45 protein-coding genes (1 of these 45 cut by a window edge) are annotated in these 50,606 nt (G+C 32.3%); 29 read left to right on the top strand and 16 right to left on the bottom strand.

Going from position 1 to position 50,606, the window contains the following annotated elements:
* The coding region (locus tag WA327_RS04660; RefSeq protein ID WP_336066963.1) for an OmpA family protein at positions 1–343 on the top strand (343 nt) is incomplete at its 5' end.
* Positions 344–390: 47 nt separating this feature from the next.
* Here the strand turns inward: WA327_RS04660 and WA327_RS04655 are convergent.
* Positions 391–861 carry a CYTH domain-containing protein gene (locus tag WA327_RS04655; protein ID WP_336066962.1) on the bottom strand — a complete coding sequence of 157 codons (471 nt, stop codon included), beginning with the start codon at positions 859–861 and terminating at the stop codon, positions 391–393.
* Positions 862–914: 53 nt separating this feature from the next.
* On the opposite strand from WA327_RS04655, the gene dinB reads away from it, so the two are divergent.
* Complete coding sequence (dinB, locus tag WA327_RS04650) at positions 915–2,018, top strand: DNA polymerase IV (RefSeq protein ID WP_336066961.1); 1,104 nt, start codon at positions 915–917, stop codon at positions 2,016–2,018.
* Between the two features lie 87 nt (positions 2,019–2,105).
* Here dinB and pyk read toward each other — a convergent pair whose 3' ends face one another.
* The 5 genes from pyk to WA327_RS04625 all read right to left on the bottom strand — a co-directional run bounded on the left by pyk (position 2,106) and on the right by WA327_RS04625 (position 6,413).
* On the bottom strand, positions 2,106–3,548 hold the full coding sequence (gene pyk / locus WA327_RS04645; protein ID WP_336066960.1) for a pyruvate kinase: 1,443 nt from the start codon (positions 3,546–3,548) through the stop codon (positions 2,106–2,108).
* On the bottom strand, positions 3,548–4,033 hold the full coding sequence (locus tag WA327_RS04640) for an IPExxxVDY family protein (protein ID WP_336066959.1): 486 nt from the start codon (positions 4,031–4,033) through the stop codon (positions 3,548–3,550). Before WA327_RS04640 ends, pyk begins: the two co-directional genes overlap by 1 nt.
* A 124-nt stretch (positions 4,034–4,157) precedes the next feature.
* Positions 4,158–4,904 carry a ribonuclease III gene (rnc, locus tag WA327_RS04635; RefSeq protein WP_336066958.1) on the bottom strand — a complete coding sequence of 249 codons (747 nt, stop codon included), beginning with the start codon at positions 4,902–4,904 and terminating at the stop codon, positions 4,158–4,160.
* Positions 4,905–4,917: 13 nt separating this feature from the next.
* Positions 4,918–6,168, bottom strand: coding sequence for a beta-ketoacyl-ACP synthase II (gene fabF, locus WA327_RS04630; RefSeq protein WP_336066957.1), 1,251 nt, complete (start codon positions 6,166–6,168; stop codon positions 4,918–4,920).
* Between the two features lie 11 nt (positions 6,169–6,179).
* Positions 6,180–6,413: an acyl carrier protein gene (locus WA327_RS04625; RefSeq protein ID WP_027879414.1), complete on the bottom strand. Its 234-nt coding sequence runs from the start codon at positions 6,411–6,413 to the stop codon at positions 6,180–6,182.
* Between the two features lie 171 nt (positions 6,414–6,584).
* Here WA327_RS04625 and WA327_RS04620 point away from each other — a divergent pair, with 171 nt between their 5' ends.
* The 5 genes from WA327_RS04620 to WA327_RS04600 all read left to right on the top strand — a co-directional run bounded on the left by WA327_RS04620 (position 6,585) and on the right by WA327_RS04600 (position 11,642).
* On the top strand, positions 6,585–7,148 hold the full coding sequence (locus tag WA327_RS04620; protein ID WP_336066956.1) for a phosphoribosylglycinamide formyltransferase: 564 nt from the start codon (positions 6,585–6,587) through the stop codon (positions 7,146–7,148).
* 5 nt (positions 7,149–7,153) lie between these two features.
* On the top strand, positions 7,154–7,930 hold the full coding sequence (locus WA327_RS04615) for a hypothetical protein (RefSeq protein ID WP_336066955.1): 777 nt from the start codon (positions 7,154–7,156) through the stop codon (positions 7,928–7,930).
* 32 nt (positions 7,931–7,962) lie between these two features.
* Positions 7,963–8,604, top strand: coding sequence for a ribonuclease H family protein (locus tag WA327_RS04610; RefSeq protein WP_336066954.1), 642 nt, complete (start codon positions 7,963–7,965; stop codon positions 8,602–8,604).
* Positions 8,605–8,716: 112 nt separating this feature from the next.
* Positions 8,717–9,643, top strand: a complete 927-nt coding sequence (locus tag WA327_RS04605; protein WP_336066953.1) for a PfkB family carbohydrate kinase — start codon at positions 8,717–8,719, stop codon at positions 9,641–9,643.
* 100 nt (positions 9,644–9,743) lie between these two features.
* A complete protein-coding gene (locus WA327_RS04600; protein WP_336066951.1) occupies positions 9,744–11,642 on the top strand; it encodes an amidophosphoribosyltransferase in 1,899 nt (632 codons plus the stop codon).
* A 266-nt stretch (positions 11,643–11,908) separates the two neighbouring features.
* Here the strand turns inward: WA327_RS04600 and WA327_RS04595 are convergent, their stop codons facing one another.
* Entirely contained in the window at positions 11,909–12,517 is a 609-nt protein-coding gene (locus WA327_RS04595; protein ID WP_336066950.1) for a superoxide dismutase, read from the bottom strand.
* Between the two features lie 136 nt (positions 12,518–12,653).
* Between WA327_RS04595 and WA327_RS04590 the strand changes: the two genes are divergently transcribed.
* The 5 genes from WA327_RS04590 (at position 12,654) to WA327_RS04570 (ending at position 22,287) form a co-directional block, all read left to right on the top strand.
* Positions 12,654–15,797, top strand: coding sequence for a UvrD-helicase domain-containing protein (locus WA327_RS04590; protein WP_336066949.1), 3,144 nt, complete (start codon positions 12,654–12,656; stop codon positions 15,795–15,797).
* Positions 15,798–15,876: 79 nt separating this feature from the next.
* The gene (gene kbl, locus WA327_RS04585) at positions 15,877–17,070 is read left to right on the top strand and encodes a glycine C-acetyltransferase (protein WP_336066948.1); all 1,194 of its coding nucleotides are present in this window, start codon (positions 15,877–15,879) and stop codon (positions 17,068–17,070) included.
* Positions 17,071–17,195: 125 nt separating this feature from the next.
* Positions 17,196–18,629, top strand: a complete 1,434-nt coding sequence (locus tag WA327_RS04580; RefSeq protein WP_336066947.1) for an OmpA family protein — start codon at positions 17,196–17,198, stop codon at positions 18,627–18,629.
* A 70-nt stretch (positions 18,630–18,699) separates the two neighbouring features.
* The gene (locus WA327_RS04575) at positions 18,700–21,441 is read left to right on the top strand and encodes a PD-(D/E)XK nuclease family protein (protein WP_336066946.1); all 2,742 of its coding nucleotides are present in this window, start codon (positions 18,700–18,702) and stop codon (positions 21,439–21,441) included.
* A gap of 3 nt (positions 21,442–21,444) precedes the next feature.
* A complete protein-coding gene (locus WA327_RS04570; RefSeq protein WP_336066945.1) occupies positions 21,445–22,287 on the top strand; it encodes an alpha/beta hydrolase in 843 nt (280 codons plus the stop codon).
* On the opposite strand, the gene WA327_RS04565 is transcribed toward WA327_RS04570, so the two are convergent.
* Together WA327_RS04565 and WA327_RS04560 are read right to left on the bottom strand one after the other, a co-directional pair.
* Positions 22,284–24,644, bottom strand: a complete 2,361-nt coding sequence (locus WA327_RS04565) for a 7TM diverse intracellular signaling domain-containing protein (protein ID WP_336066944.1) — start codon at positions 24,642–24,644, stop codon at positions 22,284–22,286. The two genes, WA327_RS04570 and WA327_RS04565, sit on opposite strands and share 4 nt — an antisense overlap.
* A gap of 174 nt (positions 24,645–24,818) precedes the next feature.
* Positions 24,819–25,616, bottom strand: coding sequence for a universal stress protein (locus WA327_RS04560; protein WP_336066943.1), 798 nt, complete (start codon positions 25,614–25,616; stop codon positions 24,819–24,821).
* Between the two features lie 93 nt (positions 25,617–25,709).
* On the opposite strand from WA327_RS04560, the gene WA327_RS04555 reads away from it, so the two are divergent.
* Both WA327_RS04555 and WA327_RS04550 read left to right on the top strand, forming a co-directional pair.
* The gene (locus WA327_RS04555) at positions 25,710–27,044 is read left to right on the top strand and encodes an MATE family efflux transporter (protein WP_336066942.1); all 1,335 of its coding nucleotides are present in this window, start codon (positions 25,710–25,712) and stop codon (positions 27,042–27,044) included.
* A gap of 26 nt (positions 27,045–27,070) precedes the next feature.
* Entirely contained in the window at positions 27,071–27,238 is a 168-nt protein-coding gene (locus WA327_RS04550; RefSeq protein ID WP_336066941.1) for a hypothetical protein, read from the top strand.
* 73 nt (positions 27,239–27,311) lie between these two features.
* Here the strand turns inward: WA327_RS04550 and WA327_RS04545 are convergent, their stop codons facing one another.
* Positions 27,312–27,953, bottom strand: coding sequence for a 2OG-Fe(II) oxygenase (locus WA327_RS04545; RefSeq protein WP_336066940.1), 642 nt, complete (start codon positions 27,951–27,953; stop codon positions 27,312–27,314).
* A gap of 90 nt (positions 27,954–28,043) precedes the next feature.
* On the opposite strand from WA327_RS04545, the gene WA327_RS04540 reads away from it, so the two are divergent.
* Complete coding sequence (locus tag WA327_RS04540; RefSeq protein WP_336066938.1) at positions 28,044–28,496, top strand: 6-carboxytetrahydropterin synthase; 453 nt, start codon at positions 28,044–28,046, stop codon at positions 28,494–28,496.
* A 10-nt stretch (positions 28,497–28,506) separates the two neighbouring features.
* Positions 28,507–29,268 (top strand): UDP-2,3-diacylglucosamine diphosphatase, encoded by a 762-nt coding sequence (locus tag WA327_RS04535; RefSeq protein ID WP_336066973.1) that lies wholly within the window; start codon positions 28,507–28,509, stop codon positions 29,266–29,268.
* Here the strand turns inward: WA327_RS04535 and WA327_RS04530 are convergent.
* From WA327_RS04530 to WA327_RS04515, 4 genes are read right to left on the bottom strand one after another with little or no spacing between them, the layout of a single operon-like run.
* Positions 29,265–29,915 (bottom strand): peptidoglycan-binding domain-containing protein, encoded by a 651-nt coding sequence (locus WA327_RS04530; RefSeq protein WP_336066936.1) that lies wholly within the window; start codon positions 29,913–29,915, stop codon positions 29,265–29,267. The genes WA327_RS04535 and WA327_RS04530 overlap by 4 nt on opposite strands.
* 40 nt (positions 29,916–29,955) lie before the next feature.
* Positions 29,956–31,227 (bottom strand): MFS transporter, encoded by a 1,272-nt coding sequence (locus WA327_RS04525; RefSeq protein ID WP_336066934.1) that lies wholly within the window; start codon positions 31,225–31,227, stop codon positions 29,956–29,958.
* Position 31,228: 1 nt separating this feature from the next.
* Positions 31,229–32,917, bottom strand: coding sequence for a single-stranded-DNA-specific exonuclease RecJ (recJ, locus tag WA327_RS04520; protein WP_336066932.1), 1,689 nt, complete (start codon positions 32,915–32,917; stop codon positions 31,229–31,231).
* 38 nt (positions 32,918–32,955) lie between these two features.
* Complete coding sequence (locus WA327_RS04515) at positions 32,956–33,375, bottom strand: OsmC family protein (RefSeq protein ID WP_336066930.1); 420 nt, start codon at positions 33,373–33,375, stop codon at positions 32,956–32,958.
* Between the two features lie 61 nt (positions 33,376–33,436).
* Between WA327_RS04515 and WA327_RS04510 the strand changes: the two genes are divergently transcribed.
* Both WA327_RS04510 and WA327_RS04505 read left to right on the top strand, forming a co-directional pair.
* Entirely contained in the window at positions 33,437–34,027 is a 591-nt protein-coding gene (locus tag WA327_RS04510) for a carboxymuconolactone decarboxylase family protein (protein WP_336066929.1), read from the top strand.
* 22 nt (positions 34,028–34,049) lie between these two features.
* Positions 34,050–34,556, top strand: a complete 507-nt coding sequence (locus WA327_RS04505; protein ID WP_336066927.1) for a hypothetical protein — start codon at positions 34,050–34,052, stop codon at positions 34,554–34,556.
* 3 nt (positions 34,557–34,559) lie between these two features.
* Here WA327_RS04505 and rsmI read toward each other — a convergent pair whose 3' ends face one another.
* On the bottom strand, positions 34,560–35,231 hold the full coding sequence (gene rsmI, locus WA327_RS04500; RefSeq protein ID WP_336066925.1) for a 16S rRNA (cytidine(1402)-2'-O)-methyltransferase: 672 nt from the start codon (positions 35,229–35,231) through the stop codon (positions 34,560–34,562).
* Positions 35,232–35,963 (bottom strand): hypothetical protein, encoded by a 732-nt coding sequence (locus WA327_RS04495; RefSeq protein WP_336066924.1) that lies wholly within the window; start codon positions 35,961–35,963, stop codon positions 35,232–35,234. It abuts the gene before it with no gap.
* A 120-nt stretch (positions 35,964–36,083) separates the two neighbouring features.
* On the opposite strand from WA327_RS04495, the gene WA327_RS04490 reads away from it, so the two are divergent.
* From WA327_RS04490 to WA327_RS04440, 11 genes are all read left to right on the top strand, one after another.
* Positions 36,084–36,731, top strand: a complete 648-nt coding sequence (locus WA327_RS04490; protein WP_336066922.1) for a thymidine kinase — start codon at positions 36,084–36,086, stop codon at positions 36,729–36,731.
* Positions 36,724–37,830: an alanine racemase gene (alr, locus tag WA327_RS04485; protein WP_336066921.1), complete on the top strand. Its 1,107-nt coding sequence runs from the start codon at positions 36,724–36,726 to the stop codon at positions 37,828–37,830. The genes WA327_RS04490 and alr overlap by 8 nt, the downstream gene beginning before the upstream one ends.
* A gap of 97 nt (positions 37,831–37,927) precedes the next feature.
* Positions 37,928–38,335, top strand: coding sequence for a large conductance mechanosensitive channel protein MscL (mscL, locus tag WA327_RS04480; protein ID WP_336066919.1), 408 nt, complete (start codon positions 37,928–37,930; stop codon positions 38,333–38,335).
* Positions 38,336–38,474: 139 nt separating this feature from the next.
* Complete coding sequence (locus WA327_RS04475) at positions 38,475–39,464, top strand: aspartate-semialdehyde dehydrogenase (RefSeq protein ID WP_336066917.1); 990 nt, start codon at positions 38,475–38,477, stop codon at positions 39,462–39,464.
* 96 nt (positions 39,465–39,560) lie between these two features.
* Entirely contained in the window at positions 39,561–40,649 is a 1,089-nt protein-coding gene (locus WA327_RS04470) for a hypothetical protein (RefSeq protein ID WP_336066915.1), read from the top strand.
* Between the two features lie 15 nt (positions 40,650–40,664).
* A complete protein-coding gene (locus tag WA327_RS04465; protein ID WP_336066912.1) occupies positions 40,665–42,758 on the top strand; it encodes an FG-GAP-like repeat-containing protein in 2,094 nt (697 codons plus the stop codon).
* A gap of 98 nt (positions 42,759–42,856) precedes the next feature.
* Positions 42,857–45,019 (top strand): prolyl oligopeptidase family serine peptidase, encoded by a 2,163-nt coding sequence (locus tag WA327_RS04460; protein WP_336066910.1) that lies wholly within the window; start codon positions 42,857–42,859, stop codon positions 45,017–45,019.
* 142 nt (positions 45,020–45,161) lie between these two features.
* Positions 45,162–45,554, top strand: a complete 393-nt coding sequence (locus WA327_RS04455) for a hypothetical protein (RefSeq protein ID WP_336066908.1) — start codon at positions 45,162–45,164, stop codon at positions 45,552–45,554.
* Between the two features lie 130 nt (positions 45,555–45,684).
* Positions 45,685–46,767: an efflux RND transporter periplasmic adaptor subunit gene (locus tag WA327_RS04450; RefSeq protein ID WP_336066906.1), complete on the top strand. Its 1,083-nt coding sequence runs from the start codon at positions 45,685–45,687 to the stop codon at positions 46,765–46,767.
* Positions 46,768–46,789: 22 nt separating this feature from the next.
* Positions 46,790–50,038 carry an efflux RND transporter permease subunit gene (locus WA327_RS04445; protein WP_336066904.1) on the top strand — a complete coding sequence of 1,083 codons (3,249 nt, stop codon included), beginning with the start codon at positions 46,790–46,792 and terminating at the stop codon, positions 50,036–50,038.
* Positions 50,031–50,606: the start of a TolC family protein gene (locus WA327_RS04440; RefSeq protein ID WP_336066902.1), read on the top strand. 873 nt of this gene lie beyond the right edge of the window; the window shows 576 of its 1,449 coding nt (coding positions 1–576); the start codon lies at positions 50,031–50,033; its stop codon lies beyond the right edge, outside the window. Before WA327_RS04445 ends, WA327_RS04440 begins: the two co-directional genes overlap by 8 nt.

Raw genomic sequence — 50,606 nt, 5'->3', positions numbered from 1 at the left:
AGTGGTATTAAACCCAATTTACTTTGAGTTTGATAAATCAAACATCACAGCAAAAGCAGCGTTTGAATTAGATAACTTAGTACAAGTAATGAACAAATACCCAGACATGGTTATAGAAGCAACGTCTCACACAGACTTTAGAGGTTCTGATAGCTACAACCAAGGTTTATCAGAAAGACGTGCGCAAACTACAAGACAGTACATTATCTCTAAAGGTATTGATGCTAGCAGAATATCTGCAACTGGTAAAGGTGAAACTGAGCCTGCTGTAGACTGTAACCCTTGTAGCAAAGAACAACACCAACTTAACAGAAGAAGCCAATTCTTGATTGTGAAAAAGTAAGGTTGAAAAATATAAAAAAAAGCCTAACTAAATTAGTTAGGCTTTTTTTATTTCCATGTTTTAAAAGGTTGATTACTTAATTGCGAATTATAATACCTAATATCTCCTGTTACTTCGTTTCCTAACCAATTAGGTTTTTCAAATGCTTCATCTTCGGTGTTAAGTTCTATTTCTGCTATAACTAAACCTTCATTATCACCAAAAAACTCATCAATTTCAAAGATGTGATTACCTGACTTAACCTCATATCTTATCTTATCAATAATTCCTTGTTTACACAATTTAAAAAGCTGTTCTGCATCTTCTTTACTAATCTCTTTTTCCCATTCAAACCTTGATAATCCATCGTTAGAAGAAGATCCTTTTATTGTCAAAAAGCCTTTTTCTCCTTTAAGCCTAACTCTAACCGTTCTTTCTTTATCTGTACTTAAAAAACCTTGTTTTATATGTGTTTTATTAAAAGCTTCATCTTTAAAAGCTTGAGATTTTACTAAAAACTTTCTTTCTATTTCAATCATAAAATTTGAAAATGCTATCTAATAACGTTAGTAATATTGTCTAAATTTACACTATGCAAAACGATTTACCAATAAGAAAAATTATTCATGTAGATATGGATGCTTTTTACGCATCTGTAGCGCAAATGGATAATCCCGATCTTAAAGGTAAACCAATTGCTGTTGGTGGCGGTAGTGCACGTGGTGTTATTAGTGCTGCAAGTTATGAGGCTAGAAAATTTGGAGTTAAAAGTGCTATGTCTGGTCAATTAGCAAAAAAACTGTGTCCTGATTTAATTTTTGTTAGAACAGATTTTGAACGTTATAAAGAAATTTCTAATAAAATTAGAGCCATATTTTTTGATTATACTGACTTAGTTGAACCTTTATCTTTAGATGAAGCTTACTTAGATGTGACTCAAAATAAAAAAGGAAACCCAAGTGCTTCTTTAATTGCTGAAGAAATTAGAAATCGAATTTATAATGAAGTTGGTTTAACAGCTTCTGCTGGAGTAAGTATTAATAAATTTGTTGCAAAAGTTGCTAGCGATTACAACAAACCTAACGGACAAAAAACGGTTAATCCTGAAGAAGTTTTAGATTTTTTAGAAGATTTAGATATTAGAAAGTTTTACGGAATAGGTAAAGTAACTGCCGAAAAAATGTATCAAAAAGGCATCTTTACTGGTAAAGATTTAAAATCAAAAACTCTAGAATATTTAGAGCAACATTTTGGCAAATCTGGTTCTTATTATTACTACATAGTTAGAGGAATACATAACAGCCAAGTAAAACCAAATAGAATAAGGAAAAGCCTTGCTGCAGAGCGTACATTTAGTAAAAACTTATCTTCAGAAATATTTATGCTTGAAAAATTAGAGCATATTGCTGAAGAAGTTTCTAAACGATTAAGTAAAAGTAAAGTTGCTGGTAAAACAGTAACTTTAAAGATTAAATACAGCGATTTTACACTGCAAACACGAAGTAAAACATTGCCCTATTTTTTTGCTGACAAGTCTGTAATTTTAGAAACCGCTAAAGATTTATTATATCAAGAAAAACTGAGCAATTCTGTACGTTTATTAGGTATTTCTTTATCTAATCTAAACACCGAACAAAACACTAAAAAAACAGAAGAAAAGAAGAGCGTTAGCGTACAATTAAAATTTGAATTTTAATAAAAAAACCAGCTTCTTAGTAAGAAACTGGTCTTTTAATATTTGTACTGTTATTGACTGCTCTTCGACTGCGCTCAGTACAGGCTTTTAGAAACTACAACTTTCTATTTCTGTTACTCTTAATGTATTTACCATTCCTTTCTCTTGAATTGGCATAGCTGCAAGACTAATTAGCATGTCTCCTACTTCTAAGAATCCCTTTTTACAAGCAATAGCGTTAACGTCTTCAATAGTTTCGTCTGTACTAACATATTTATCGTAATAAAATGCTGTAACACCCCAAAGTAAACTTAATTGAGTTAAAATACGACGGTTAGATGTAAATACTAAAATATGTGCTTTTGGTCGCCAAGCTGAAATTTGAAACGCTGTATAACCACTATTTGTTAATGTTGAAATGGCTTTTGCATCAATCTCATTAGCCATATTTGCTGCGTGATAACATATAGATTTAGTTATGTAACGCTTAGTGCGAATATGCGGTGGTGATTGTGGCACTTTAATTAAATCTGAGTCTTCAACACTTTTAATAATGTTAGACATTTGACGAATTACCTGAATAGGATATTGTCCTACACTAGTCTCACCAGATAACATTACCGCATCTGCTCCATCCATTACCGAGTTACCTACGTCATTTACTTCAGCACGTGTTGGTGTTAAACTATTAATCATAGTTTCCATCATTTGTGTAGCAATAATTACAGGTATTCTTGCTCTTTTTGCGCGTAATACTAATTGTTTTTGTACTAAAGGCACTTCTTCTGCAGGAATTTCTACACCCAAATCACCACGTGCTACCATTATACCATCACAGTAAGCAACAATTTTGTCAATGTTGGCTACACCTTCTGGCTTTTCAATTTTAGCAATGATAGGGATTTTATGTTCGCTATTTTTCTTTATTAACTCTTCAAGCTCCATTAAATCTTCTGCGTGTCTTACAAAAGAAAGCGCGATCCAATCTACACCTAGCTTACATGCAAAAATTGCATCTTCTACATCTTTTTCTGTTAACGCAGGTTGAGATATATTAGTATTAGGTAGGTTAACTCCTTTTTTAGATTTTAATGGTCCACCTTGTATTACTTTAGCTACAACTTCTTTTTTCTTATCTGTAGAAACAACTTCGAAGATAAGTTTACCATCATCTAAAAGAATTCTTTCTCCTGGTTTTGCATCTTGCGGAAAGTTGTTGTAAGTCATGTAAACACGTTCTTTTGTGCCTTCAAATCTTTCGCCTGTTGCAAAAATAATTTCGTCACCAGGATTTACAATTACCTCTTCTTTCATTACACCAACGCGTAATTTTGGACCTTGTAAATCTGCTAAAATAGAAGCATTGTAACCAAATTCTTCATTAAGTTCTCTTATCATTTTAACTCGCTCTTCTACGTCTTTATAATCTGCGTGAGAGAAGTTAATTCTAAATACGTTAGCACCTTCGTCTAACATTCCTTTTAATACCTCTTTACTACTTGTTGCTGGTCCTAAGGTTGCAACTATTTTGGTCTTTTTTCTTTTTGGCATTAGTTGAATATTAAGTTGTTTTTAGTTTTTAAAGTATTTACATCTATACTGTAAGCTGTAACTACTTGTGGTATTTTTAATAGTTTGTTTAGTATCAATTTTTCTTTGTTAAAAGTAAGATCTGTTTCTATCTTAAGCAGATAATTTACTTTTTTGTATTCCGGAAGCAAAAAATGTGTGGTTGAGCCAAAATTTTCGTCTCCAAAAAGTGAGTTAAGTTGCTGGTTTTGATCATGTTTTACTTTACAAATATTTGCTACAAGATGATAAGATATATGTTGTTGTTTTTCATCAAAATCGAATAACGCAAAAACAGAATTGTCTTTAGAAAAATGAACATCATCCTTATTTCGTTTAAGACGTATATCTAAAACTTGATTGATTAAAAAGGCTAATCTAAAATCTTCAATTGTACAATGAATTCCTATTAGACTAAACTGTTCTTCTTCAAAAAAATCGTCTAACAATAATTTTTTTACAGCCATCTTATTACTTAACTAACCGTAAATATAGTGTTTACACGCTTATTTTAAGCATGTTTTACGTATTCTTAACATGAAAAAATACGAAAACGTTGTAGTGTTTTGCCTATTTTTAAAGGTAAATTTTTTATAAAATAGCAGCTTTTGTTATCTGCTTTTGAAAAGCAAAAAAGGCTCTTTTAGATGCTTTTTCTTCTGCTTTTTTCTTTGAAGTTGCTCTTGCTTTTGAAACTACTTTATGATCTATAGATAATTTTACAGCAAAGTGTTTAACATCACTATTACCCGTGTCTTCATAGACATTGTAGTCAAAATGCTTTTTCTCTTTTTGGCACCATTCTATCAATAAACTCTTATAGCTAATCACCTTACCTTCAAGCGTTTCAATATCTACATAAGGTTCAATAATTCTGTCTTCAATAAATTTTTCGCAAGCTTTATAACCCTTATCTAAATAAATGGCTCCTACTAAAGCTTCAAAAAGATTACCATGAATATTATCTCCAAATTGTCCTTTAGGTATTTTACTTTCAACTAATTTAATTAAGCCTAAATCTTTACCCAATTCATTTAAATGCTCTCTACTTACAACTTTAGAACGCATTTTTGTTAAATAGCCTTCGTCACCACTTGGTACTTCGGTATATAGATAATGAGCTATAACAGCGCTAAGCATTGCGTCTCCTAAAAATTCTAAACGTTCATAATTTACAATATGCCCTTTACTATCTTTTATGTTCATAGAACGATGCGTAAAGGCAGTTTTGTAATGGTTTATGTTTTTAGGCTTAAAGTTTACAATTTTAGAAATAGACATAAAAAATTCCCCTTTGTCCTTAGACTGGGAATTAAATATGTTTTTAATGCGTTTCATGTAAATTTATGAACTAATCTATTTTCTTAAACAGCACGCAAGCGTTATGACCTCCAAATCCAAAAGTATTGCTCATCGCTACTTTGATGTCTCTTTTTTGAGGTTGGTTTAATGTTAAGTTTAGTTCTGGATCGATATTTTCATCGACAGTAGTATGATTAATTGTCGGAGGAACCGTACCATTTTCCATAGCCAAAATAGATGCAATAGCTTCTATAGCTCCTGCTGCACCTAATAAGTGACCTGTCATGGATTTTGTCGAATTAATATTAATGTTTTTAGCATGATCTCCAAAAACAGCTTTAATTGCTTTTAATTCGGCAACATCACCTAATGGTGTTGATGTTCCGTGAGTATTAATATGATCTACCTCTTCTGGTTTTATTCCAGCGTTTTCAAGGCAATTTTTCATAACAGCAATAACACCTATTCCATCAGGATGTGGAGCTGTCATGTGATATGCATCTGAAGATAATCCACCGCCAACAACTTCGGCATAAATTTTTGCGCCTCTAGCTTTTGCGTGCTCATATTCTTCTAATATTAATGCGCCTGCTCCTTCACCTAAAACAAATCCATCTCTAGTTGCATCAAAAGGTCTTGATGCTGTTTCTGGACTTTCGTTTCTAGTTGATAAAGCGTGCATAGAATTAAATCCACCCATTCCTGCAATAGTAACTGCTGCTTCGCTACCTCCGGTAACGATAACATCACAATGTCCTAAACGTATGTAGTTTAAGGCATCTATCATTGCATTGGCTGAAGATGCACATGCAGATACTGTAGTATAGTTAGGTCCCATAAATCCATTTTTAATAGAAATGTTACCTGGTGCTATATCTGCAATCATTTTTGGGATAAAGAAAGGATTAAATCTTGGTGTACCGTCTCCTGCTGCGTAGTTTAAAACTTCGTTTTGAAACGTTTCTAATCCACCAATTCCTGCTCCCCAAACAACGCCAACTCTAAGTTTGTTGACTTTGTCTAAATCAAGGTTTGAGTCCGCAATAGCCTCGTCTGACGCGACCATTGCGTACTGTGTAAACCTATCCATTTTTCGGGCTTCTTTTCTATCAAGAAAATCTGTTGCCACGAAGTTTTTTAACTCGCAAGCAAAGTTAGTTTTGAATTTTTCGGTATCAAAATACGTTATAGGCGCTGCACCACTTTTTCCATTAACAAGACCATTCCAGTACTCGTCTTTAGTGTTTCCTATTGGTGTTAGCGCACCTAAACCTGTAACTACTACTCGCTTAAGTTCCATAAATATTGTGCTTATTTTGCAGCTTCAATATAAGATACAGCTTGACCTACTGTTGCAATGTTTTCTGCTTGGTCATCTGGAATTTGAATATCAAATTCTTTTTCGAATTCCATAATTAATTCTACAGTGTCTAAAGAATCTGCTCCTAAATCGTTAGTGAAGCTAGCTTCGTTTACTACTTCGTTCTCATCAACACCTAATTTGTCTACGATAATCGCTTTTACTCTTGATGCAATGTCTGACATAATTTTAATTTTTTAGTTTTAATTAAGTGGCAAAAATAAAAAACTTTAATTTAAAACACACTTTTAGTTGAAAAATGTGCTACTAATTTAAATAATAAAATCGGTTTTGCCCGTAATTGTTAATAATTATTGCTTTTTTTGTTTGAAGAATTTAACACTGAAACTATAAAAATGAAACGTGTAGTAATTTTTGCGTCCGGTAGCGGAAGTAATGCTGAAAATTTGATAAAGTTTTTTCACAATAGTGACAATGCGTCTGTTGTTCAAGTATTGACTAACAATCCTCATGCCAAAGTTTTAGATAGATGTAAAAAACTAAAAGTCAGTGCTTTATCTTTTAACAGAATTGCTTTTTTACAAACAGAAGATGTGCTTAATATCTTAAAAGTCAGCCAACCAGATTTAATTATACTTGCGGGATTTTTATGGAAGTTTCCTGAAAATATCTTAAAAGCATTCCCAAATAAAGTCATAAATATTCATCCTGCATTATTACCAAAATATGGAGGAAAAGGAATGTACGGTATGCATGTACACGAAGCTGTTGTAAATAATAAAGAAACAGAAACCGGTATTACAATACACTATGTAAACGAAAACTATGATGAAGGCGCTATCATTTTTCAAGCAAAATGCGATGTTTTAACAACTGATACCGCAGAAGATGTAGCTTCAAAAATCCATGAGTTAGAAATGGAACATTTCCCTAAAGTGGTTGATGATCTTTTGAGATAAATTATATGCTAGAGATAATAATTATTGTTTTATGTTTATTTCTTTTTTTTATCGGATTTTACACCATTATCACAAAAAGAGATTTATTTGAAGGTGAAAATGAAAAAAAACTAAGAGAAAGTTTAAAAGATGAATTCATTATTGATCCTGAAACAGGAGCTAAATTAACCTTAGAAGAAGCTCAAAGTGGTAATTGGCTAGTACACGATAATGAGTTTAGAGCAACACCTCAACACGAACTTGATAAAATACCTTACGAAAAAGAAAAACAAATTGAAATTGCACTTAACCATTTAAAAGAAAGTAGATATTTTACAAAATATAGATTTAACGATTTTGAAGTTAAAACCATAGAAGAAACCAAAATCTTAAGTGGTTATGATGATTGGTCTTATTCTAATTGTTTTAAATTTGAAAGAGGTTTTATCTTTATGCCTTATGTAAATTACGGAAGAGGTAATAACTATTTTGAAAACCATCTGATGCTATGGTTAAAAATTGAATCTATCGATGGGCATTACACATTTAGAGAAAAAACTGGAACTGAAAAGTTTTTTGATTCAATAAGAAATGACGATGAAATAAAACTTAAAGACTATGAGTGTTTTACAGTGTCAAAAACTTTAAATCCTATTAGAACTATAAACCTTGTCAATAAAATTGTAAAATTAAAAGGTCTAGAAATAGAAATTCATAACGAAAACCTCTTTATTAAAACACTAAATTTAGCCTCTCTTGAAGATGTTAAAACCTTAGAAGTATTAATTAGCAAACTACTATAATCCGCAAGCTTTAATTTTGCTAGAAATATATAATGAGTAAAAAAAAGAAAAAATATTATACGGTTTGGAAAGGCCATAACACTGGTGTTTTTGAAACTTGGGACGACTGTAAAGCCCAAATCAAGGATTACAAAAGTGCTCAGTATAAATCATTTGCCTCTTTTGATGCTGCAAAAAAAGCTTACAAAGAAGGTCCAACGGGTTATATAGGAAAATCTAAAACGTTTAAAAGTGAACTTTCTGAAGTACAACTTAAAAAAATAGGTCAGCCTAATTACAACTCAATTTCGGTTGATGCCGCATCTTCTGGTAATCCAGGAATAATGGAATATCGTGGTGTAGATACCAAAACCAAAAAACAACTATTTATACAAGGTCCTTTTGAAGAAGGCACCAATAATATAGGTGAATTTTTAGCTATTGTTCACGGATTAGCATTTTTAAAACAACACAATAGTGACCGTATTATTTACACCGACTCAAAAACCGCCATAAGTTGGGTTAAAAAGAAAAACTGCAACAGCAAATTAGAACGAAACGCTAAAAACAAACCTGTTTTTGATTTGGTGGATCGCGCTGTAAAATGGCTAAAAGAAAATACTTATAGTACTACAATCGTTAAATGGGAAACCAAAGCTTGGGGTGAAATTCCTGCAGATTTTGGCAGAAAATAAAACTCAAAAACAGAACTAATATTTCAATTAACACTACTAAAAAAGGCTAAAATTTATAACCTTTATTATCCATTTAAAATCGTATATTTGCCGCTTAATTTAAATCGCCCTTATGAGCAAATTAGTAATAGTAGGTACCGTAGCTTTTGATGCTATTGAAACACCTTTTGGAAAAACAGACAAAATACTTGGCGGAGCAGCAACTTATATAGGTTTATCTGCTTCAAATTTTGATGTAGATGCTGCTGCAGTTTCTGTAGTTGGTGGAGATTTTCCTCAAGAATATTTAGATCTTTTAAAAGACAGAAATATCAATATTGAAGGTGTAGAAATAGTAAAAGACGGTAAAACTTTTTTCTGGAGTGGTAAATATCATAACGATATGAATTCTCGTGACACCTTAGCAACAGAGCTAAACGTATTAGCAGACTTTAACCCAATCGTTCCAGATAATTACAAAGACTCAGATGTAGTAATGTTAGGTAACTTACATCCTATCGTACAAACAGGTGTTTTAGATCAAATGACTAAAAAACCAAAATTAGTAGTTTTAGATACTATGAATTTTTGGATGGATTCTGCTTTAGACCAATTACATGAAGTTATAAAACGTGTAGACGTCATTACAATTAACGATGAAGAAGCAAGACAACTAACAGGAGAATACAGTTTAGTTGTTGCTGCAAGAAAAATTCATGAAATGGGTCCAAAATATGTAGTTATTAAAAAAGGAGAACATGGCGCATTATTATTTCATGATGAAAACGTATTTTATGCACCTGCATTACCTTTAGAAGAGGTTTTTGATCCAACAGGAGCAGGAGATACTTTTGCTGGTGGATTTGCAGGTTACTTAGCAAGCACAGGCGACGTGTCTTTTGAAAACATGAAAAACGCTGTCATTTACGGCTCTACTTTAGCTTCATTTTGTGTAGAAAAATTTGGAACCGAGCGCATGCTTAACCTAACACAAGACGAAGTAAATAAAAGGCTTCAGCAGTTTAAAAACTTAACACAATTTGAAATAGAATTACAATAAAACAACGCGCTCTTTAATATTGAGCGCGTTTTTTATTAACTTGTTTAAAATTAAACAGATAACAAATTATCATTCTTAAAACACACACAACACAACTAAAATGAGTGATGCTTTAAAACACGAATGCGGAATAGCGCATATTAGACTATTAAAACCATTAGAATACTACAAAGAAAAATATGGTAGTGCTTTTTATGGTGTCAATAAAATGTATTTAATGATGGAAAAACAGCACAATCGTGGTCAAGATGGTGCTGGATTTGCAAGTATAAAATTAGATACTAACCCTGGTGAACGTTACATAAGTAGAGTTAGATCTATTGCACAGCAGCCTATTCAAGATATATTTGGTCAAATTAATAGTCGAATTAATCAAGTATTGACAGAACATCCAGAATACCAAGATGATGTTGCTCTACAAAAAAAGCATGTGCCTTATATTGGCGAAGTACTTTTAGGACACGTACGTTATGGTACTTTTGGTAAAAATAGTGTTGAAAGTGTACACCCGTTTTTAAGACAAAACAATTGGATGCATCGTAATCTAATTTTGGCAGGAAACTTTAATATGACCAATGTTAAAGAATTATTCCAAAACCTAGTAGATTTAGGTCAGCATCCTAAAGAATACACAGATACCATTACTATAATGGAAAAAATAGGTCATTTTTTAGATGATGCCGTTAGTAAAATCTATAAAGACCTAAAAAAAGAAGGATACAGCAAACATGAGTGCTCACCATTAATTGCAGAGCGTTTAAAAGTTCATAAAATATTAAAACGCGCTGCAAAAAATTGGGATGGTGGTTATGCTATGGCTGGACTGTTAGGACACGGAGACTCCTTTGTATTACGTGATCCCGCTGGAATCAGACCTGCTTTTTATTACAAAGATGATGAAGTTGTAGTTGTAGCATCAGAGCGTCCTGTAATACAAACCGTTTTTAATGTAGAATTTGATGATGTAAAAGAATTAGAGCCAGGTCACGCTATAATTACCAAAACTTCCGGAGATGTATCTATCAAACAGATTTTACAACCTTTAGAGCGTAAATCATGTAGTTTTGAACGTATCTATTTTTCTAGAGGAAGTGATGCCGAAATCTATCAAGAACGTAAAACTTTAGGTAAACTATTAATGCCTCAGGTACTAAAGGCGATAGATAACGACACAAAAAATACTGTTTTCTCATATATACCAAATACAGCAGAAACATCTTTCTACGGAATGATTGACACTGTTGAAGAGCATCTAAATGAAAGAAAAACACAAGATATTTTAAACGGAAACGGAAACCTATCTAAAGAGCAAGTTATTTCAATATTAGAAGAAACACCTCGTATTGAAAAAATAGCTATAAAAGACGTAAAACTAAGGACCTTTATTACAGAAGACAGTAGTCGTGATGATTTAGTAGCGCACGTTTACGATGTAACTTATGGCGTAATCAAACCTACCGATAACTTAGTAATTATAGACGATAGTATTGTACGTGGTACAACATTAAAGAAAAGTATTATTAAGATGATGGATAGACTTCATCCTAAAAAAATAATAGTTGTCTCATCTGCACCACAAATACGTTATCCAGATTGCTATGGTATTGACATGGCAAACTTAGAGTCTTTAGTTGCTTTTAATGCAGCTTTAGAGTTGTTAAAAGAAAACAACAAATACAATTTAGTTGAAGAGGTTTACAATAAGTGTAAAGCACAAGTAAATCTTGCAGATAAAGACGTACAAAACTTTGTGAAAGAAATTTATGATCAATTTACTACAGAGCAAATTTCTTCTAAAATATCAGAGTTATTAACAGACGCTTCTGTTAATGCTGAGGTAGAAATTATTTTCCAATCTGTAGAGAATTTACATAAGGCTTGTCCAGAACATTTAGGCGACTGGTACTTTACTGGTAATTACCCAACTGTAGGTGGTAATCGAGTGGTTAACAGAGCCTTTATTAACTTTTATGAAGGTAACAAAGAAAGAGCTTACTAACTGTTTTTGAGGTATTTTCCTATGAAAAAGTCCGTTAAGCGATTTTTTTTACGTTTTGACTATTAATTGCAATTTTTGAAATTAATCTTCGTTATATTTGAACTTACCATAACATAAGTAGGTTAAGTTCATGGTAGATTTGGGGCAAAAAAGCTGGACTCTCGTCCGGCTTTTTTATTTAATAAACATTTTGATTTTCAGAATATTACAAAATAAAAAAGGCAGACTTTAAAGTCTGCCTTTTCATTTATTGTTTGCGTTACTAATTACTTAGCTTCAGCATATCTTCTTTCTACTTCGTTCCAATTAATTACATTGAAAAATGCTTCAATATAATCTGGTCGTCTATTTTGATAGTTTAAGTAATAAGCATGCTCCCAAACATCTAATCCTAAGATTGGTGTACCTTCACAAGACACACCTGGCATTAAAGGATTATCTTGGTTTGGTGTAGAACAAACTTCTACTTTTCCTCCTTTGTGTACGCAAAGCCAAGCCCAACCAGATCCAAACTGTGTTGCAGCTGCTTTACTAAACGCATCTTTAAAATCTTCAAAAGAACCAAATTCTGCTTCAATAGCATCTTTTAATTCTCCAGATAAACGTCCTTTTCCTTCAGGATTCATTACTGTCCAAAATAAAGAATGGTTATAAAATCCACCACCATTATTTCTAACTGCGCTATTAGACATATCTAAATTAGTTAAAATGTCTTCAATAGACTTTCCTTCTAAATCAGTCCCTTCAACAGCACCGTTTAATTTTGTTGTATATCCGTTATGATGTTTGCTATGGTGTATTTCCATAGTTCTTGCATCTATATGTGGTTCTAATGCATCGTATGCATAACCTAATTCTGGTAATTCAAAAGCCATAATATATATTTTTTGTGGTTATTAATTTTATTCACATCAAACTTACTAAGAATTTAGCTTGTTTCTTCAATAATGCTTATAATTTATAACTATTTTAAGATTGATTGTTCTTATCTTGTAACAAATTAATTTTTTAATGAATACCATTGCGCCTTTTAAAGTTTTTAACGCTTCAGCTGGAAGCGGAAAAACTTTTAACCTTGTAAAATCTTACTTAAAACTGTTATTTAAAACTGAAAATATTTTTGGTTTTAGAAACATTTTAGCGATGACATTTACCAATAAAGCTGTTGGCGAAATGAAAGAACGTATTCTTAAAAAATTAAAAGATTTTTCTGATGAAACTGTTTTAAACGGTAACGACGCTATGTTTAACGCTATTTGTTTAGAGCTAAATTTAGAACCAAGTTACGTTAATAAAAGAGCCAAAACATTATTAAGCACGATAATGCACAATTATGCTGCTTTTGATATTAGTACGATAGATGGTTTTAACCATAGATTAATCAGAACGTTTGCTTACGACTTAAAATTACCCATTAATTTTGAAGTCGAGCTAGATACCGAAGCCTTATTAAATGAAGCTGTAGATAGTCTTATAGCAAAAGCAGGAACCGACAAAAAACTAACTAAAATTTTAATAGATTTTGCTATTGAAAAAGCTGATGACGATAAAAGTTGGGACATCTCAAATGACTTAAATAAAATTGCAAAAAAACTTACCAACGAAAACGACATACCGCATTTAAAAGAAGCTTTAAAGGACAAAACTTTAGACGATTTTGAAACCTTAAAAACCAGCTTAATCAAACAAATTAAATATACAGAAAACCAAATTATAGATAATGCTAAAAGCATTTTATCAACATTTAAAAATAACGGATTAACTAAAGCAGATTTTTCAAGAGGTACGCTTTTTAATCATTTTGAAAAAGCTTCATTTTTACAAACTAACGGATTATATAACAATCAATTAGAAAGTAATATAGAAGAAAACAAAGTTTACACTACAAAGCTAGATGCTAACAAAAAAGATATTATAGATAGCCTACTTTCAGAAATTGCTTTAACCTATAAAACCATAAAAGCATCTGTCAATAACCTAACTTTTCTAAAAGCCATATATAAAAACGTTACACCTCTTTCGGTATTAAACGCAATTAATACCGAGCTTCAACTTATAAAAGACAACGAGAACAAATTATTAATTTCAGAATTTAACACACTAATTTCCAATCAATTAAAAGACCAACCAACACCTTTTATTTACGAGCGTATTGGCGAAAAATTTAGACATTATTTTATTGATGAATTTCAGGATACTTCCGAAATGCAATGGAATAATTTAATCCCATTAATAGAAAACTCGCTTACCTCCCAAAATTTAAAAGGCGAAAAAGGAAGTACCATGATTGTTGGTGATGCTAAACAAGCTATTTACCGTTGGCGTGGCGGAAAAGCAGAACAATTTATTGACTTAACCGAAGATAAAAATCCTTTTCCTGTAGACAAAAAAGTAATTGAACTTGAAGAAAATTACCGTAGCCACAAAAATATTGTCACCTTTAATAATTCGTTTTTTAAATACATTTCAAACACAAGTTTTAGAAATGAGCATTATGCAAATTTGTATAAAAAGGCTAATCAAAATCCTACGATAAAAGAAGACGGTTATGTAAGCCTTCAGTTTTTAGATTTAAAAGAAGGCGAAGATGATAAAGACACTATTTACGCTAATGAGACATACAATACCATAAAAAAGTGCTTAGATAACGGTTATGATTTAAAAGATATTTGTGTATTAGTACGCAAGAAAAAAGAAGGTATTGCTGTAGCCAATTATTTAAGTGAAAACGATATAAAAATAATGTCTTCTGAAACTATGTTGATTGACAATTCAGAGTCTGTTAAGTTAATCAATAACATCTTAAGGTTATTAGTAAATCCAAATCATTTAGAAGTTAGGATTAATGTGCTTCATTATTTAGCAAACACTTTCAACGTTGAAGATAAACACACCTTTTTTAAACAAAATTTAAAGCTAAATATTGATGCTTTTTTTGAAGATTTTAAACCATTTGGTATTCATTTTAATACTACTGAAATTGCTCAACTTTCACTTTACGATAGTGTAGAAAGTATTGCAAGACAGTTTAATTTGCTTCAAACTTCAGATGCATTTGTACAGTTTTATCTAGACTTGGTATTAGAGTTTTCTCAAAAAAACATCACAGGTATTTCTGGGTTTTTAGACTATTACGAAAATAAAAAAGACAGTTTAAGCATAGTGTCGCCTAACAATCAAAATGCGGTACAAATAATGACCATACATAAATCAAAAGGATTAGAGTTTCCTGTGGTAATTTTTCCTTTTGCAGATTTAGAAATTTATCGCGAAAAAGAGCCTCAAGAATGGTTTCCACTAGACAAAAACCTTTTTAATGGTTTTTCAAAAACCCTTATAAAGTTTAACAGTGATGTTGAAAATTTTGGAGAAATAGGTCAAGAGATTTACACCAAACACAAAGCAGAACAAGAGTTAGACAACATAAATTTACTGTATGTTACCCTAACAAGACCTGTAGAACAACTACATATTATTAGTAAAATAGATAATAATTTAAATGAATTAAATAGTTACTCTAAACTGTTTCAGTCTTATTTACAAACAGAACAACTATGGAGTGACTCGCAAACCTTTTACGAATTTGGAAATTCAAAAAGAGAAATTATTCCTATTGAAAAAGCTTTAGAATCTTCATCTAACAAAAACATTATAAGTGTAAACAAAAAAGAACACAATATTAAAATAATCACTAAGTCTGGCTATTTATGGGATACTAATCAGCAACATGCTATAGAAAAAGGAAACATTATTCATGATATAATGGCAGAGATCTACATTAAAGAAGATGTAGATTTTGCGGTATCACAAGCTATAGATGATGGTTTTATAAACAAAAATCAAGTAGAAAACATTTTAAAAACCATAAACGAAATTATTAATCACCAAGATTTAAAACCGTTTTATACCCAAGACTACACAATATATAATGAGCGTGATATTTTAACAAGTTCTGGTCAAATCATTAGACCAGACCGTTTAGCCATTAAAGATAATCATGTTACAATTATTGACTATAAAACAGGATTACCAAACCCAAAATATGAAGAACAATTAGACATGTATGCTAATTATTTAAAAGAAATGGGTTATGTTATTTCAAATAAAATGTTAGTTTATGTAAACGAAACTATCAAAGTTTCAACATTTAACTAATTAATTTTAAAAATAAATTTAACATTAGAAAGCTAACCTAAAAACATTGCTAAATTTGCAAAAAAACACCCCTTAAATTATGTACAATAAAATAAAAGATCATTTAAATAAAGAATTACAAGACATAAAATACAGCGGACTTTTTAAAGAAGAACGTATAATAACGTCTGCTCAAGGAGCTGAGATTACATTAAATACAGGAGAAAAAGTATTAAATTTTTGTGCGAATAACTACTTAGGTTTATCCTCTCATCCAGAAGTAATCCAAGCCGCAAAAGACACAATGGATACACATGGGTTTGGGATGTCTTCAGTAAGATTTATTTGCGGTACACAAGACATACACAAAACCTTAGAACAAAAAATAGCAGATTTTTATGGTACAGAAGACACCATTCTTTATGCAGCAGCTTTTGATGCCAATGGTGGTGTTTTTGAACCGCTTTTAGGACCAGAAGACGCAATTATATCTGACTCTCTAAATCATGCTTCCATCATAGATGGCGTTAGACTATGTAAAGCAGCTAGGTATAGATACCAAAACAACAACATGGAAGATTTAGAAAAACAACTTATTGCTGCAAACGAAGCTGGAAGTCGTTTTAAAATTATCGTTACAGACGGTGTGTTTTCTATGGATGGTCTTGTTGCGCCTTTAGATAAAATTTGTGATTTAGCAGATAAATATGATGCTTTAGTAATGATTGACGAATGTCATGCTGCTGGTTTTATAGGTGAAACTGGAAGAGGTACTTTAGAAGAAAAAGGAGTAATGGGAAGAATTGACATTATTACCGGTACATTAGGAAAAGCATTAGGCGGAGCAATGGGTGGATACACCACAGGAAAGAAAGAAATTATAGAAATGCTACGTCAAAGATCAAGACCTTATCTGTTCTCTAATTCATTAGCCCCAGCAATAGTTGGTGCTTCAATAAAAGTTTTTGATATGTTAGCTAATGATAACTCTTTAAGAGATCAATTAGAAGAAAACACAAAGTACTTTAAAAAAGAAATGAAAGCAGCTGGGTTTGATATAGTAGATGGTGATTCTGCAATAGTACCTGTGATGCTTTATGATGCAAAGTTATCTCAAACTATGGCAAATAGGCTTCTAGAAGAAGGTATTTACGTTATTGGTTTCTTTTATCCTGTAGTTCCAAAAGAAAAGGCAAGAATTAGAGTTCAGCTTTCAGCAGCGCATACCAAAGAGCATTTAGACAAAGCAATTAATGCCTTTAAAAAAGTTGGTAAAACTTTAGAAATCATTTAAAAACAACCCTTTAAACCATTAGAAAATCTTATAATAATCAATATTTTTATATATTTGTCTTTGTTAATAATATTTAACAGCTTATTTTTGCTTCTAATTAACACTTAAAAATTAAATTTTTGAATATGAAAAATCTTAGCAGATTATTGTTCACAATGTTACTTGTAACTACTATGGGTAATGTTATGGCACAAGACCAAAACAATCCTTGGGCTATCAACTTCGGTGTTAACGCAGTTGATGTGTTTCCTGTAGGTGAAGACGCTCCTCAAGGAGATTATTTTAGCGAATATTTCAATGTTGATGATCACTGGAGTATTTTACCATCATTATCTACAATCTCTGTTTCTAAATATGTAGGGGATAATTTCTCTGTACAAGTTGGTGGTTCTGTAAATAAAATAACAAAATGGGGAGAAAATTCATCTAACCCTAGTTTGCCAGTTAACGATTTAGCTTACTATGCTTTAGATGGTAACGTGAGATACCATTTCGCAAACCTAATTAATTCGAAAACTTTAGATCCAGCGATTGGTATTGGTGGAGGTTATACTTGGATTGAAGAAGGTACATACAATACATTTTCTACTAAAGCAGGAACCAACAACTATGTAGGAGCTGGTACGGTTAATGCATCTTTAGGTTTAACATACTGGTTTTCTGAAAATATTGGTTTATTCGTTGAGTCTAAATACAAGCACTCTTTCGAAGATTATCTAACAAAGCACTTCCAACATTCAGCTGGTTTAGCTGTTAAATTTGGTGGTACAGATACAGACGGTGATGGTGTTTACGATAAAGACGATGCTTGTCCAGAAGTTTTTGGATTAGAAGCTTTCAACGGTTGTCCTGATACAGATGGTGATGGAATCGAAGATTCTAAAGATACTTGTCCTAATGAAGCTGGTCTAGCTGAATTTAACGGATGTCCTGATACTGATGGTGACGGTGTACCAGATAACAAAGACAACTGTCCTCAAGTAGCTGGTTTAAAATCATTAGCTGGTTGTCCTGATGCTGATGGTGACGGTGTAACTGATGCTGATGATAAATGTCCTAACGAAGCAGGTCCTGCAGCTAACAATGGTTGTCCTTGGCCTGATACTGATGGTGACGGTGTAACTGATAATGTTGACAAATGTCCTAACGAAGCAGGTACTGTTGCTAACGATGGTTGCCCAGAAATAGTTGAGCCAACTCAAGAAGTTATGGAGCAATTAAACAGCTATGCTAAAACTATCTTATTTGATTCAGGTAAAGCTAGCTTTAAGCAACAATCTTACTCTGTATTACAATCTATTACTGCAATCTTAAAAGAGTACCCAGATTCTAACTTTACAATTGAAGGTCACACTGATAGCGTAGGTAGCAAAACTTTAAACCAAAAGTTATCTGATGCTAGAGCTAACGCTGTTATGGCTTACTTAATTGAAAACGGAATTGACACTGAAAGATTAAGAGCTTTTGGATTTGGTGAAGATTACCCAATCGATACTAACGCAACTGCTGCTGGTAGAAGAAACAACAGACGTGTTGAAGTAAAACTTAAAAAAGACTAAGTTTTAAAATCAACAATATATTTTATAAGAAAACGCTTCGGATAACCGAAGCGTTTTTTATTTTTATAAAATGATAAGTTTTATAACCAAAGTACTTCTTGATTTACAAATACAAAATGTAAATTTTAGTGATATAACTTTTGTACTACCTAGTAGAAGAGCAGGAGTTTTTTTAAGAAAAGAACTCAGTAGTATTATAAATAAAACAACATTTTCTCCAATAATTATTAGTATAGAATCTTTTGTTGAAGAATTATCCCAGCTAAAGTCTATAACTAATACAGAATTACTTTTTGAACTCTATAATACTTACACAGAATTAACACCAAAAGAAGAACAAGAGCCATTTGAGTCATTTTCTAAATGGGGACAAATATTGCTTCAAGATTTTAATGAAATTGATAGGTACCTCATTCCACAAAAAAATATATTTGAATACCTAACTGCAATCAAAGATTTAGATCATTGGTCATTAGATTCAAACCCAACCGAAGTTGTTAGCAATTACCTAAAATTTTGGAACAAACTTTATCCGTTTTATCAAGACTTCTATAAAAGGCTAATGCATCAAAGAAAAGGCTATCAAGGTTTAATATATAGAGAAGCTGTAGAAAACATTGAAAGTTATATAGAAAACAATCCCAAAAAGCATGTTTTTTTAGGGTTTAACGCCTTAAATACAGCGGAAGAAACAATCATCCAAGAATTATTACAAAACGAACTAGCTTCTATATATTGGGATATTGACAAAACGTTTATAGACAGCCCATTTCATGATGCTGGATTATTCACTAGAAATCACAAAGAAAACTGGAAATTTTTTCAAAAAAACACCTTTAATTGGATTGAAAGCAACTATTCAACTAAAAAAAATATTAATATTTACGGTGTTCCAAAAGCTATTGGACAAGCAAAAACCATAGGGAATATTCTAGACGATTTACCTGAAAATGACATAAAAAAAACGGCTGTAGTTTTAGGAGATGAAAACCTTTTGCTTCCCATATTAAATTCTATTCCAAAAAGCATAAACGCAATAAATGTAACCATGGGATTTCCTTTGCGTTCAATTCCATTAGCGGCTTTATTCGAAAAAATTTTCAACATTCAAATAAATAACACAGACAATTACTACCATAAAGACGTAATAGATATATTAAAAGATCAATATTTAAGTGCTGTTTTCTCAGAAGGTTATTCTCAAAAAATAATCGAGACTATAAACACAAATAATATTATCTTTTTAAATAGAGAAAAGCTTTTATCCATATCTAATCAGAAAGATAATCATATCATTAATCTTCTTTTTAGCAATTGGAAAAATAACCCAACCACAGCTATAGATAACTGCTTTAAGCTTATACAAACAATTAAAGAGCGACTTATTGAAGATAGAAAATCTAACCAACTTAGTTTAGAGTATTTATATCGATTTAATGTCTTATTTAATGAAATTGATAGATTAAATAAAAAGTACAACACACTTAATAATATTAGAAGCTTATATAATATTTACAAAGAACTTTTAAGTAGTGAAACTTTAGATTTTCAAGGAGAACCGTTACAAGGGTTACAAATTATGGGAATGTTAGAATCTAGAGTTTTAGATTTTGAAACCGTAATTATAACTAATGTTAACGAAGGTGTTTTACCATCAGGAAAAACCAATAATTCATTTATTCCGTTTGATGTAAAAATTGAAAAAAACCTTCCAACGTATAAAGAAAAAGACGCCGTTTACACCTATCATTTTTACCACTTATTACAGCGTGCTAAAAATGTTTATATTTTATATAATACCGAAATAGACACATTATTAGGCGGAGAAAAAAGTAGATTTATAAGTCAGCTTGAGCTTGAAGGTATTCATAAAATTAATCATCAAATAATTTCACCTGAAGTTCCAAATTACCAACCTCAACTCTTAGAAGTTGAAAAATCTGAAGCATTGATAAGTCAGATAAAAAGGTTAGCATATAGCGGATTTTCACCTTCATCTTTAACCAGCTACATTCGCAATCCAATAGATTTCTACAATCAAAAAATACTAGGTGTAAAAGATGTTGAAGAAGCCGAAGAAAATGTTGCAGCAAACACATTAGGTACTGTTGTCCATAACACATTAGAAGCACTGTATTTACCATTAATGGGAAGAATATTAACTGTAGATGACATTAAAAATCTTATCCCAAAAATTGAAAAATACATCACTAAATTTTTTAAAGACGAATACAAAGAAGGCGATATAACCAAAGGGAAAAACCTAATTGTTTTTGAAATTGCCAAACGCTATGTTTTAAATTTTTTAAACTTTGAAATTGATGCAATAAAATCTGGTAACGAGATAAAAATTATAGCTTTAGAAGAAAAAATTGAAAATGTAAAAATCACCATTGAAGGTTTGAATATTGACATTCATTTAAAAGGAACTGTTGACAGAATAGACCTTTGCAATGGTGTAACTAGAATTATAGATTATAAAACAGGTAAGGTAGAACAAACCAACGTAACAGTAGTAAATTGGGAAGAATTACCAACAGACTATAAAAAATACAGCAAGTCTTTTCAGGTGTTGATGTATGCCTATATGCTGTCTAAAAAAACAGCACTAAAATTTCCTGTGGAAGCTGGGATTATTTCATTTAAAAATTTAAGTGGAGGATTTATAAAATTTGCAAAAAGAGAAAGTAGCAGAGGAAAAAAAGATACAAATATTACCGAAGACACTTTAACAAGTTTTGAAATTGAGCTAAAAAAATTAATCACAGAAATCTGTAATCCAAACATACCATTTACCGAAAAAGAAGTCTAAAAAATGATCTATAAAAATTTAGTTTTAATAAGAGAAAATAACAAACCAATTGTTTGGGACGCCTTTTTTAACAATGATAACAACAAAAAACCATTGGTTATTTTTTGTCATGGATACAAAGGTTTTAAAGATTGGGGCGCATGGGATTTGGTTGCAGAAGCATTCATGAAAGCTAATTTGTTTTATGTGAAATTTAATTTTTCTCATAATGGAGGAACGGTGGAACAGCCTATAGATTTTCCAGATTTAAACGCTTTCGCAGAAAATAATTATTCTAAAGAACTTGAAGATTTAGATGCTATGATTTCCTTTTTAATATCTAAAAAAAATGAATTTTCAAATCAAATCGACGCCAATGATATTTCTGTAATTGGTCATTCTCGTGGTGGCGGAATTTCAATTTTAAAAACTAAAGAAGATCAACGTATCAAAAAGCTTATAACTTGGGCAAGTGTAAGTAGTTTTGGAAAAAGAACATCTACTACTGGCGATTTAGAGCAATGGAAAAAAGATGGTGTTAAATATGTTTTAAACGGAAGAACAAAACAAAAAATGCCTCACAACTTTCAGTTTTATTTAGATTTTAAAGCTAATGAACAGCGTTTAAATATTGAAAACGCTGAGAAAAATATAAACGTGCCTCATTTAATAATTCACGCAAAAGAAGATCCTTCAGTTTTATATCAAGAAGCATTAAATCTACACCAATGGAACCCAAAAAGCGAACTGTTTACAATTGAAAACAGTAATCATGTTTTTGATGCTAAACATCCTTGGACGGAAAGAAAAATGCCTTCTAACCTAGAAAAAGTGGTTAATAAAACCGTAGATTTTATAAAGCGCTAAGCTATTCTTAATTCTGGTTTTTGGCTAAAGTGATTTATTTTATTAAATAACTCGTTTTTGTCAATAGGTTTGGTCATATAGTCATTCATTCCTATCTCTAAAACACGATCTTTAGTTTTAGGCATAGCATCTGCTGTTACTGCAATTATGGCAATGTCTTTATTAAAAGCGTTAATTTTTCCTTCTCTAATTGCTTTTGTTGCCTCATAACCATCCATTATTGGCATTTGTAAATCCATTAAGACTAAATCGTATGCTTTAGTGTTTAATTCGTTTAAAGCCTCTTGACCATTTTCTACAATCGTGTAGTTAAACCTTAAGTTAGCACTAAGTAGCTTTTTCATTACCATTTGGTTTAAACGATTGTCTTCTACAACTAATATTTGTATGTCTTTTTCTTGATTTTCTTCTGTTTGGGTTTCAATTTCAGCTTGTGCTTCAATTACTTTTAAAGGAATATCAATATAAACACTTGTTCCATTATTTATTTCACTTTCAATATAAATTGTGCCTTCAAATAAGGTGACTAAATTCTTAACTATGTTTAGTCCTAAGCCTATACCTCCAAATTGTCTTTTATGGTTGTTTCGCATTTGATTAAAACTGTCAAAAACGTTTTGTTGCACTTCATTAGTCATACCAATTCCCGTATCTGATATTTGTATTGAGAAACGATTAAACCCATTTGGTTGACAAGAGCATTTTAGCTTAAAAACCACTTCTCCATCTAAGGTGAATTTTACTGCATTACTTAAAACGTTATTAATAATTTGAATAAATCGCTCTGCATCACCTTCTACCATTTCTGGTATTTCGGTATCAATATCAAACACATAGTTTAATCCTTTTTTATTGGCTTCTACTCTCCAATTATCACTTATATCTGTGATTAATGTTTTTGGGTTAAACTGGTTTGTATTTAATCTAAGTTGATTGGATTCTATCTTTTCAAAATCTAAAATATCATTTACGTTGCTTAACAAGCTTAAAGAGGCATTTTTAATGGTTTGGTATTGCTCTTTAATATCACTGTTTTTATCATCTATACTGGATTGAACTATACCTAAAATAGCATTAATAGGTGTTCTAAGCTCATGACTCATGTTAGACATAAAGTAAGATTTTAGTTCACTTATTTCTTTTGTTCTAGTTAAGGCTACTTCTTGTGAAGCTTCTTTTTCTTTTCTTAATTTTTTGATCAAATTTGTCATAGAAAGTGATAAGAAAATAACCTCTAAACCAGATCCAAATTTCGCACTATTTAAAGTATAAAAATTGTTAGGTAATAAGCTTAAATTATTCATTACGAAACCTAAAAGACCTATGACTAAAAAGAAAATACCAACCGAAAAGAATGGATCTATTTTCACCTTTTTTAATTTTAAACTAAACACAGCTACCAAGATTAAAATCAAACTTATTAATCCGTTAAGGTTACTAATTGGATAAACAAACTCCATCGTAATAGGAGAAACCAAAGTCATTACAAAAAGTACAGCAATAGCAATATAAATACCGTTAAAAATCTTTTTTATGACTTTTAAATGTTTTTCAATATTTAAAAAATGCTCACAATATTTTAAAAGAAAAAGATTAGAAAGTAAAGCTGTAATTAAAACCGCTTTACTATTAAAGTAACCAGCTTCTGTAAAAATATATTGGTAAATTAGCCCATCTAATGCACCTTGCATAAGTGCTATAGATAATACGTAACAGCTGTAGTACAAAAAGGTTTTATTGGATAAGCTACTGTAAAAAAACAAGTATACAATACCGGCTAGAAACAAAATACCGTAAAACAAACCTAAAAACAATTGCTGCTTGTAGTTAGCAATTAAAAACTCTGTCTCGGTGTAAAGATTTAGAGGAATATTAATTGTCTCTCCATCACTACTTAATTCTAAATAAAAATCCTTAACTGTATTTGGTTCTAATTGAAGTTTAAAAACAGTAGATCTATGCGCTACTTGTCTTTGATTAAAAGGTATTTGATCTCCACTTTGGTATTTTATTATACTATCTTTTGTAACTACATACAAGTTAGCCAAATCTGTTACTGGTCGTGCAGTTTCAAGGTAATAAGTATTATTATTTGATGTCGAATTTTCTAAACTAAAAGAAACCCAATAATTAGAAGATGTAAACCCTAAACTAAGATTATCAGACTTTATAGGGTCAAAATGAAGATTTTTTGACGCTATTATATCATTAATAGATAATTTTTTGTCTTTTACATTTATATAACTTGAGTATTCATGTAATTTTCCTTTTGATGTTTTTGGATTGAAAGTAATTTTATCATGAGCAAAAGTTGCTACACAAAACAAAGCTAAAAATAGCCAGGTAAGATTTTTCATACTAGGTTAAGTTTAAATTACTTACGAAAATGGGGCTTCGTAGGTTTTATAAAGAAACCTATAAAACGTTGAAAGACAGAAAAAAATGGTTTAAGATGAAATAAACTCGATAAAAAGTCACGTGTGAATAATCCTACTGAGATCACCCTGTATTAACCGTATATTCATTTTAATTTATTTCAAGCCACTAAGTACTAAAACAGGTAATGTAGATGCGTGAAAATCTTTCTTTAAAATTAAATTTTTCTCCCATAATTTTGTGAAGAAACCACGCTTGCGTCTAACTACACATAACAAATCTGGATCATTATCTTTGTAATGCTCTAACACACCTTGAAACGTTGTAGCGTTTTCAGATTTTGTAGTTTTTGTAATCATGTTACTCAGTTCTTCATTTACATCAAAATCTCCTTCGTTATAAAAAGGTGTTTTTACTAAAAGTAGATTTACAATAGATTTATATTGTGCTTTAATATCTTGTAATGGTTTTAAAACGCCTTCTTTTTTGATAGTAGCAGATTTTAAAGCCATTAAAATATAAATGATTGGTCTGTATTTATAACCTTCAGGTACAATTAAAGCTGGTATATTGGTTTGCTTGATTATTTTTCCAGAGGTTTTCCCTAAGTAAACTTCATCTTTAATAGAATTGGTTCTTGGCTCTAATAAAATTAAATCGATATCTAAAGACTTACAAACTAATTCAATAGTGTCAATTAATTTTCCTTTAAAAGTTTTAATAACAACTTCAACGTTTTTTGTATTCACTTTAGATACATGATTTTGTAAAAACTCCATGCTTTCTCTTTCTAAAATATGATCTACTTTAGTCATTGTACCAGCTTTTGTATAGACGTTGTAAACTTGTACTACATACAATTTTGCGCCAAAAGCTTGAGCAAAATCTACTGCATATTGCAAATGACTTTGAGCATTTTTTGATGAACCAACAGGTACTAAAATAGATTTCATATTTTAAGAGTTTTAGTTTACAAAAGTACAGATTTTTTATTCACTTCAATTTAAATAAAGTTTTACGACCTTTGACAATAATTTTTACTTGAAGTGAAAACTAATATTAGCATAAAACACATTAACAAGTTAGCAATTCCTGCATTAATTTCTGGAATATCAGAGCCTATTTTATCATTAACAGATGCTGCTGTAGTTGGTAATGTAGACTTAAATGCTACCGAATCTTTGGCTGCTATTGGTATTGTAACTACGTTTATCTCTATGCTTATTTGGGTTTTAGGACAAACGCGTAGTGCTATTTCTTCAATTATTTCTCAGCATCTTGGCGCAGATGCTTTAGACCAAGTAAGACAATTACCAGCACAAGCTATTTTTTTGATTACATCTTTAAGCATTTTTGTTATTGCTATAACTTATCCTTTAGCGGCACCAATTTTTAAACTTTACAATGCAGAAAATTTAATTTTAGATTACAGTGTAGAGTATTACAGAATACGTGTATTAGGTTTTCCGTTTACGCTTTTTGTAATTGCTGTTTTTGGAACATTTAGAGGTTTACAAAACACCTATTACCCTATGATTATTGCTATTTCTGGAGCTGCATTAAACGTAGTTTTAGACTTTGTTTTGGTATATGGAATAGATGGTATAATTGCTGGTCAACATATTAAAGGTGCAGCTTATGCTAGTTTAATTGCTCAAGTGTTTATGGCTTTATTTTCGGCATATTTACTGCTTACAAAAACAAGTATTCCGTTAAGATTTAGTTTTCCTTTAAATCCGCAGATTAAAAATTTTGCATTCATGATTTTAAATCTGTTTATACGCACTTTAGCTTTAAATATTACGCTTTATTTTGCCACAAAATATGCAACAGGTTATGGTAAAAGCTACATTGCTGCTTACACCATTGCAATTAACTTATGGTTTTTAGGCGCTTTTATTATTGACGGCTATGCTAGTGCAGGTAATATTTTATCAGGAAAGTTATTTGGTCAAAAAAATTACGATCAGCTTATAAAACTTAGCAATCGGTTAATTAAATATGGTATTTATCTTGGTATAAGCGTTGCAATAATTGGCGGAATTTTATACTACCCTATCGGTGAAATTTTTACTGATGAAAACAACGTTTTAAATCAATTTTATAATGTGTTTTGGATAGTTTTAGCCATGCAACCATTGTGTGCTTTAGCGTTTATTTTTGATGGTATTTTTAAAGGCTTAGGCAAAATGGAAGATTTACGCAATGTTCTTCTTCTTTCAACATTTTTAGTGTTTATCCCTGTGCTTTTAATCGTAGATTATTTTGACTTAAAATTATACGGTATATTCATTGCGCTAACCTTTTGGATTATTGCTCGTGGTTTACCTTTAATCATAATTTTTAGAAAACAATTTTTACCGCTAAAACAAAACAACTAACTTTACAGTATTAATTAGTTTAGAATATGCTTTTAAGTTTATTACAACAAGTAGACATAGAACAAAAGATGAAGGATGCGCCAGATAATCAATATGAAATAGGCATTTTTATTGGATCTTTCTTACCGCTAATCGTGTTAGTTTTATTAGCATATTTTCTTTACAGATACAACAGAAACAGAAACAACAATTAGTCATGAATAGAATATTTTTACTACTAGCTATCGTACTTATCATCGTTTATTTTTACAACAAACGCAGACGCTACTAACGTGTTTTAAGCCAACCTGTAATACTTAAACGCTTTGTGTCAACAGGCTTAACTTCGTGCTCTATAATTTGGCTTTCAAAAATGACAACTCTTCCCGGTAAAGGATAAATTATTTTATCGTTTTCTGGCTTGGTTTCATCTAAGTATAACACCAATTCGCCTCCATTTTCTGGTTGCCAATCTTCGTGATTTAAATAACATACAAAAGATAATTTTCGTCTATCGTCATTTTTAAATGTATCTAAATGACGCTTGTAAAATGTGCCTTTAGGGTAAATGGCATAATGAAACTCTTTATGTAAAATACCTAAAAAACAGGTTCTGTTTAAGTAATTTACTAAGTCATTTATTTTATTGAAAAATAAATTTTCTGCAGGGTTAGATTTGGTTTCGTCTATCCATAAAATCACATCACCTCTAATAGATTTTACAATAACCTCATCAAACTTATTGCCTATTGCAGCTTTTTTAAATGCGTCTTCTTCGTATTTTTCAAGTAAAGAAGCTCTTAAAACTTCCACTTCGTTTGCATCAAAAAAGTCATCAATAACACTAAATTTTTGTTTAGCTACATCGTCTATAATCCTTTCATATAGAGGATTTTCAACAAAATCTAAAGCTTCAAAAAGCTGACTCATTAGCCAATTATTTTAAAAAAAGTGCGCAAATGTAAACTAAAAACTAATTGGTTTTACAAAATCAATATCTTTGTAGCATAAAATTTATGTATGGCTAACATCAGAATAACAAAACAATTCTCTTTTGAGACTGGTCACGCGCTTTATGGCTACGATGGAAAATGTAAAAACGTACACGGTCACAGTTACAGATTAGATGTTACTGTAATTGGGCAGCCAATATCTGATACTTCTAATGTGAAATTTGGAATGGTAATCGATTTTGGAGACCTTAAAAAAATTGTAAAAGAAGAAATTGTAGACGTTTTTGATCACGCAACTGTTTTTAATAAAAACACACCACATATAGAGCTAGCTAAAGAGCTTGAAGATAGAGGTCACAACGTGCTTTTGGTAAATTATCAACCAACTAGCGAAATGATGGTTATTGATTTTGCCGAAAAAATTAAAAACAGATTACCGGATAACATAAAATTACATTCACTTAAACTATCAGAAACTGCTACCAGCTACGCGCAATGGTATGCAAGCGATAATGAATAAACCCATAAACATACAAGTTCCTAACGGAAAGAAAATATACTTTGCATCAGACAACCATCTTGGCGCACCAACAAAAGCTGAATCTTTACCACGAGAGAAAAAATTTGTGGCTTGGTTAGATGAAGTAAAACAAGATGCAGCAGCTATTTTTTTATTAGGTGATTTGTTTGATTTTTGGATGGAATACCGCAATGTTGTCCCAAAAGGATTTACAAGAACATTAGGTAAATTAGCCGAAATAACAGATTCTGATATACCAATTTACTTCTTTGTTGGTAATCATGATTTATGGATGAATGGTTATTTTGAAGAAGAATTAAATATACCTGTTTACCATAAACCACAAGAATTTACTTTTAATGATAAAACTTTTTTTATAGGTCATGGCGACGGATTAGGACCTGGTGATAAAGGGTATAAACGCATGAAAAAGTTGTTTACTAATCCTATTTCAAAATGGTTATTTCAAAGATTGTTGCATCCTGATTTTGCAATGCGTTTGGGTAATTACTTATCAGTAAAAAATAAACTTATTTCTGGAGATGATGATGCAAAATTTTTAGGTGAAGACAATGAATGGCTAGTACAGTATTGCAAAAGAAAACTTGAAGACAAACACCGAGACTATTTTGTGTTTGGACATAGACATTTGCCTTTAAATATTGATCTGACCGAAAACTCTAAATACATCAACCTTGGTGATTGGATACAATATTATACTTACGGTGTTTTTGATGGAGAAAAACTTGAATTAAAAGAGTTTAAAAACTAATCCAACAACGCATCTAAGGTCAGTACATCTAAATTACCATCAGGGAATAGTTTGTTTTTTTCTTCAAATTTATAAATCGCATCCTGTGTAATATTTTTATAAACGCCATCAACAGGAATATCATAGCCTTTTTTAACTAACAACTTCTGAATTTCATAAATAAAAGCACTTTTTTCTCCTAATCTAATTTTTGACGAAGGATTAAACATACTTTTTATTTTAGCGTTAAATCCTGCAACTTCTGAATTTTTAGGCGCTGTATTTCCTTCTAGTTTTGCTTTAATTTGAGCATTAGTAAAACCTTCATTTTTTAGCTGTTTTGAAGCTTCCAGCTTAGCTTCATAATACTTCACTTTCGCTAGTTTTTTGTGGTACTCTTCAACTATATATTGCGTTGCTTCATCATCGTTTTCTGGAGACTTTACATCAATTTCGTTAGTGCTCCATTGCATTGCAGCAAAGCCATTTAAAGATTGTACAGCTTCAAAATAATTATAAACTACATCTTGGTTATAATATTCTAAATCAATATTTTGATTGGTTTTATAATTGTAATTTTCAGGATGAAAACGTTGGTATTCTTTATATTGATTATAGGCAAAAATCAATAAAATGACCATTATTAAAACGATGAGTAGCTTTTTCATTTTAAAAAAGATTAAACTTTAAAGTTCAAAGATACAAGATTTACGCTTCTTCTTTATCGTGAGCTTCAATATCTTTGGTTAAGTCTAACTCTCTAAGGGTTTTGTTTTTTGCACCTATCCCAACAACGGTTACTAAGGTCATTATTCCACCAAAAACTACAGCTATTGATGGACCCATTATCTTTGCTGCTAATCCACTTTCAAAAGCGCCAAGCTCGTTAGACGATCCAACAAACATACTATTAACAGAAGCTACACGACCGCGCATATGATCTGGCGTTTTTAATTGTAAAATGGTTTGTCGTATCACCATAGAAACACCATCAGTAACTCCAGAAAAGAATAACGCTAACACACTTAACCAAAACAATTTTGAGAGTCCAAATACAATAATACAAATACCAAAACCAAAGATTGAAATTAGTAATTTTTTACCAGCATCTTTATTAACTGGTAAGTAAGTAGTAATAAACATGGTTAAAATACTTCCGATAGAAATAGAAGCATTAAGCACACCAAATCCTTTAGAACCGACTTCTAAAATATCTTGCGCAAATACCGATAAAAGTGCTACAGTACCACCAAATAAGACTGCAATCATATCTAAAGTTAGTGCGCCTAAAATGGCTTTGTTACTAAAGACAAACTCTAAACCAACTTTTAAACTTTTTCCAACAGACTCACCAATATTTGGATTTAAAATGGGTTTCTTTTTAATTCTGAAAGTTATAAATAACGCAAAAGTTACTAGAGCAAAAACAATACAAAGTGTTTTGTCAACGCCTATCCAATCTATTGAAAAACCTGCAAATAATGCTCCGGTTACGGTAGCTGCTTTCCATGTACTGCTACTCCATGTTGCTGCATTTGGGTAGATTTTTTTGGGTACAATAAGCGCAATTAATGAAAAGATGGTTGGTCCAAAAAACGAGCGAAGAAATCCGCCAAAAAATACCAAAGCATAAATGCAGTATAAAATGTTTTGAGTTTTCCAATCGCCAACCACTTTATCCCAAGTCAATAAAAATAAACCTAAACTAATTAATGAAAATGCTGCAATACAAATAGCTAGCAAGTTTCGTTTTTCTTTTTGGTCTACAATATGTCCTGCAAAAAGCGCCATAGTAAAAGCTGGAATAATCTCCATAAGCCCAATAAGACCTAAGTATAACGGATCTTTAGTTAAAGAATATACTTCCCATTCTATCACAATAAATTGCATAGACCAACCAAAAACTAAGGCAAATCTTAACAATAAAAAGATGTTGAATTCTTTAATACGAAGTGCTGCGTACGGATCGTTTTTTTGCATGCTATCCTTTTATATCTCTAATTTTAAGTTGCAATGACACGTTACCTTGCCAATGGTTTTCGTCTACAGAATATACAGCACTAAACGGTTGTTTGTCTTTAATAAGATCAAGCTTTTCGCCTAAATTAAAACCGATGCATACAAATTGTTTACCTGATTGTGTTGCTGTAAATCTTAAGTGCGTTTTATCTTCGCCAACACATTTACCATAACCTGTATCTTTTAGGTTATCGGTCATAAAAATTGGTGTCATATTTCCTGGTCCAAATGGTGCAAATTGGCGGATAATTCTCCAAAATTTATCATCAATTTCAGCTAAATCAATTTGCATATCTACTTTTATTTCTGGTGTTAATAGGTTCTTATCTATGGTTTTAGAAACCTCATCTTCAAAAGCTTGTTTAAACGCTTCGTAGTTTTCTTCTTTAAGGGTTAATCCTGCTGCGTATTTATGACCACCAAATTGCTCGATATGCTCTGCGCAACCTTGTAATGCGTTATACACATCAAACCCTGAAACCGATCTAGCAGATGCGGCTAACTTATCGCCACTTTTTGTAAATACTAAGGTTGGTCTGTAGTAGGTTTCGATTAAACGAGATGCCACAATACCAATCACACCTTTATGCCAATGGTCTTGATACACTACGGTTGTTAAACGGTTTTCTTCATCATCCGCTTTTATTAATTCTAATGCTTCTTGGGTTATACTTTGGTCGGCTTCTCTTCTATCGGTATTAAATGCTTCTATTTCTTCAGCATATTGTATGGCAGTTTGCAAATCGTTTTCGGTTAAAAGATCTACAGCGTATTGCCCATGTTTCATTCTACCAGCAGCATTAATACGTGGCGCGATGATAAAAACTACGTCGGTAATGGTTAATGAATCCTTTTTTATCTGATTAATAATAGCTTTAAAACCTGCACGAGGTTGCGCATTTATAACCTGTAAACCAAAGTAAGCTAACACTCTGTTTTCGCCTGTAATCGGGACAATATCTGCACCAATTGCTGTGGCTACAAGGTCTAAATAAGGGATTAAATCGTCTAAAGTTTGGTCAACTTTTTCAGCTAAAGCTTGTATTAATTTAAAACCTACGCCACAACCACAAAGTTCTTTATATGGATAGGTACAATCTTCTTGTTTTGGATCTAAAACCGCTACAGCATTTGGTACTTCTTTACCTGGTCTATGGTGATCGCAAATAATAAAATCGATACCTTTTTCTTTAGCATATTCAATTTTATCTATTGCTTTGATACCACAATCTAGTGCAACGATTAAACTGAAATCATTATCGTCTGCAAAGTCAATTCCTTTGTAAGAGACGCCATAACCTTCATCATATCTATCAGGAATATAAGTTGCTACGTTTGCAGTTTTGGTCTTTAAATAGGAAGACATTAACGCTACCGAAGTTGTTCCGTCTACATCATAATCGCCATATACCAATATATTTTCTCCGTCTTCAATTGCTTGCAAAATTCTAGCCACCGCTTTGTCCATATCTTTCATTAAATATGGGTTGTGAAGATGCTCTAAACTAGGTCTAAAAAAGTGTTTAGCGTCTTCAAAAGTTTCTATACCACGTTGTACTAAAAGCGTTGCAATTGCTTCATCTACATTTAAAGATTGTTGCAGTTGTTTGACAATTTCTGGGTTTGGTTTTGGCTTTAATGTCCAGCGCATATACTAGTTAAAAAGTTGAAAGTTTTAAAGTGAAAAGTTTATTTGTTATGAAATTTAATGTCAATCTCAACATCGGCAAATTGTCTAAACATTTCCATAACGCCGCAATATTTTTCGACAGACAATTGTACTGCTCGATTAATTTTTTCTTCATTTAAATCGGTTCCTGTAAAGTGATAGGTTACCCAAACAGTTTTGTAATATTTTGGATGTTCTTCGGTAAGCTCGCCTTCAACTTCCATTTTAAAATCGTCAACTTCAACTTTCATTTTTTCTAAAATTGAAACAACGTCTAAGCCAGAACAACCAGCTAAAGAGGATAACATCATTGCTTTTGGTGATAGTCCTTGGCGTTCTTTCCCTTCAACAATAGTGTCCATTAAAACATGATGATTACTTGGGTTATCAGAGTCGAATACCATTCCGCCTTTCCATGTTGTGGTGATTTTATGTGTCATCTTTCAGAAATTTTTTGTTTATTGAATGTATCAAAAATACATCATAAAAACCAGAAAACCCATGCCTTTAGTAAACCCTTTACCTGCCAACCACGATTTAGAAACTAAAGAACTTGCCGACTTTTTTAATGAGACACTTGGCTTTTGTCCAAACTCGGTTTTAACCATGCAACACAGACCTGCAATAAGTAAGGCGTTTATAAATTTAAATAAAGCGGTTATGGCTAATGAAGGTAAAGTGACTTCTGCTTTAAAGCGCATGATTGCTTGGGTTAGCAGTAACGCTACAGGTTGTAGATATTGTCAAGCGCATGCTATTAGAGCTGCCGAACGTTATGGCGCAGAACAAGAACAATTAGATCATATTTGGGATTATAAAATGCATCCTGCGTTTAGTGCTGCCGAACGTGCTGCGTTAGATTTTAGTTTAGCGGCAAGTCAAATTCCAAATGCGGTTGATGAAACTATTAAAACCGAATTATACAAACATTGGAATGAAGGTGAAATTGTAGAAATGCTTGGCGTAATTAGCCTTTTTGGTTATTTAAACCGTTGGAATGATAGCATGGCAACAACCTTAGAACATGATGCTATTGATAGTGGAAACCAGTATTTAGGAAAACATGGTTTTGAGGTTGGAAAGCATCAATAAAATAATAAATTAAAGCTAAAAAATGAACGAAAATTATTGTCCTAACTGCAAAGAAGAAATATCTCAAATAGAATTTGAATGCACAAATTGTAAGTTTCCTTTAAGTGGAACTGAAAAAGAAAAATCTATTTTCATAGGAAGGCAAATCTCTAATAAATCTAAGATTAGTAGTGCTAAGGAACATCAAGGAAAAGTTAGTCGGATTCTTTATCTTGTTGGAGCTTTTCAATTATTAAACGCGTATATCTCTTACAGTAAAAATTATGGTTTTGAAAACACCATGTTCTATGTAATATTAGGTCTTCTTTTAGTTGTTTTTGGGTACTTTTCTACTAAAAAACCTCTATTATTTATCACTCTTGCTTTAGGATTAATTTTAGGTTATTATACAATTCTATACATAAACAACCCTGAATTTTTGTTAAGAGGAATTTTATGGAAAATAGTAATTATTAGCTTTTTGATTTATGGGATTGTTCAATCTTTACAAGAACAAAAGTTAAAGAAGGAAAATGGGTTTTTAAGGTGATAATTACTTCTTCCCACCAACACAAATAACAATTTCGCCTTTTGGTGGTTTATTGGTGTAGTATTCTAAAACCTCTTTGGCTGTACCGCGTATGGTTTCTTCATACAATTTGGTAAGTTCTCTAGAGACTGAAACTGGTCTGTCTTCACCAAAATACTCGCAAAAATTGGTTAATGTTTTTATTAGTTTATGCGGACTTTCATAAAATATAATGGTTCTAGTTTCTTCAGCTAAAAGTAAAAGTCGGGTTTGTCTTCCTTTTTTAACGGGTAAAAAACCTTCAAAAACAAACTTGTCGTTTGGCAAACCACTATTGACTAACGCTGGGACAAATGCTGTTGCGCCAGGAAGACATTCTACTTCAATATTATGTTCTATACATGCTCTAGTTAGTAAAAATCCTGGGTCAGAAATTGCTGGTGTACCTGCATCACTAATCAAGGCAATGGTTGTACCTGCTTTTAATTTTTGCACCAAACTTTCAACCGTTTTATGCTCGTTATGCATATGGTGACTTTGCATTGGAGTATTAATTTCAAAATGCTTTAATAATTTACCTGAAGTGCGTGTGTCTTCGGCTAAAATTATATCAGATTCTTTTAAAACTTCAATCGCTCTAAAAGTGATGTCCTTTAAATTTCCTATTGGTGTAGGTACAATGTAGAGTTTGCTCATTTATTCAAATCTAGCTTCAATAATTTCCATAAATCTAGCTTCATAATCTTCTTTGCCTTCCCAATTGTTGTAATCAGGTTTTACAACATTACGTATTAAGTGTGTTGCTTCTGTAAGGTCTGACGTTGTATTTAATTGAGATAGTACACGGTTGTAATCTTCTGCACTACCATCAAAAAGGTGTTTTATAAAAGCCAGTTTGTCATTTAAACCTATGTTTAAGCCCGATTTAAATCTGTCGTTAAGACTTTTCTTTTCTGTACCATTTTGGTTACTAACAGGCTCAAAAATTGGCATTTGATCAAAACCAGCAGTTATCTCATCAAAATCGTTTTTATGATATTTTTTTTCAGGAATAACCTCATCTATTAAATCATCAACCTTTTGAGTTTCTTCTGGCATTTGCGCCACCATATCTTTAATTTTTTCCATTAAAGGTTCGGTGATTTCTTCATTTTCAGTGTCGTCTAAATTGATGTAAGTTTTATCATCAACTTCAATATTATCACTTATTCTGTTATTAAACGCAGTATCTAGCATACCAAAAAAAGAAGAATCATTACCAATAGTTGGCATATCGTCTTCAAAATTTTCATTAGCAAATTTTAAAACCGTTAATTTCTCATAAAGCGCAGCAACTTCTGCATGCATTTTATTAACATCTTCCTTTCCGCCTAACTTTAGAATCCTATGCGCAATGCTTATTAATTCTGATTCTAATTTCTTCTTCATGATTTATCTTTTTTATAATTTTTAAAATTTAATACAAGATAGCCTTTTGATTTTTAATAAATTTGAGCCACCTTTATAGAAAAACAAGTACCATTCTTATTCTAGTGTTAAAATTACAAAATGTTTCTTGAAAATACAGTAAATCAAAAAGAACAATTTGGATGGATTGAAGTCATCTGTGGATCAATGTTTTCCGGAAAAACCGAAGAACTAATTCGAAGACTAAAACGTGCCCAATTTGCAAAACAAAAAGTTGAAATTTTTAAACCAGCAATAGACGTACGTTATGACGAAGAACAAGTAGTCTCTCATGACTCAAATTCCATTCGTTCTACACCAGTACCAGCAGCTGCAAATATCCCAATTTTAGCAGATAATTGTGATGTGGTTGGTATTGATGAAGCACAGTTTTTTGATGACGAAATTGTAAGCGTTTGTAACGATCTAGCCAATAAAGGCATACGTGTTATTGTAGCAGGTTTAGACATGGATTTTAAAGGTAACCCTTTTGGGCCAATGCCAAACCTTATGGCTACTGCAGAATATGTTACAAAAGTACACGCCGTTTGTACAAGAACAGGCAACTTAGCACAATACAGCTATCGTAAATCTCAAAACGACAACTTGGTACTTTTAGGTGAAACTGAAGAATACGAACCTTTAAGCCGCGCCGCTTATTACAAAGCAACCATGCGCGAAAAAATTAAAAACATGAAGGTAAACGATGCCGAACAACTAGACACTAAACCAGAAACAAAAAATGGTTAAGGCACAAGAAACCATTCTTGAAATAGATTTAAAAACACTAAAACAAAATTTTGAGTTTTTAAAATCAAAAACCACTGCAAACACCAAGTTTTTAGCAGTAGTTAAAGCATTTGCTTATGGTAGTGACGCTGTAGAAATTGCCAAATACTTACAAGATTTAAACGTAGATTATTTTGCTGTAGCCTACAGTTACGAAGGTGTTGCTTTGCGCGATGCTGGTGTAACAAAACCCATTTTAGTACTACATCCGCAACCAGTAAATTTTGATACTATAATTGAACGTTGTTTAGAGCCAAGCATGTACTCTAAGCGTATTTTGGATTTGTTTATCGCTTACGCGGAAAAACACAAGCAAACCAACTATCCTGTTCATATAAAATTTAATACAGGATTAAACCGCATTGGTTTTTCAGAACAAGATATTGAAACTGTTTTAAGCAATTTACATTCAACTAAAAGCATCAAGGTACGTTCTCTATTTTCGCATTTAGCAGCAAGTGAAGATTTAAATGAAAGAGAATTCACTTTAAATCAAATTGAAAGTTTTAAAAACATTGCAAAAACTTTTAATACAGGTTTGGGTTACGAAGCTTTTTTACACATGTGCAATACATCTGGAATTTTAAATTATCCCGAAGCTCATTTTGACATGGTAAGAAGTGGTATCGGACTCTATGGATTTGGTAACGACCCAAAATATAATAAAGACCTCAAGCCAATTGCTAGTTTAAAAAGTATTATCTCTCAAATTCATCATCTTAAAAAAGGAGATAGTTTAGGATACAACAGAGGTTTTGTTGCCAGTCAAGATACAATAACTGCAACCATACCTATTGGTCATGCAGATGGTATAAAAAGACAATACGGAAAAGGTAAAGGCTACATTACCATACATAATCAAAAAGCACCTATTTTAGGTAATGTTTGTATGGATATGATTATGGTAGATGTGACTAATATTGACTGTAAAGAAGGAGATGAAGTTATTATTTTTGATGCTAATAATACAGCCGAAGATTTAGCAGAAACTGTGCAATCCATTTCTTACGAGTTGATTACAGCTATCTCTCAGCGTATAAAACGCGTCATTCATCGATAAAACCTGATTTTTTCTGTAAGTAATTAGCCTAATTTGTTAAATTTTTAATTAAATTCATTCTCAAATTAAAAGTTAACTAACACAAAAATTTAAGATTATGCTTAAAGAATTTAAGAATTTTATCATGACAGGTAATGTCATAGATTTAGCAGTTGCCGTATTACTTGCTGGCGCAGTAGGTATGGTGGTAAACGGATTTGTAACAGATATTATGATGCCAATTGTTGGTTCGTTTACTGGAGGTGTTGATTTTTCAGATTTAAAAATTGTATTATCTGAAGCTGTTGTAAGTGCTGATGGAGAAATAACAAAACCAGAAAATGCAATAATGTATGGTAAATGGGTTAATTCTATTATTAACTTAATTATTGTTGGTTTTGTGTTATTTATGATTGTAAAAGCCTACAACAAAACTAAAAAGCCAAAAGAAGAAGCGCCAGCAGCTCCTGCAGGACCATCTGAAATTGACTTATTAAAAGAGATTAGAGACGCTTTAAAAAAGTAATCTAAAACAACATTTTATATCAAATCAGGAATTATTTACTAGTTCCTGATTTTTTTATGTCTTTTTTTAAGAAATTATTTGCTCTCAAATACTATAAATACTCTAATTTTACTGCCAAATTTTTAAAACTACAAACAAAATGAAAGTAGCTGTTGTTGGAGCCACAGGAATGGTTGGCGAAGTCATGTTAAAAGTCTTAGCAGAGCGTAACTTTCCGGTAACGGAATTAATACCTGTCGCTTCAGAAAAATCGGTAGGAAAAACAATCTCTTACAAAGACAAAGATTATAAAGTTGTTGGCTTAGAAACTGCTGTATCTATGCGTCCTGACATTGCATTATTTTCGGCTGGAGGAAGCACTTCTTTAGAATGGGCTCCAAAATTTGCCGATGCTGGCACAACAGTAGTAGATAACTCTTCTGCGTGGCGTATGGATGAAACTAAAAAGTTAGTCGTTCCTGAAATTAACGCATCGCAATTGACTAAAGAAGATAAAATTATAGCTAATCCGAACTGTTCAACGATACAGTTAGTGATGTGCTTGGCACCACTTCATAAAAAATATAAAATGAAACGTGTTGTTGTTTCAACCTACCAATCAGTTTCTGGTACCGGGGTAAAAGCGGTTAGACAATTAGAAAACGAAATTGCTGGTGTTGATGGTGAAATGGCTTACCCTTATCCAATTGGCAAAAATGCATTACCGCATTGTGATGTTTTTGAAGCTAACGGTTACACTAAAGAAGAAATGAAACTAGCGCGCGAACCTCAAAAAATACTTGACGATCGTACGTTTTCTGTTTCTGCAACAGCAGTAAGAATACCAACTGCTGGTGGACATAGTGAGTCTGTTAACGTTGAGTTTGAAAACGATTTTGATTTAGCTGAAGTTCGTAAATTATTAAGTGAAACACCTGGTGTTATCGTTCAAGACAATACAGAAACAAACACCTATCCAATGCCTATTTATGCGCATGATAAAGATGAAGTTTTTGTTGGACGTATAAGACGCGACGAAACTCAACCAAACACTTTAAACATGTGGATTGTTGCAGACAACTTACGTAAAGGTGCAGCAACAAACACTATTCAAATTGCAGAATACCTAATAGAAAACAGCCTTCTTTAAACTATTTTCAATCTATTAGCGTAAAATCATCTAATTAGCTTTACAAGGTGTTAAAAAAATTAATATCTTGTAAAGCTATTAATGACAACTATTTAGATGAAAAAACAATTACGCTACGTTACATTTATACTTATTACTTTTTTGATTTCATGTTCTTCTAAAGAAGAATACGTTGAAGTCCCAAATAATAACACACCAGAATCTCCAGTAGTATTCAATCCTGATGCTGCTCCTTTTCAACAATTATCAGAATACAGATTTTTTGAGGGCAATCTAAAAGATTTAGCGCCTTCTTATGGAGTGATTCCTTACGAGCCCATCAATACATTATTTACAGATTATGCTCATAAAAAAAGGTTTATTTGGATGCCAGAAAATGTTTCTGCATCTTATGTTAATGACTTTTCAACTCTAAATTTCCCTATCGGAACTGTTTTAATAAAAAACTTTTATTACGATACTATTCAGCCAAACAATACTACGCGTATTATCGAAACTCGCTTGATGTACAATACTTCAGAAGGATGGAAATTTGCAGAATATGTGTGGAATGACGCTCAAACAGAAGCTTACCTTGATATGAATGGAAGTACAACAGATATTAACTTTATGGAAAATGGTGTTGTAAAATCTACATCTTACAGAATTCCATCAGAAGCAGAATGTTTTACTTGTCATAAAGATGGTGTTAACGCTACTCCTATTGCTTTAAAACCTCAAAATATCAACAAAAGTTTATTGTTTTCAGATGGTAATAAAAACCAATTATCTAAATGGATAGAGATGGGATACCTTAATGATAATCTACCAAATTCAATAAATACCATTGCCAATTGGGAAGACACAAGTTTACCAATTCAAGATAGAATGAGAGGTTATTTAGATATTAATTGTGCGCATTGTCATTCTGACAACAAACACTGTGACTATAGACCAATTAGACTTGCTTTTGGTGATTATGTAGATGAATCTAGTCTTGGCACATGTGTTCCACCTGATACCGAAATTTCACCCTACACAGATATTATTGTTCCTAATAATGTAGCACGATCTGTAATGCATTTTAGACTTAGTACAACCCTTGAAGATCAAAGAATGCCTCTTTTAGGAAGAACACTTGTACACGAAGAAGGCGTACAACTACTTGAAGATTGGATTAACTCTCTTACAATAACCTGCGACTAAAACTAACTCTTAATTATGAAAACAAAACTACTATTAATCTTATGCTTAGCTTTTTCCTATTACAGCTTAGCACAAACTAACTCAAACTCTTGCGCAGAAGCAGACGCTGATACAGCAATTACAACTGCAGGTACTTTTACAATTGCAGAAGTTGCAGGCGTTGGTATTAATGGAACAGAAATACCTTCTCCCATCTGTGCTGCCAACGGAAGTGGTGCATCTAATGGTGAGTGGTACAGATACATTCCAAACGACAATTACACAGTAACAATTACTACAGATTTAGCTCAAAACTCAGGATTAGATACACGCGTACACATCTACTCTGGTGTTTGTGGCAGTTTAGTTTGTGAAGGCGGAGATGATGACGCTGGTTCTGGGTTTCTTTCAGTAGCTACTTTTAATGTTATTAGTGGTACAACATATTACATCGCTTTTGATGACAGATGGAATGATAGTGGTTTTGATTGGGAACTTATTGAAGGAACCGTTGTAAATCCACCACCACCAGCACCAGTTACTTTTACTCAGCAAAGCCTTTCTACTACAGGAACTAACAGAGCTGTAGTCGATATGAATGGCGATTTTTTAGATGATATTGTTGCGGTAAATGCTACAAATATTAATATTCGTCACCAACTAACAACAGGCGGATTTGATAACGTAAATATTACAACTACTTCTGCAGATTTTACTCCAAGTTGGAGTCTTGCTGCAGCAGATTATAACGCAGATGGCTACACAGATTTAGTTTATGGTGGCGGATCTGGAGTAACTTTTATGAGGTCTGACGGAACTGGAACTGGTTTTACAGAAATTTCCGGCTCAGAATATGTGTTTTCTCAGCGTTCTAATTTTGTAGATATCAATATGGATGGTCACTTAGATGCTTTTGTGTGCCACGATGTGCAACCAACAGTTTATTATTTAAATGATGGTAGCGGAAACTTAACATATTACCAAACCGCAACTTCTGGCGCTCCTTTTAATTTAGGAGATTACTCTTCTGGTGGACATTATGGATCAATTTGGGTTGACTATGATAATGATGGAGACTCGGATATGTTTATCGCTAAATGTGGTGGTGAAGAAGCTAGAAGACGCAACCAAATGCACCGTAACGAATCGTATTACGATGTCAATGATAATTTAATTGTATCTTACACAGAAGTAGCATCAACAATAGGGCTTTCAGACCCAATGCAAACATGGTCTTCTGCTTGGGGAGATTTTGATAACGATGGTGATATGGATGTTTTTGTTGGTGCTAGTACTGGCGCTCATAAATTAATGCGGAATGATATTGACGGAAGTGGCAATGTAACTTTTACAGATGTATCCTCAACATCTGGAGTTTTAACGATGACTTCAACAGGTATAGAAAATGTGACTTATGATTTTGACAACGACGGAAACTTAGACATCGCTTCTAACGGAAATTTACTAATAGGAAATGGAGATATGACCTTCACTTTATATGAAAACGTCTTACCTGTTGGCTCTTTTGGAGACTTAAATAACGATGGGTTTATTGATGGGTTTAGTAGTGGCGGTACTATTTTTATGAATGATACAACAGCCAATAACTGGATTACAATTAACACTGTTGGTACTGCAAGTAACATTAACGGAATCGGAGCTAGAATAACTGTAGAAACACCATCGGGTTCTCAAATTCGTGATGTAAGAAGTGGTGACGGATTTAGGTACATGAATACTTTAAACGCTCATTTTGGTTTAGGCACAGACACTTCAATAACCAGCATTACTATTGAATGGCCTTCAGGTATTGTAGATACTATTTTCAATCCTGCAATCAATCAAACGCATAATTACGTAGAAGGAACCAACCAACTAAGTGTTGATGAGTTTTTAATTTCAGACTTAATTTTATATCCTAATCCAACCTCTCATTATTTAAATCTAAATACTGAAAACCATGAGCTTGATAAAGCAGAATTTTCAATTTTTGATATTTCTGGAAGACAAGCATTCAAAGGAAAAATTTATGATAACAAAATTGATGTATCAAGATTACAAAGCGGAAATTACATTTTAAAAATAGACGCTAACGGAAGTGTAAAAGCACAAAAATTCATCAAAAAATAATATTTCAACTTTAAAAAAGTCTTAAAAAGCGTTTGTAAACCTCTTACAAGCGCTTTTTTGTTTATTTTTAAAGTCAATAAATCAAAATTCAACTAAAAATGAAAAAGTTAGCTATTGGTCTATTTTCCCTAATCACCATAATGTCTTGTAAAGAAGAAATGAAGCAAAAAGAAACAATAAAACTTACCTACCCCGAAACTAAAAAAGTAGATACAGTAGACACCTATTTTGGTGAAACTGTAAAAGACCCATATAGATGGCTTGAAGATGACAGAAGTGCAGAGACCGAAGCTTGGGTTAAAGCAGAAAATAAAGTAACGCAAGGTTATTTAGCTAATATCCCATATCGCGAACAACTAAAAGAGCGTCTGTCTAAACTATGGAATTATGAAAAAATAGGATCGCCTTTTAAAGAAGGAAACTACACCTATTTTTATAAAAATGATGGTTTACAAAACCAATATGTAATCTATCGTTATAAAACTGGTGAAAATCCAGAAACGGCTGAAGTTTTCTTAGATCCAAACACATTTAAAGAAGACGGAACCATCTCGCTTGGCGGAGCTAGCTTCTCTAAAAATGGCGAAATTTTAGCCTACAGCATTTCTGAAGGAGGAAGCGACTGGCGTAAGATTTTAATTATGGATGTAGAAACCAAAGAAATCATTGAAGATACTTTAGTCGATATTAAATTTAGCGGCATGTCTTGGTACAAAAACGAAGGTTTTTACTACTCAAGTTATGACAAACCAAAAGGAAGTGAGCTATCTGCAAAAACAGACCAACACAAGGTTTACTATCATAAATTAGGAACACCACAAAGCGAAGACCAATTAATTTATGGAGGTACAGAAGCCGAAAAACACCGTTATATCTATGGAAACGTTACTAGAGATGATCGGTTTTTAATTATTTCACCTCGTATATCAACTTCAGGAAATAAATTATTAATTAAAGATTTAACAAAACCAAATAGTGATTTTGTTACTATTTTAGATCACACAGATAGTGATACGTATATTTTAGAAAATGAAGGTGATCAACTTTTTATAGTCACAAATCTTGATGCGCCTAACCAAAGATTAGTAACTGTTAACGCTTCTAACCCAGCTCCAGAAAACTGGAAAGACGTAATCCCTGAAACTAAAAATGTATTAAGTGCATCAAAAGCTGGTGGTTACTTCTTTGCAGAATATATGGTAGATGCTGTATCAAAAGTATTACAATATGATTATTCTGGTAAATTAGTGCGTGAAGTAGAATTACCTGGCGTTGGTAGTGCTGGCGGATTTGGTGCTAAAAAAGAAGAAAAAGAGCTTTACTACTCGTTTACAAATTATGTAACACCAGGAAGCATCTATAAGTACGATATCGAAAACGGAACATCTGAATTATATCGTAAACCAGATATCGATTTTAATCCTGAAAATTATGAAAGTAAACAGGTATTTTACACTTCAAAAGATGGTACCAAAGTACCAATGATAATTACACATAAAAAAGGCATTGAACTTAACGGAAAAAACCCAACAATACTATACGGTTATGGTGGTTTCAACATTAGTTTAACACCAAGCTTTAGCATTGCAAATGCAGTTTGGATGGAGCAAGGTGGTATTTATGCAGTTCCTAATTTACGTGGTGGTGGAGAATACGGAAAAGCTTGGCACGACGCAGGAACACAACAAAAAAAGCAAAACGTTTTTGACGATTTTATTACTGCAGCAGAATATCTTATAGAAAACAAATATACTTCATCAGATTACTTAGCCATTAGAGGTGGATCAAACGGAGGATTATTAGTTGGAGCAACCATGACGCAACGTCCAGATTTAATGAAGGTTGCCTTACCTGCTGTTGGAGTTTTAGACATGCTACGTTACCACACATTTACTGCTGGTGCAGGTTGGGCTTACGATTACGGTACAGCAGAAGACAGTAAAGAAATGTTTGACTATTTAAAAGGATATTCTCCAGTACACAATGTAAAAGAAGGCGTTCAATATCCAGCAACATTAGTTACTACTGGTGATCATGATGATAGAGTTGTACCTGCACATAGTTTTAAATTTGCTGCTGAACTACAAGCAAAACAAACAGGAGATAATCCCGTTTTAATTAGAATTGAAACCGATGCAGGTCACGGTGCTGGTACACCAGTTAGCAAAACCATAGAGCAATATGCAGATATTTATGGATTTACATTATTCAATATGGGCTTTGATGTACTACCTGAAAAAATAGAAGATTTTAAAAATTAGAATTAAACAAAACATAATGACTTAAAAAACCGCTTAAATAGTATTAAGCGGTTTTTTTTATTAAATATTTAACTGGTCGCTTTTAAAGTCTTTACCCTAAAAATTTGGTTATGAATAAGTATTGAAATAATTTTGCGCTCTAATGAGCAAAAATTTTATCAAATATTTATCTATTCTTAGCGTTGTTATTCTTACCGGAATTTCAGGCTTAAACGCTAATTCATTAGCTAATAATGAAAGTAAATGCTCATTAAATCAAGCCGAAACTTCTCATAAAGTTTCTTTAAAACCCATTCAGCAAAACGACCATAATAATTTATTATTTGATGTTGCTGAATCACAAGAAGTAGAAAATGAAGAGTCTGCTTCTAAAACAACTATTTTTTCTTTTCAACATTTTTTAGCTGAGTTTTACAATATTTCAGCTTTTGAGGGATTATCTACTCAATCTCATAAAGATTTAAATGGTTATAAAAACTATTTTGACAAGTCTTCTACAAAACTTCATGTAAGACTTCAGGTTTTTATTATTTGATAACTACTTATTGTACAAACCTATAATTTGGTTTGTATGCTTAATCCTTATTTCAAATTATTTAGTTAGTAAAGCTTTTCGTTTTACTAGGCTAATTCTTTAATCTATCCTCAAATTATTTAAAAAAATTATGAAAAAATCGTTTGTTTTCATGAGCTTAATTATGCTCATAATCCTAACAAGTTGTGATGCTAAAAAAGAAAAAAAAGAAGAACACACCGCTTTTTTAGTCACTAATCCCATTAAAAAAGACACTTCAATTACTAAAGACTATGTAAGTCAAATACACTCGTTTAGACATATAGAAATTAGGGCTTTAGAAAAAGGATACCTTCAAAAAATATCGGTTGATGAAGGACAACACGTAAAAAAAGGGCAAGCTATGTTTCAAATTATGCCAAATATTTATCAAGCAGAATTAGAAAAAGCAAAAGCAGAATCTCAAGCTGCAAAAATAGAATTACAAAACACGCAACTACTTGCAGATGGTAATGTAGTTTCACAAAACGAATTAGCATTGGCCAATGCCAATTATCAAAAGGCAAATGCCGAAGTTGCTTTAGCACAAACACACTTAGGCTTTACAAAAATCACAGCACCTTTTGATGGTATAATGGATCATTTAGAAGCAAGAGAAGGTAGCTTATTAGATGAAGGAGAACTACTAACAACACTATCTGACAACAGCAAAATGTGGGTATATTTTAACGTACCAGAAGCAGAGTATTTAGATTACATTACAAGTGCCGATAAAGATTCTAAAAAAGAAGTAGCACTTTTAATGGCAAACAACAAACGCTTTAACCAAAATGGAATTGTTGAAACCATTGAAGGTGAATTTAATAGCGAAACTGGTAATATTGCCTTTAGAGCTACCTTCCCAAACCCAGATGGGATTTTAAGACATGGCGAAACTGGTAGCGTTTTAATGACTGTACCTTTTAAAGACGTAATTATCATTCCACAAAAAGCCACATTTGAAGTCTTAGACAAAACCTATGTGTTTATTGTAGATAAGGACAATATTGTTAGGCAAAAAGAAATTACAATTGGTGCTGAATTACCTCATCTTTTTGTGGTTAGCAAAGGACTTTCAGAAAACGACACAGTATTATTAGAAGGTATTCGTATGGTTAAAAATAATGAGAAGATTCACACCAAATTCTTAAAGCCTAACAAAGTTTTAGCAGAGCTAGACTTATACGCCGAATAATTAGAATTTAATCTACAAAAACATGTTTAAAAAATTTATAAAAAGACCCGTTTTGGCAATTGTCATTTCGGTAATCATAGTATTTATTGGTGGTCTTGCTATAAAGCAATTACCCATCTCTCAATTCCCGCAAATTGCACCAACAACAGTCAATATCTTTATTGCTTATCCTGGTTCAAGCTCAGAGGTATTGGTAAATTCAACATTAATTCCTTTAGAAACCGCCATAAACGGCGTACAAGGTATGCGTTATATTGCGTCTGATGCTACTAGTGCTGGTGAAGCAACCGTTAGAGTGATTTTTGAACCCGGAACCGATCCCAACCAAGCAGTTGTTAGGGTAAAAACGCGTGTAGACCAAGTAATGCCGCTTTTACCCGAATTGGTACAGCGTGAAGGTGTTGTTATTACACCTATTCAGCCTAGTATGTTAATGTACGTTAACTTGTCTAGTACCGATAAAAATAATGACGAAAAGTTCCTGTACAACTACGCTTACACTAAGATAATTCCAGAAATACAGCGTATTAATGGTATTGCCAGTGCTCAAATTTTAGGTAGTAGAAAATATGCTATGCGTGTTTGGTTAAAACCAGATCGTATGCGTGCTTATAATATTTCTGCAGAAGAAGTTTTAGAAGCAATGGAAGAACAAAGTATTCTGGCTAGACCTGGTCGGTTAGGTCGTAGTTCGGGTATGACGTCGCAAGCGTTAGAATATGTGTTAACCTATCAAAACAGGTATAACGAGCCAGAGCAGTATAAAGAAATTATCATTCGTGCCAACAAAGAAGGTGAAATTATCAAACTAGCCGATATTGCTGATGTAAAATTAGGTAGCGAATTCTTTGATATTTATTCCAACTTAGACGGAAAACCTTCAGCCTCTATCGTTTTAAAACAAACTTTTGGTAGTAATGGTAGTGATGTGATTAAAGCTGTAAAAGAGAAATTAGCCGAACTAGAGCAAGATTTACCACCAGATGTAGATTTTCAAATTAGTTATGACGTCTCAAATTTCTTAAATGCGTCTATAGACCAAGTACTACACACGTTACGCGATGCCTTTATACTTGTAGCTATCGTAGTATTCTTATTTTTAGGAGATTGGCGTTCAACTTTAATTCCAATTATTGCAGTTCCGGTATCGTTAATTGGAGCCTTCTTTGTGATGCAACTATTTGGTTTATCCATTAACCTTATTACCCTATTTGCATTAGTATTAGCTATTGGTATTGTGGTAGATAACGCTATTGTCGTTGTAGAAGCAGTACACGTAAAAATGGAAGAAGAACATCTTACACCATATAAAGCTTCTGCAGAAGTTTTAGGCGAAATTGGTGGTGCCATCATCGCTATTACTTTAGTAATGGTGTCGGTATTTATTCCTATTTCTTTTATGACTGGTCCTGTTGGTGTATTCTATCGTCAGTTTTCTATAACTATGGCTGGTTCTATTGTTATTTCTGCAATTGTAGCCTTAACATTAACTCCTGTTTTATGTGCGATGTTGCTAAAAAACAACCACGGAAAAACAAAAAAATCGCCAATAGACCGATTTATAAATTGGTTTAATAATGGTTTTGAAAAAATTACAGGAAAGTATGTTCAAATATTAAACAAAATTGTTGCTCGACGTATTGTAACCTTCGGAATTTTAGCAGCATTCTGCGCCGGTATTTTCTTTACCAACAAAGTATTACCAGCAGGTTTTATTCCTAACGAAGACCAAGGAATGATTTACGCCATCATACAAACACCACCTGGTGCAACTTTAGAGCGTACCAATGATGTAGCGAGAAAACTTCAAAAGATTTGTGAAGAAACTGAAGGTGTAGAATCTGTATCATCGCTTGCTGGTTATGAAATTATGACCGAAGGACGTGGATCTAACGCAGGTACATGTTTAATCAACCTAAAACCTTGGTCAGAGCGTCATCATTCCGTGCATGAAATAATGGAAGAATTAGAAGAAGAAACCAAAGACCTTGGTGCAGTAATAGAATATTTTGAGCCACCAGCTGTACCAGGTTTTGGTTCTTCAGGTGGATTTGCCATGCGTTTATTAGACAAAACAAACTCAACAGATTATCATGAGTTTGAACGTATCAATAATAACTTTATGGAAGCCTTATCAAAAAGAAAAGAGCTTACAGGTTTATTTACGTTTTTCTCTGCAAACTATCCGCAATATGAGTTAAAAATCAACAACAAAATCGCGATGCAAAAAGGTGTATCCATAAGTAAAGCTATGGAAAACCTAAACATCTTAATTGGTAGTACGTACGAGCAAGGATTTATTCGTTTTGGTCGTTTCTTTAAAGTGTACACGCAAGCTGGACCTGAGTACCGTAGATTACCTTCAGATTTAGAAAAGCTTTTTGTAAAAAATGAAGAAGGCGAAATGGTACCATACTCTGCATTTATGACCATTGAGAAAAAGTTAGGACCAAACGAAATTACACGTTACAACCTATACAACTCTGCATCAATTAGAGGTTTACCTTCAAAAGGATTTACTAGTGGAGATGCCATTAACGCCATAAAGGAAGTAGCCGCAAAAGAGTTACCAAGAGGTTACGATATTGCTTGGGAAGGATTATCGTTTGATGAAGCCAATCGAGGTAACGAGTCTATCTACATTTTTATCGTAGTATTAGTATTTGTGTACTTTGTTTTAGCTGCTCAATACGAAAGTTTCTTACTACCATTAGCGGTAATTTTATCGCTTCCTGTTGGTGTGTTTGGATCCTTTATTTTATTAAAAGCAATGGGATTAGCCAATGATGTTTACGCACAAATTGGTGTGATTATGCTTGTTGGTTTATTAGGTAAAAATGCCGTATTAATTGTTGAATTTGCAGTACAAAAACACAGGCAAGGTGCAACGGTTTTAGAAGCAGCAATCGAAGGATCTAAAGCACGTTTTAGACCTATTTTAATGACATCATTAGCCTTTATTGCAGGTTTAATTCCGTTAGTAGTTGCCACAGGCGCAGGTGCAATTGGTAACAGAACCATTGGTGGATCATCACTTGGTGGTATGTTAATCGGTACTATTTTCGGGGTACTTATTATTCCTGGTTTATACTACTTCTTTGCTAAAATGGCTGATGGAAAAAGTCTTATTAAAGATGAAGACAACGAGCCGCTTTCTGAAGAGTTTATCAGAAATAGCGAAGCAGAAAACCAAACAAACGTCAATACACTTAGTATTACAAAGTTGAAAAAACTGATTAAAAAACTAAGAAAAAATAATACTGATGAATAATTTAAAATCTCATATAAAAATTAGTAAACGCTTTTGGGTTGGCGCATTAACAGTAATAACACTGTATTCTTGTGTACCTTCTAAAAACATAAGAGAAGCTAATACTAATATACCAGAACAGTTTAAAAACGTATCAACAGATACCGTAAATACAGCAACAGTAAAGTGGAAAGATTTCTTTTCAGACCCTAATTTGATTGCGCTTATCGATAGTGCGTTAACCAACAATCAGGAGCTTAACATAATGCTTCAAAAAGTTGGAATGGCAGAAAACAACATCAAAGCAAAAAAAGGAGAATATCTACCTTTTGTTGGTGTTTATGCTGGTGCAGATGTTGATAAAGTTGGCGAATTTACCCGAAATGGTGCTGTTGAAAAAAATCTAACAATTACTGAAGAAGAAGAATTTCCAGAACCATTAACCAATTTTCAAGTTGGATTAAGTGCTTCTTGGGAACTTGACGTTTGGAAAAAACTTAGAAACGAGAAAAAAGCAGCGGTTTTAGAATATTTAGCTTCAGTAGAAGGTAAAAATTTTATGATAACTCAGTTAGTTTCAGAAATTGCA

Source organism: Mesoflavibacter sp. CH_XMU1404-2, assembly GCF_037029465.1.
Lineage (GTDB): Bacteria > Bacteroidota > Bacteroidia > Flavobacteriales > Flavobacteriaceae > Mesoflavibacter.
Note: the sequence above shows the minus strand (reverse complement) of the source record. Positions and strands in the feature narration are given on the sequence as shown.

Excerpts from the sequence above, each read along its gene's own strand:
- WA327_RS04540 (WP_336066938.1), top strand. The coding sequence starts at position 28,044 with ATGGCTAACATCAGAATAACAAAACAATTCTCTTTTGAGACTGGTCAC.
- WA327_RS04495 (WP_336066924.1), bottom strand. The coding sequence starts at position 35,963 with ATGAAGAAGAAATTAGAATCAGAATTAATAAGCATTGCGCATAGGATT.
- WA327_RS04565 (WP_336066944.1), bottom strand. The coding sequence starts at position 24,644 with ATGAAAAATCTTACCTGGCTATTTTTAGCTTTGTTTTGTGTAGCAACT.
- WA327_RS04465 (WP_336066912.1), top strand. The coding sequence starts at position 40,665 with ATGAAAACAAAACTACTATTAATCTTATGCTTAGCTTTTTCCTATTAC.
- dinB (WP_336066961.1), top strand. The coding sequence starts at position 915 with ATGCAAAACGATTTACCAATAAGAAAAATTATTCATGTAGATATGGAT.
- WA327_RS04570 (WP_336066945.1), top strand. The coding sequence starts at position 21,445 with ATGATCTATAAAAATTTAGTTTTAATAAGAGAAAATAACAAACCAATT.
- WA327_RS04475 (WP_336066917.1), top strand. The coding sequence starts at position 38,475 with ATGAAAGTAGCTGTTGTTGGAGCCACAGGAATGGTTGGCGAAGTCATG.
- WA327_RS04610 (WP_336066954.1), top strand. The coding sequence starts at position 7,963 with ATGAGTAAAAAAAAGAAAAAATATTATACGGTTTGGAAAGGCCATAAC.
- WA327_RS04450 (WP_336066906.1), top strand. The coding sequence starts at position 45,685 with ATGAAAAAATCGTTTGTTTTCATGAGCTTAATTATGCTCATAATCCTA.
- kbl (WP_336066948.1), top strand. The coding sequence starts at position 15,877 with ATGTACAATAAAATAAAAGATCATTTAAATAAAGAATTACAAGACATA.
- rnc (WP_336066958.1), bottom strand. The coding sequence starts at position 4,904 with ATGAAACGCATTAAAAACATATTTAATTCCCAGTCTAAGGACAAAGGG.
- WA327_RS04575 (WP_336066946.1), top strand. The coding sequence starts at position 18,700 with ATGATAAGTTTTATAACCAAAGTACTTCTTGATTTACAAATACAAAAT.
- WA327_RS04615 (WP_336066955.1), top strand. The coding sequence starts at position 7,154 with ATGCTAGAGATAATAATTATTGTTTTATGTTTATTTCTTTTTTTTATC.
- WA327_RS04545 (WP_336066940.1), bottom strand. The coding sequence starts at position 27,953 with ATGAGTCAGCTTTTTGAAGCTTTAGATTTTGTTGAAAATCCTCTATAT.
- pyk (WP_336066960.1), bottom strand. The coding sequence starts at position 3,548 with ATGCCAAAAAGAAAAAAGACCAAAATAGTTGCAACCTTAGGACCAGCA.
- WA327_RS04625 (WP_027879414.1), bottom strand. The coding sequence starts at position 6,413 with ATGTCAGACATTGCATCAAGAGTAAAAGCGATTATCGTAGACAAATTA.
- WA327_RS04655 (WP_336066962.1), bottom strand. The coding sequence starts at position 861 with ATGATTGAAATAGAAAGAAAGTTTTTAGTAAAATCTCAAGCTTTTAAA.
- recJ (WP_336066932.1), bottom strand. The coding sequence starts at position 32,917 with ATGCGCTGGACATTAAAGCCAAAACCAAACCCAGAAATTGTCAAACAA.
- alr (WP_336066921.1), top strand. The coding sequence starts at position 36,724 with ATGGTTAAGGCACAAGAAACCATTCTTGAAATAGATTTAAAAACACTA.
- WA327_RS04530 (WP_336066936.1), bottom strand. The coding sequence starts at position 29,915 with ATGAAAAAGCTACTCATCGTTTTAATAATGGTCATTTTATTGATTTTT.
- WA327_RS04510 (WP_336066929.1), top strand. The coding sequence starts at position 33,437 with ATGCCTTTAGTAAACCCTTTACCTGCCAACCACGATTTAGAAACTAAA.
- WA327_RS04560 (WP_336066943.1), bottom strand. The coding sequence starts at position 25,616 with ATGAAATCTATTTTAGTACCTGTTGGTTCATCAAAAAATGCTCAAAGT.
- WA327_RS04515 (WP_336066930.1), bottom strand. The coding sequence starts at position 33,375 with ATGACACATAAAATCACCACAACATGGAAAGGCGGAATGGTATTCGAC.
- WA327_RS04640 (WP_336066959.1), bottom strand. The coding sequence starts at position 4,033 with ATGGCTGTAAAAAAATTATTGTTAGACGATTTTTTTGAAGAAGAACAG.
- WA327_RS04600 (WP_336066951.1), top strand. The coding sequence starts at position 9,744 with ATGAGTGATGCTTTAAAACACGAATGCGGAATAGCGCATATTAGACTA.
- WA327_RS04595 (WP_336066950.1), bottom strand. The coding sequence starts at position 12,517 with ATGGCTTTTGAATTACCAGAATTAGGTTATGCATACGATGCATTAGAA.
- rsmI (WP_336066925.1), bottom strand. The coding sequence starts at position 35,231 with ATGAGCAAACTCTACATTGTACCTACACCAATAGGAAATTTAAAGGAC.
- WA327_RS04620 (WP_336066956.1), top strand. The coding sequence starts at position 6,585 with ATGAAACGTGTAGTAATTTTTGCGTCCGGTAGCGGAAGTAATGCTGAA.
- WA327_RS04455 (WP_336066908.1), top strand. The coding sequence starts at position 45,162 with ATGAGCAAAAATTTTATCAAATATTTATCTATTCTTAGCGTTGTTATT.
- fabF (WP_336066957.1), bottom strand. The coding sequence starts at position 6,168 with ATGGAACTTAAGCGAGTAGTAGTTACAGGTTTAGGTGCGCTAACACCA.
- WA327_RS04460 (WP_336066910.1), top strand. The coding sequence starts at position 42,857 with ATGAAAAAGTTAGCTATTGGTCTATTTTCCCTAATCACCATAATGTCT.
- WA327_RS04505 (WP_336066927.1), top strand. The coding sequence starts at position 34,050 with ATGAACGAAAATTATTGTCCTAACTGCAAAGAAGAAATATCTCAAATA.
- WA327_RS04580 (WP_336066947.1), top strand. The coding sequence starts at position 17,196 with ATGAAAAATCTTAGCAGATTATTGTTCACAATGTTACTTGTAACTACT.
- WA327_RS04470 (WP_336066915.1), top strand. The coding sequence starts at position 39,561 with ATGAAAAAACAATTACGCTACGTTACATTTATACTTATTACTTTTTTG.
- WA327_RS04445 (WP_336066904.1), top strand. The coding sequence starts at position 46,790 with ATGTTTAAAAAATTTATAAAAAGACCCGTTTTGGCAATTGTCATTTCG.
- WA327_RS04550 (WP_336066941.1), top strand. The coding sequence starts at position 27,071 with ATGCTTTTAAGTTTATTACAACAAGTAGACATAGAACAAAAGATGAAG.
- WA327_RS04525 (WP_336066934.1), bottom strand. The coding sequence starts at position 31,227 with ATGCAAAAAAACGATCCGTACGCAGCACTTCGTATTAAAGAATTCAAC.
- mscL (WP_336066919.1), top strand. The coding sequence starts at position 37,928 with ATGCTTAAAGAATTTAAGAATTTTATCATGACAGGTAATGTCATAGAT.
- WA327_RS04605 (WP_336066953.1), top strand. The coding sequence starts at position 8,717 with ATGAGCAAATTAGTAATAGTAGGTACCGTAGCTTTTGATGCTATTGAA.
- WA327_RS04590 (WP_336066949.1), top strand. The coding sequence starts at position 12,654 with ATGAATACCATTGCGCCTTTTAAAGTTTTTAACGCTTCAGCTGGAAGC.
- WA327_RS04490 (WP_336066922.1), top strand. The coding sequence starts at position 36,084 with ATGTTTCTTGAAAATACAGTAAATCAAAAAGAACAATTTGGATGGATT.